This window comes from Microbacterium sp. CH1 (assembly GCF_001595495.1).
Lineage (GTDB): Bacteria > Actinomycetota > Actinomycetes > Actinomycetales > Microbacteriaceae > Microbacterium.
Genome location: NZ_LOSO01000002.1, coordinates 42445 through 100115, shown reverse-complemented (window position 1 = coordinate 100115; position 57671 = coordinate 42445). Strand labels below are relative to the sequence as shown.

The window sequence follows — 57671 nt, the reverse complement described above, 5'->3', positions numbered from 1 at the left end:
GTTTGACCAACGAAACAAGGTGATTCGAGGACCCGTGGCGCCGGCGACACAGACCGTACATTCCGAGGGCGAGATCTTCCGGCTCGTGCATACCGGGGCCGCGCATTCGCGTGCCGACCTCGCGCGCCTGACCGGCCTGTCGCCGTCCACCGTGGCGCTCCGCGTCGAGGAGCTCATCGCACGCGGTTACATCGAGGAGAACGGCGAAGGCGAGTCCCGCGGCGGTCGGCGCCCGCGTGTGCTCGCCGTGGCGTCCGGGGGTTCCGTGGTCGTCGGAGTCGAGCTGGGGGAGCAGCATGCCACGGTCGCGCTGTTCGACCGGCAGGCGGAGGTCGTGGCGTCGACGGTCGTGCAGGTGTCCCTGCTGGACGGGGTGGAGCGAGTGGTCACCCAGGTGTGGGAGCACGCCGAGGCGCTCGTCGCGGAGAACGGCGGTCGGCGTGTCGAGGGGATCGCGATGAGCCTGCCAGGACCCGTCGACGCGAAGACCTCGCGGCTCCTGTCTCCGATGCGGATGCCGGGGTGGAACGGGGTGGACGTGGGAGCGGTGCTCGGCTCGGTCACCGGGCTGCCGTTCCTGGTGGACAATGACGCGAACGCGATGGCCGTCGGGGAGTACATCGAACGCGGTGGCGAGCTCGAGCAGCTGGTGTTCGTCAAGGCCGGCAGCGGCATCGGCTGCGGGATCATCCTCGACGGTGCCGTCTACCGCGGCTACCGGGGTGTCGCCGGAGACATCAGCCACGTCGCGCTGCACAACGTGCCGCCCGTCATCTGCTCGTGCGGCCGCGTCGGGTGCCTCGACGTGGTGGCCAGCGGCGCGGCGATCGTCGACGCGCTGCGGGAGGCCGGCGTCCCGGTCGAGACACTGGACGACGTGCTCGCGCTCGCTCAGGATGCGCACCCCAAGGCGACCTCGGCGCTCCGCGAGGCCGGGGCCAGGACAGGCGAGGTCCTCGCCACCATCATCAACTTCTTCAACCCGCAGGCCCTGGCGCTGGGGGGCCGTCTCGCGACGGCCGACGCCTTCGTGGCCGGAGTGCGCCAAGCGCTGTTCACCCTCTGCTTGCCGATGTCGACCGACGCGCTGGAGATCGGCGTGAGCCGTGCGGGCGCGCTCGCCGGGGCGCGCGGGGTGGCATGGGAACTGCTGGAGCGCATGCTCGACCCGGCCCGCATCGACGAGGTGCTGCGAGAAGCCGCAACATAAATTCGAGGATCGATATAAGTTTCTGTTCCTACGCACCAAGTCGCCTAATTTGCTTCGATCCTCGTTCTAGACTCGGAGCATGATCGAGACCGTCCCGCTCCCGCGCATCGCCATCGCCGGCATGGCGATCGAGTCCAGCACCTTCTCGCCGCACCGGGCGGGCGAGCGGGACTTCCTCCGAGTCGAGGGTGACGCGCTCGTCACCCGCTACGACGCCCTCCGGGTCGGCGAGCTCACCGATCGCGCGGAGTGGCTCCCGGTGTACTACGCGCGGTCGATCCCGGGCGGCGCCGTGCTGCCGGAGGTGTACGAGAGCATCAAGGTGCGGATCTGCGACGGCCTGCGGGCCCTGGTGGCGGACGGCGGGCGTCTGGACGGCCTGTTCTTCGACATCCACGGCGCGATGAGCGTCGTCGGGATGGACGACGCGGAGGGCGATCTCATCACCGCGATCCGCGACGTGATCGGCCCTGATGTCGTGGTCTCGGCGTCGATGGACCTCCATGGCAACGTCTCCCGCACCCTGATCGAGAACGTCGACCTCATCACCTGCTACCGGCTCGCCCCGCACGAGGACACCTGGGAGACGCGCGATCGCGCGCTGCGCAACCTGGTCGAGGCTCTCGAGAGCGGAGTGACGCCGCGACGGGCCTGGGTGAAGGTGCCGATCCTGCTGCCGGGCGAGAAGACCAGCACCCGCGTCGAGCCCGCGAAGAGCCTGTACGCGCGCATCCCCGAGATCGAAGCGCGGCCCGGGGTGACCGATGCGGCCATCTGGATCGGGTACGCCTGGGCGGATGAGCCGCGTTGTCACGCGACGGTGGTCGTGACCGGCACGGACGACGATGTGACCGCCGCGGCGGCCGAAGAGCTTGGGCGCGCGTTCTGGGACGTCCGGGACGACTTCGCCTTCGTCGGCCCTCCCGGCACGCTCGATGAGGGTGTGGCCGCCGGTCTCGCTGCGGCCGACACTCCGTATTTCATCAGCGACTCCGGGGACAACCCCGGGGCCGGCGGCACGGGGGACGTCACGTGGACGCTGGCCCAGCTCCTGCAGAAGCCGGAGCTCACGGCCGAGGACGCGCCTGTCACGCTCTGCGCTTCCGTGTTCGACGAGGGCGCTCTCCGGATCCTGCGGGGTCGCCGGGTCGGAGACCGAGTCTCGGTCGAGGTCGGGGCGCGCGTCGACGACGGGCCGCACGGGCCCGTGCGCGTCGAGGGTCTCCTGCACAGCCTGCACGAAGGGGATCCGGACGCGGGGGGCATCGCCGTCATCCGGGTCGGCGGTCTGCACGTGATCGTCACGGAATTCCGCAAGGCCTACCACGACGTCGCGGACTTCACTGCGATCGGTCTGGATCCGGCCTCCGCTCAGATCGTCGTCACGAAGATCGGCTACCTGGAGCCCGAGCTCTACGCGGCCATGCGCGGTTGGACCCTCGCGCTCACTCCGGGTGGGGTGGACCAGGACCTCGAGCGTCTCGGCCACCACCGCATCGTGCGGCCGATGCACCCGTTCGACGCGTTCGAGGAGGATCCCGACCTCCGCGCCGAACTCGTCGGCTGATCCGTCACATTCTTCGACGCCGAAAGAAAGTTAGTTACTTAACCGTAACAAGATTGGCTTTTGTGCGCGTACTTTATTCGGGCATCATGCAAAGTACGTCATGATTCGGACGAACGCTTCGGTGACGAGGCATTGAACAAGGAGGTTTTCATGCGATCTCAGTCGCTGCGCCGCCGGCTGCTCGCCCCTCTGGGCGCGATCGCCGTCGCGTCGCTCGCCCTCACCGCCTGCTCCGGCGGCCAGGGCGACAGCGGGGCCGAGGAGAAGGACACCGTCAGCTTCGCGCTGCAGGTGGGCACCGGACCCAACTGGATCCTGCCGATCTCGTCGCCGGACAAGATGGCCACGCACAACAGCGCCATCAAGGCGACGATGTGGCCTCGACTCTTCGAGTACAACGGCGTCGACGGCGAGATGGGCTGGGACGAGCGCGCTTCGGCCGCGAAGTCCTACGAGTTCTCGGAGGACCGGAAGACGATCACGATCACCCTCAACGACCTCGACTGGTCGGACGGGGAGCCCGTGACGTCCCGCGACGTGGAGTTCTGGTACAACCTCGTCCGCTTCAACGGCGAGAAGACCGGAGGCTACTCCGCGGGCCTGATGCCCGACAACATCACGGCCTTCACGACCATCGACGACAAGACGTTCTCGCTGACGATGGACAAGGTCTACAACGAAGAGTTCCTGCTCGGGAACCAGCTCAGCCTCATGTACCCGATGCCGCAGCACGTCTGGGACAAGACGAGCGCCGACGGCGAGATCGGCGACCATGACCGCGACGCCGCGGGTGCCGCGGCCGTGCTCGACTACCTCTTCGCCGAGGCCGAGGACATGAAGACCTATGCGACCAACGAGCTGTGGAAGACCGTCGCCGGCCCCTACACGGTCAAGAGCTGGTCGGACTCGGGGCTCGTGGAGCTCACCGCCAACACCGAGTACACCGGCGAGGACAAGCCGAGTATCGAGAACGTCAAGTTCCTCCCGTTCACGTCGGCGGACGCCGAGATGAACGTCGTGCGCTCCGGAGAGGTCGACTACGGCTACGTGACGAGCTCGCAGCTCACGAACGAGAAGCAGTTCACCGACCTCGGCTACCGCGTCGAGCCGTGGGCCGGCTGGTCGATCACGTACATGCCGTACAACTTCGCCAACCCGGAGAAGGGCCCCTTCTTCGAGCAGCTGTACGTGCGCCAGGCGCTGCAGCACGCCGTCGACCAGGAGACGATCTCCGAGGTCGTCTGGCACGGCGCCGCGACGCCCGACTACGGCCCCATCCCGCAGACCGCGGAGTCGAACAGCCTGTCCGACGTGCAGAAGGACAACCCGTACCCCTTCGACCTGAAGAAGGCCGAGAAGCTCTTCACCGACAACGGGTGGGTCGCCGGCTCCGACGGCACGCTCGAGTGCGCCGACGCCGGTGCAGGCGCCGGGCAGTGCGGTGAGGGCATCGCCGCCGGGATGAAGGCCGAGATCGTCGTCACCACGCAGAACGGCTCGCAGGAGACCGACAACATGATGGCGGAGATCCAGTCGTCGCTCGCGAAGATCGGCGTGAAGATGACGATCGACTCCAAGCCGCTGGACACCGTCCTCACGCAGGCCCAGGAGTGCAAGACCGGCACCTCGTGCACGTGGGAGCTCGTGTTCTTCGGCACCGCCGGCAGCTGGTACTTCCCGCCGTACGCCACGGGCGAGCGCGTGTTCGCCAAGGACACGAAGTGGAACGCGGGGCAGTACGACAACCCCGAGGCCGAGGAGCTGGTGCAGGCCATGGCCTTCTCCACCGACCCGGAGATCGCGAAGAAGTACTCCGAGTTCCTCGCCACCGACCTCCCGGTCATGTGGATGCCGAACCCGGTGTACCAGGTCTCCGTCGTCCGTGACGGACTCGACATCGCCCACCAGGACCCGGGTGCGTCGTTCCTCCCGCAGCGATGGTCCTGGTCCGAGTAACAGCAGGCAGGTGACATGAGCGTGGTGGAAGCAGCGCCGAGTGCGCAGAAGAAGGAGAGGGCCGGCGGCCCCCGATTCTGGTGGTACCTGTTACGACGGGTCGGCCAGGGCGGGCTCGTCATCCTCATCGTGACGCTGATCGTGTTCGCGCTGCTCCACCTCGCCATGCCGCAGGGGCCCGCCGCCGGAATCCTCGGCATGCAGGCCACACAGGAGCAGATCGATGCCTTCAACAAGGAGAACGGCTTCGATCTGCCCCTGTGGCAGCAGTACTTCCATTTCCTCGGACAGCTCCTGCAGGGGGACCTCGGCGACTCCTTCAAACTGAACCGTCCGGTCTCCGATGCGATCGCCCAGCGGCTGCCGAAAACGCTGATCCTGGCACTGATCTCGATGATCGTGGCGCTCGCGGTGGCGATCCCCATGGGCATCTTCCAGGCCGTCCGCCGCGGCAAGGCTTCCGACTACGCGCTGACCACCTGGAACTTCATCGTCTACTCGACGCCGTCGTTCTTCCTCGGCCTCATCCTCGTGATTGTGTTCGCGCAGTGGCTCCGGCTGGTCCCGGCGCAGGCGCCGCAGGGCGAGACCGTGGGCGCTGTGCTCGCGAACCCGGCAGGACTCGTGCTGCCGGTACTCACCGCGGCACTCGGCATCATCGCGACGTTCTCGCGGTACATGCGCTCCGCGACGATCGACAACCTCTCCGAGGACTATGTGCGCACGGCCCGAGCCAAGGGCACCTCGGTGCGCACGGTCATCACGCGCCACGTGGTCCGCAACTCCCTCACGCCGGTGATCGCGATGCTCGGCTACTACCTGCCGGTGATGTTCGGCGGCATGATCGTCGTCGAGTCCCTCTTCAACTACCCCGGCATGGGGCTGCTGTTCTGGACGTCTGCGCAGACCTCCGACTACCCCGTCCTGCTCGGCTGCATCCTGGTGATCGCGCTCGCGACCGTCATCGGATCGCTGCTGGCCGACATCATCCAGGCGCTGCTCGATCCCCGCACCCGAGAGGAGCTGTCGTGAGCACGACAACGATCGCCCTGCGCACGCTGACGCCGCGCCAGCGCGGCATGCGCCGCTTCCTGCAGAACAAGCTCGCGATCTTCGGCATCGTGACGATCGCGCTGTTCCTGCTGTTCTGCTTCGTGGGGCCCCTCATCCACCCCACCGACCAGATCCACACCGACCTCCGGAACACGATGCTGCCACCGGGCAGTCCTGGCCACCCGCTCGGCACGGACGACGTGGGCTACGACGTGCTCGGACGCCTCATGATCGGGGGGCAGATCTCGATCCTCATCGGTCTCGCCGCCGGCATCCTCGCGACCGTGATCGGCACGCTCTGGGGAGCGATCGCCGGCTACGTCGGTGGCACCGTCGACACCGTCATGATGCGCGTCGTCGATGCGGGTATCGCGATCCCGGCGACCTTCCTCCTGCTGATCCTCTCCGCCATCCTCCGGCCGAGCGTGCCGCTCATGATCTGCGTGATCGGCCTCGTGTCCTGGCTCGTGCCGGCCCGGCTCGTGCGGGCGGAGTCGATCTCGCTCAAGTCACGGGAGTACGTCCTCGCGCTGCGGGCGATGGGTGGCACGCACTCCCGGGCCGTACTCAGGCACATCGTCCCGAACACGGTCGGCACGATCGTCGTGAACGCCACCTTCCAGGTCGCCGACGCCATCCTCCTCGTCGCCTACATCTCCTTCCTCGGCATGGGGCTGCAGAAGCCGGCGACGGACTGGGGTGCGATGCTGACCAGCGGCATCACCTACACCTACGCCGGTGCCTGGTGGCTCATCTTCCCCGCGGGCTTCTGCATCGTCCTCACGGTGTGCGCGTTCAACAGCATCGGCGACGGGCTCCGGGACTTCTTCGACGTGAAGGGGCGTGCCGCATGAGCGATGCACTGCTGTCGATCTCCGACCTGAGAGTCACGTTCCGCACCGAGGATGGCGCCGTGGAGGCGGTGAAGGGCATCGACCTCGACGTGCGCTCCGGCGAGGTGCTCGCGCTCGTCGGCGAGTCCGGGTCGGGCAAGTCGGTCACCGCGATGGCCGTCATGAAGCTGCTGCCGCGGACGGCGCAGGTGACCGGGTCCATCCGGCTGGACGGCCGGGAACTCCTGCCGCTGCCCGAGTCGGACATGAACGCGGTGCGCGGAGCCGAGATCTCGATGGTCTTCCAGGAGCCGATGACCGCGCTCAATCCGAGCATGCGCATCGGCGACCAGATCACCGAGGCGATCCTCAACCACAACGAGATCCCGCGCTCGGACGCCTGGGAGAGGGCCGTGGAGCTGCTCCAGCGCGTCGGCATCCCCGAACCGGAGCGCCGCGTCAAGAGCTATCCGCACGAGCTCTCCGGAGGGCAGCGCCAGCGGGTCGTCATCGCGATCGCGCTCGCGTGCGAGCCGCAGCTCATCATCGCCGACGAGCCGACGACGGCGCTCGACGTCACCGTGCAGGCCGAGATCCTCGACCTCATCCGGCGCCTCGCCGCCGAGTCCGGCACCGCGTTCCTCCTGGTGACCCACAACATGGGCGTGGTGGCGGACATCGCCGACCGCGTCGCCGTGATGTTCCGCGGCACCATGGTCGAGGTCGGCGACACGCGCGCTGTGCTGACCGCCCCGCGCGAGGACTACACGAAGAAGCTGCTGAGCGCGGTGCCGTCGCTCCCCGACGTCGCCACGGCCGTCCCGCGGGAACCCGAGCCCGTGGCGCCCGACCCGGTCCTCGCCCTCGATCGGGCGAGCGTGACCTACCGCCGCGGCGGGCGTTCCTTCCTCGCGCTCGACGGGGTGAGCCTGCGCATCGCGCCGGGCGAGATCGTCGGTCTCGTCGGCGAGTCCGGATCCGGCAAATCGACGCTCGGTCGCGCCGCCCTCGGTCTGCTGCCCCTGTCCGGCGGCGAGATGACCCTGTTCGGTCAGACGGTGGGGCGCGGCGGCGTCTCCGGCCGCCGCGAGCGGGAGTTGCGCGCACGGGTCGGGGCCATCTTCCAGGACCCAGGGTCCAGCCTCGACCCCCGCATGACGGTGGGGGAGGCCATCGCCGAACCGCTGCTCGTCCAGCGCCGGCGTTTCCCGACCACCGCGAGTCAGCGGCGGAACCGCGTCGCGGAGCTGCTCGACGCCGTGGAGCTGCCGACGTCCTATGCCGGCCGCTATCCGCACGAGCTCTCCGGCGGCCAGCGCCAGCGCATCGGACTGGCCAGGGCCATCGCCCTGGAGCCGGAGTTGATCATCGCCGACGAGCCGACATCGGCGCTCGACGTGTCCGTGCAGGCCGCGGTCCTCGAGGTGCTGCGCACGCTGCAGGAGAAGATGCACTTCGCCTGCCTGTTCATCAGCCACGACCTCGCCGTCGTGCACGAGATCTCCGACCGTGTCGCCGTCATGCTGAAGGGGGAGATCGTCGAGACCGGCTCGGCAGACGACGTCCTCCTCGCCCCGCAGCACCCGTACAGCCGGCGTCTGCTCGCCTCGGTGCCGGTTCCCGACCCGGACAAGCAGGCTGTGCGGCGGGAGGCCCGCGCGGCCGCCCGGGTGGCCACGCCGTGACCCCCGGCGATTCCGGCCGAACGACACGCGACAGTCACGACGGCGATCCGCTCGTGCTCGGACTCGACGTGGGGGGATCGAGCGTCAAGCACCTCCTCGCATCGGCATTCTCGTCGCTGGATGAGCCGCCGACCCCCCTCGCGCGGGGACGGGACGCCACCCCGAAGGCCGCGCCCGTCGAGGGGCTCGTGTCGATCGCCGAGTCGGTGCGCGGTGAGCGGACTCTGGAACGCGTCGTGCTGTCGATCCCCGGTCTCGTCGACGAGGCTGACGGAGTTGTCGTGCGCTCCGCCAACATCCCCGCCCTGGACGGCCGTCCGCTCGGTGCTGAGCTCGGCGCGGTCCTCGGCGTCCCCGTCGACGTGATCAACGACGGGCACGCCGCCGCGGTCGCCGAGGCATCGTGGGGTGCCGGAGCCGGGGCGGACGACGTGTTCGTGCTGGCGCTCGGGACCGGGATCGCCGGTGCGCACGTCGTGCAGGGTGGGGTGGTGCCGGGGGCCCACGGGTCTGCGGGCGAGTTGGGGCACATCACCATCGAACCCGACGGCGACCCGTGCTCGTGCGGGCGCCGCGGGTGCCTGGAGACCGTGATCGGCGCGCCCGCGCTGCGTCGTGCCTGGCACGCCCTGGGCGGCACGGGCGGTCCGGAGGGGCTGCTCGCCGCTGCCGCGGACGGGGTGCCCGTGGCTGAGGCCATCGTGGAGCGCGCCTCCTCCGCGCTGGCCGAGGCGCTCCTGACCCTGTGCGCGCTGGTGGACCCGGGGTGCATCGTGATCGGCGGCGGCCTCGCCCAGGAACCGCACCATCTGGTGACCCTCGCCGCCGGCACGGTGAGGGAACGGGCCACCTTCCATCGCGTCCCTCCGATCGTGCCGGCGACGCTCGGGGGGTGGGCGGGAGCCAACGGCGCCGTGCTCACCGCGCTGCGCCGTCAGCGTGCTCTCGTCTGAGCCGGGTGGCCGGAATCCTCGCGTAAAATCGGCCTAATGACCGACGCGCCCGACGCCACCCCCGACCTGGGCCCCGGCATCGACCCCGACGACCTCGCCACGACGCTGCGCGTCCTCGCCGAGCTGCACACCATCGACAACGAGCACCCCGACTTCGTGGCCGTGCGCCACGCGACCGCGGCCATGTTCAAGGCGGTCAAGCGCGTGCGCCGCAAGGAGATCCGGGATGCGATCGCCGAGGCGGACAAGGCCGTCGTCGCCCGCACCGCCACCGGCGCCCCCGACCGCATCGACGACGAGACGCGCGGGCACGACCTCGCGTCCCGTGTGGTCGACGCCCCCATCGCCGGCGAGCTCCTCAAGCCCCGCAACTGCTACATCTGCAAGCAGCCGTACACGCTCGTCGACGCGTTCTACCACCAGCTCTGCCCGGACTGCGCCCGCTTCAGCCACGGCAAGCGCACCGCCCGCACCGACCTCACCGGAAAGCGCGCGCTGCTCACCGGCGGCCGCGCGAAGATCGGCATGCACATCGCGCTGCGCCTCCTCCGCGACGGCGCGCACACCACGATCACCACCCGGTTCCCGCGTGACGCCGTGCGCCGGTTCTCGGCCCTGCCGGACGCGGGCGACTGGCTGCACCGGCTGCGCGTGGTCGGCATCGACCTCCGCGACCCCGCCCAGGTGATCGGGCTCGCCGACTCGGTCGCCGCGCAGGGCCCGCTCGACATCCTCATCAACAACGCCGCCCAGACGGTCCGCCGCTCGCCGGGGGCGTACTCGCTGCTCGCAGACGCGGAGCTCCAGCCGCTGCCGGACGGTCCGCTGCCGGAGATGGAGACCTTCGGGCACACCGTCGACCCACACCCGCAGGCGCTGCAGGCCTCGGTCGACGCGCATCCGCTGCTGTCGGTCGCGGCGCTCGGCGGCACGGTCGCGGAGCAGGGGGGACAGGCGCTCACGGCCGAAGACCTCGCGCGGCTCGCGATGGCCCCCGGCTCCTCCTCGCTCGAGAAGCACGCGGACGGCACGGCGATCGATGCGGGCGGTCTCGTGCCGGACGTGAACCGCGTCAACAGCTGGGTGCAGTCCGTGGATCAGGTCGATCCGCTGGAGATGCTCGAGGTGCAGCTCGCCAACACCACCGCGCCGTTCCTGCTCATCAGCCGGCTGCGGGCGTCGATGGCCGCGTCGTCGTCGCGCCGGAAGTACGTCGTGAACGTCTCCGCCATGGAGGGGCAGTTCTCCCGCCGTTACAAGGGCCCAGGCCACCCGCACACCAACATGGCGAAGGCCGCGCTGAACATGCTGACCCGCACGAGCGCGGGGGAGATGCTGGAGAAGGACGGCATCCTCATGACGGCCGTCGACACCGGCTGGATCACCGACGAGCGCCCGCACTACACGAAGGTGCGCCTCGCGGAGGAGGGCTTCCACGCTCCGCTCGACCTCGTCGACGGCGCCGCGCGGGTGTACGACCCCATCGTGCGCGGCGAGGCCGGCGAGGACATCCACGGCGTCTTCCTCAAGGACTACGAGCCCAGCCCCTGGTGACACCCGTTCGAATCGCCTGAATGGTTCCATCCGGAGCTGAAATGGGGCCAATCGGGCGATTCGAAAACGTCAGCCGGGGGAGGGGTGCGGGAACCAGACCGTCACGATGAGGCCTCCGCCGGTGCGGGGTGTCAGCACGAGGGTGCCGCCATGGGTCTGCGTGATGCGCTGCACGATCGCGAGGCCGAGACCCACCCCGGCGTGCTCCGTCCCGCGCGTGCGCTCGGTGCCGCGCTGGAAGGGCTCGACGAGCGTCGCGACCTGCGAGGCGTGCAGCTCCGCACCCGTGTTCTCCACGACGAGGGCCACCGCGTGCGGGAGGGAATGGGTGCGCACCGCCACGGAACCGCCGCCGTCGCTGCGGTTGTGGACGATCGCGTTGGCGACGAGGTTCATGACGAGCTGCGGCAGCAGGGCGGAGGAGCCGAGCACGGTCGCCGGCACGCCGGACACCTCGACCTCGACCCCGCGGCGGTCGGCGAGCGGGAGGAGAGCCTCGACGGACTCCTCGGCCAGGAGCGACAGGTCGACGAGCGTCCGCGGGAACGTGCGCTGATCCGCCCTGCTCAGCAGCAGCAGCGCCTCGGTGAGGTCGATCGCGCGCGTGTTGACCTCGTGGAGCCGGCCGATCAGGGCGTCGACGTCGCGGTCGGGATCGGTGCGGGCCACGTCGAGGAGGGTCTGCGAGATGGCCAAGGGGGTCCGCAGCTCGTGCGAGGCGTTCGCGGCGAAGCGCTGCTGCTCGGCGACGTGCGCCTCGAGCTGCTCGAGCATCGTGTCGAAGACGTCGGCGAGGTCGCGGAACTCGTCGCTGGGACCCTCCATGCGGATGCGGTGCGAGAGGGAGCCCTGCGCCGCGAGCCGGGCCGCGTCGCCGATGCGGTCGAGCGGTGCCAGCATCCGCCCGGCGAGCAGCCAGCCGCCGCCGAGGCCGATCACGAGCAGGGCGAACATCACCATCGCCGCGACCGGCACGAACGCCCGGATCAGATCCGAGCGGTTGGGGACGAAGAAATCGACGACGGGGATCTGCACATCCGGCACGTAGCGCAGCAGGTACGCCGCCACGGCCCCGAGCAGCAGCGCGCCGGAGACGACGACGATGCCCGCGTAGCTCAGGGTCAGCTTGAGGCGAACGCTGAGGCCGCGCCGCCTAGGCATCCGCGTCGGCCCCGATGCGGTAGCCGACGCCGGGCACCGTGAGGATCAGCCACGGCTCGCCGAGGCGCTTGCGCAGCGAGGAGACGGTGATGCGGACGGCGTTCGTGAACGGGTCGGCGTTCTCGTCCCACGCCCGCTCCAGCAGCTCCTCGGCGCTGACCACGCCGCCCTCGGCGTCGACGAGCACCTCCAGCACGGCGAACTGCTTGCGGGTGAGGGCGACGTACCGGCCGTCGCGGTAGACCTCACGGCGGAACGGGTCGAGGCGCAGTCCGGCGATCTCCAGCACCGGCGGCCGCGCGCGCTGTCGACGGCGGTCGAGGGCGCGCAGCCGCAGCACCAGCTCCCGCAGCTCGAACGGCTTGGTGAGGTAGTCGTCGGCGCCGAGCTCGAACCCGGAGGCCTTGTCGTCGAGGCGGTCGGCGGCCGTGAGCATGAGGATGGGGATGCCGCTGCCCGAGGCGACGATCCACCGCGCGATGTCGTCGCCGGACGGGCCGGGCACGTCGCGGTCGAGGATCGCGATGTCGTACGCGTTGATGCTCAGGAGCTCGAGCGCGGTGTCGCCGTCGCCGGCGATGTCGGCCGCGATCGCCTCCAGTCGCAGCCCGTCGCGGACCGCCTCGGCGAGGTAGGGCTCGTCCTCGACGATCAGCACACGCATGGGAGTGATCCTACGCAGTGCGGCATATCGCCCGTGTATGGAAAAGGCCATACGCCGTGACAACCGCGTGCTCTCTTCACTGGAAGCATGAACGACCTCCACACCCCCCGAGCCGTCCGTGCCCGGCGCCGTCGGCGGATCGCCACCACGGCCTCCGTGCTGGCGCTCGCCGTGGTCGCCGCCGTCGCCGTGCAGCAATCGCTGTCGGCCGCGTTCGCCGAGACCGCCCCGATCGTCGCGCCCGCCACCACCGGTTCCGATTCCGAGCCACATCGGCCGACCGGATCGGTACTCGCCCCGAGCGAGGCCGACGGCGTGATCCGCGACGGCGATCAGCCCACGGTGTTCGACGTCGACAGGGTCGCCATCGGCAATCTCGACCTCGCCCTGCTCGACGCCCTCCAGCGCGCCGCAACCGATGCGGAGGCCGACGGGGTGACATTCCTCGTGAACAGCGGATGGCGTTCGGCGGCCCTGCAGGAGCAGCTGCTCCGCGACGCGATCGAGGACTACGGCTCGGAGGAGGAGGCGCGCCGCTGGGTGGCGACCGCGGAGACCTCGGCGCACGTCTCCGGCGACGCCGTCGACCTCGGTCCCCTGCCCACTCTCGACTGGCTCACGCAGCGCGGCTGGCGCTACGGCCTCTGCCAGACCTACGGCAACGAGTCCTGGCACTACGAGCTGCGACCGGAGGCCGTCGAGGACGGGTGCCCCGCACAGTACGCCGACCCCACGGAAGACCCGAGGATGCAGCGATGACGGCCCTGCTCGCGGAGGGGATGACCCTGTCCCGCCTCCACGCACCGACACTGTCCACCCTTCCGGCCGCCGTGACCGAGAACCTCCGCCGCGTGCGGGAGGCCGCCCCGGTACCCGTCATGGCCGTGGTCAAGGCCGACGCCTACGGTCATGGCATGGTGGCCGTGGCGACCGCCGCCGTGGCCGCGGGGGCCGAGTGGCTCGGGGTCACCGACGTCGCCGAAGGGGTCGCGCTGCGCGAGGCCGGACTGCGCGTGCCGATCCTCGCCTGGCTGCACCCCGCAGGCATCGACGCGCCGCCCGCGGCCGCCGCCGGGGTCGACGTGGCCGTGGGCTCCGTCGAGGAGCTGCGTCAGCTCGCGGCCGATGCCGCCGCTCCGGTGCGTGTGCATCTGCATCTCGACACCGGGATGGCACGGGGAGGGTGCCCCGTGGAGGACTGGGATGAGCTGCTGCGCACGGCGCGGGCGGCCCGCGGCCGGATCGAGGTCGTCGGGGTGATGGGGCACCTCCCCCGCGCCGACGCCGCGGATCCGCGGGCGAATGCGGCCGCGGTGCTGCGGATGCGCCAGGGGAGGGACGCGGTCCTGCGCGTCGGCTTCGGACCGCTGCTCGTGCACCTCGCGGCGACCTCGGGCGCCCTGACCGATCCCGCGACGCACTTCGACATGGTGCGGGTGGGGGCCGGCCTCGTGGGGATCGACCCGTCCGAGACGGTCTCTCTGGTCGGGGCTTCGCGCTTCACCGCGCCCGTGGTGCACAGCGCCGCCGTGCCGGCCGGCACGGTCGTGGGCTATGGCGGGACGCACACGACGGCGGTGGCCACGCACCTGAGCGTGGTGGGCGTTGGATACGCCGACGGCGTCCCGCGGGAGATCGCGCCGGGCGCGGGGGTGGAGATCGGAGGGGAACGGCACCCGATCGTCGGGCGGGTGTCGATGGATCAGATCGTCGTCGACACCGGGGGGAGGGCGTTCCCCCGAGGAGCGGTCGCGACGGTGTTCGGGCCGGACGGCGGCGCGGTGCCGTCGGTGCAGGAGTGGGCGCGGTGGGCGGGCACCATCCCGCACACCATCGTCACGGGCATCGGCCCGCGGGTGAAGAGGAGCGTGGCATGACGATGAAGGTCCTGGTCATCGGAGGGGGACGGAATCCCGAGCACGAGGTGTCGCTCGCCTCGGCGGCCGCGGTCGCGGCGGCGCTGCGGTTGGGGGGACACACCGTCACGACCGTGACGATCGACCGCGACGGCGTGTGGCGGGCCGACGGGATCCCGCCCGGCGTGAGTCCGGCGGCGTCGTTGCAGCAGGCCTTGCCGCTGCTCGCGGCGAGCGACGTCGTGTTCCCCGCGGTGCACGGTGCGCTCGGGGAGGACGGCGCCCTCGCGGCGCTGTGCGCGCTCGCCGGGGTGCCGGTCGTCGGCTCCGCGCTGCGGGCGGGGGCGATCGGCATGGACAAGTGGGCCACGAAGCTCGTGGCCCAGGCCGTGGGGCTGCGCACCGCCCGGGGGCGGCTGGTCGCCGCGGAGGACATCGGCGACGTGGAGTTCGAGGGCGCCGTCGTGGTCAAGCCGGTCACGGCCGGCTCGAGCCACGGCGTGAGCCTGGTGACGGAGGAGGGCGACCTGCTCACGGCGCTGCGGGGGGCGGCGCGCTTCGACCGGCGGATCCTGGTCGAGGAGGTCGTGCACGCGCGGGAGATCGACGTCGCCGTGCTGCGGGAGAAGGGCGGGGTGCGGTGGGCCGCCCCGCCCCTGGAGATCCACGCGCCCGGGCTCTTCGACACCGCGACGAAGTACGACGGCACGGCCCGGTTCACGGTTCCCGCCCAGCTCGATGCGGCCGCCACGACGGCGCTCAAGCGCGCCGCGATCGCGATGTTCGACGCCCTGGGGTGCGACGGGGTCGCCCGCATGGACTTCTTTCTCACGGACGAGGGTCCGGTGCTCAACGAGGTCAACACGATGCCGGGGCTGACCGCCGCCTCCCAGGTGCCGCGGATGTTCGCGGCGGCCGGGGTGGACTACGTCGACCTCGTGGGCCGGCTCGTGCGCGCGGCCGGGTGACAGGGGGTCGACAGGGCGCCTGCGGAGGTGGTGCTCACCGGAGGACGGGGTCCGGGGCCGCGAGGAGCGCGAGCTCGGAGCGGCGGGGCAGCCCCGCCCAATCCCCGGGGTTCAGGCAGGCGAAAGCGCCGGCCGCGGCGGCTGTGATCAGCCGCTCGGCCGGTGGTCGGCCGGAGGCCCGATCGGCGAGATATCCGCCGACGAAGGCATCCCCCGCTCCGACGGTGTCGACCGGATCGATCGGCACGGCCCCGACGCGGTGCATCTCGTCGTCGATGAGAGCCGTGCACCCCTCCGCGCCACGCTTGATGATCACCTCCCGCGGTCCGAGCGCGGCGATTCCCCGGGCGAGCTGCTCAGGGTCGCCGTCGTCGTCGAGGAGCAGCATCGCCTCCTCCTCCCCGGCGAAGACGATGTCGGCATCACGGGCGAGACGACGGTAGACCGGTCGGGCCTCCCCCGGGCCCCACAGCGACGCGCGATGGTTCACATCGAACGAGACGGTCACGCCGTGGACCCGGGCCTCGGCGACGGCGGAGAGCACGGCCTCGTGTGCACTCCGTGACAGCGCGGGGGTGATGCCGGTGACGTGCAGGAGCTGGGCCGTACGGATCGTCGCGAGAGGCAGATCGGATGCGGTCATCCGGGAACCGGCGCTGCCTGTGCGCGCGTAGGACACGCGGGCGAGGGACGGGGTGCGCATCTCCCGCACCATGTGGGCGGTCCGGGCTTCCGGATCCTGCACCGCGTGCACCCTGACCTCCTCGGCCCGGAGCTCGCGCAGGATGAGATCGCCGAACGTGTCCGCGCCCACCCGTCCGCACCACGCGGCGGTGCCACCCAGACGGGAGATCGCAACGGCGACGTTGCTCTCGGCCCCTCCGATACTGAGGGTGAACGCCGTGTTGTGGGCGAGCGGCCCCACACCTGTCGAGCGGAACAGCGCGAGCGTCTCACCGAGAGTCACCACGTCCACAGCCTCGATAGCCGCAGACGCCGAGCGACCCGTCATCGGGCCAGCCAGCCGCCGTCGACGGGCAGCACGGTCCCGTGAACGTAGGCGGCGGCATCCGACGAGAGGAAGACGACGGCCCCGGCGATATCCTCCGGAGCACCCCAGCGTCCCGCCGGGATGCGCTCCAGGATCTGCGCGTTGCGGGTGTCATCGGAGATCAGGGCTTCGTTCATGTCTGTGCCGATGTAGCCGGGCGCGACGGCGTTCACGTTGACCCCGCGCGCCGCCCACTCGTTGCAGAGCGCCTTGGTCAGCTGCGCCACCGCGCCTTTCGATGCCGCGTACGCAGCGACGCGCAGGCCCCCCTGGAAGCTGAGCAGGGAAGCCATGTTCACGATCTTGCCGTAGCGGCGACGCAGCATGTCGGCGCCGAATCCCTGCGCGAGCTGGAAGGCCGCCCGCGTGTTGACGTCCAGAAGCGCCGTGAACTCGTCGAGGGGGAACTCGACCGCGTCGTGGCGGGCCTGGATGCCGGCGTTGTTGACCAGGATGTCCACCTCGTGATCAGCGCGCACGTCCTCGATCGCTCGAGCGATGGACGTGGTGGATGCCAGGTCGACGGACACGCTGGTCAACGACGAGCCGGACTCCTCGGCGACGTGCGGCAGCCTGTGCGCGGGCAGGCCCCGCTGCATCGTCACGACGTGGGCCCCGGCATGCAGGAGGGCCTCCGCCACGGCCGCCCCGATGCCTCGCGAGGCGCCCGTCACGACGGCTGTCCGTCCATCCAGCCGGAACGACGCCGCGCTCATCGGGTGCCGTCCGCATCCATGGAAGCCGCGCCGACGAGCACCTTCAGTGCGGCGCCGGCCGAGGTGGCGGCATCGAACGCGTCGGCCGCCCCATCGAGGCCGAAGATCGCCACCGGGATCCGTGCCAGGCCGAGGGCGTCGCTCCGGATGAGCTCGACGGCCTCGCGGAAGTCATCGGTCGTGTAGACGCGGACGCCGACCGTCGACTGCTCAGCGAATGTCACCGCCTGGAGGTCGAAGGGGGTCGGCTGCTTGTACACGCCGACGAGCACGATCGTGCCGCGCACGGCTGCCGCACGCGGAAGCCGAAGGGCGACGGACGGATGGGCGGCGGTATCGAACACGATCTCCGCGCCACCACCGAGCCGGGCGCGCACATCGTCCGCCGCCGTCTCGCTCGCCGGCAGGGTCGGCAACCCCAGCTGCTCGGCGACAGTCCTTCGTTCCGGACTGGGCTCGACCACCACCACCTTCTCCGCGCCCCGATGCCGGGCGACGAGGGCGGTGAGGACGCCGATGGGACCGGCGCCGAAGACGGCGACGGTCTCGCCGCCGGCCAGCCCGGACCGGCTCACGGCGTGCACAGCGACGGCCAGGGGCTCGACGAGGGCGGCGACCGTCGCCGACACCCCGTCGTCCAGGGGGAAGAGCCGGTCGTCGGGGAAGACCGCGAACTCGGCGAGACCACCGGGTGCATCGATGCCGTACAGTCCGAGGCGCTCGCACACGTGCGTGTGCCCCGCGCGGCAGGGAGTGCACGTCCCGCAGCTCAGGAGCGGCAACACGGCGACGCGGCGGTCTCGGAGGCGCTCGTCTCCGCTGTCGATCACGCGGCCGACGATCTCGTGCCCCATGATCAGCGGCGCCGTCGCGCGGGGGTGCGAGCCGTGCAGGATGGAGAAGTCGGTGCCGCAGAGACCCGTGAACTCGATCTGCACGAGCGACTCGCCGTCAGCGGGGGAAGGACGGGGAACCGAGGCGACGCGCAGCCGATCAGGACCGTCCCACAGCACCGCTTTCATCGTCGTCTCCGTCACGCGCGCACCTCCGGGTTCAGCAGGTCGCGCGGATCGCGCCCTGCACAGTAGTCCACGACGTTCTCGATGGTCCGTCGCTTGAGCTCCGATTCCGATTCCTCGCTGTACCAGGCGGTATGCGGGGTCACCACCACCGAGGGCACCTGCAGCAACGGGCTCGTCGTCGGGAGCGGCTCCTGCTCGAACACGTCGAGGGCGGCGGCCTTGACCCTGCCGCTCCGCAGGGCCCGGACCAGCGCCTCGGTGTCCACGACACCGCCTCGGCAGGTGTTGACGAGCACCGCGCCCGGTTTCATCCGGTTCAGGGCTCCCTCGTCGATCAGGTGCCGGGTGCGCTCATCGAGCGGCACGTGCAGCGAGACCACGTCAGCCTCGCGCAGCAGGTCGTGGAACCCGACCAGCGGGACACCGTCGACTCTCGCCTCCGGCCGCGGATCGTGGCCGAGCACCGCGAACCCCAGCGCCGCGGCCTTGCGCGCGGTGGCGGTTCCGATCCGCCCGACGCCGACCACGCCGAACGTCAGTGCGGAGATGCGGTGCAGCGGCTTGACCTCGCTGAGGCCGTACGAGCCGGCCCTAGTCCGGCGATCGAGTTCGGTCACTCCGCGGACCAGTGAGAGCGCCAGGGCGATCGCGTGGTCCGAGACATCCTCGGTGCCGTAGTCGGGCACGTTGCACACCGCGACGCCTCGCGCCGTGGCCGCGGCGACATCGACCGTGTCGACGCCGACGCCGTATCGACCGATCGCACGCAGGCCGGGCAGCGCGTCGAGAACGCGAGCGGTGATGGGCGCGTACTGGACGACGATGGCGTCCGCATCGGCCGCAGCGGCGATCACCTCATCCTCCGAGCGGCATTGGAACAGCTCCAGATCGACGCCGTGCGCTTCCGCGACCCTTCGCTCCTCGGCGATGGCATCGTGGTCGCAGTCTGTGATGACGATCCTCATCCGACGTCCTCCTTCGTGACGCTGCCTCCTCCGCCGTGTGCGCCGGCGGGGTGTTGGCAACAGTAGCGGAAGTGTGTATGTTTAGGAAATCGGTTTTCTAGCGGGTCAAATCGACCCCCGACCCGGAGTACTCATCAATGGCGAAGATCACGAACGTCCGCACCGACCTGTATCGGGTGCCGCTGGCGACGCGGCTCTCGGACAGCACCCACGGCGACATGGACGACTTCGAACTCGTCGTCGTTCGGGTGACGGATGCCGACGGTGCCAGCGGCATGGGGTACACGTATACGGTCAACGCGGGCGGGCACGCGGTCGCCCGCATGGTCGACCCGTACCTGAGCGATGTCCTCGTCGGCGAGGACGCCGATCGGATCGAGGCGCTCTGGCAGAAGATGTGGTGGCATCTGCACTATGCCGGGCGAGGGGGTCATGTCACCTCCGCGATCTCCGCCGTCGACATCGCGCTCTGGGATCTCAAGGGCCGACGGCTCGGGCAACCGCTCTGGCGCGTGTTCGGCGGCTACGACCCGGTGGTGCCCGTCTACGCGGGCGGCATCGATCTGCAGTTCTCGGTGCCGCAGCTCCTGGCGCAGGCCGATGACTTCCGCGCGCAGGGATTCCGGGCGATCAAGATGAAGGTCGGTCGGGAAGAGCTGCGTGAGGATCTCGTCCGCGTGGCGGCGATGCGCGAGCACCTCGGCGACGGATTCCCTCTCATGGTGGACGCCAACATGAGGTGGTCCGCCGACCGCGCCATCGCCGCGGCCCGCGAGCTCCGTGCGTTCGATCTGGTGTGGTTGGAGGAGCCCGTGATCCCCGACGACCTCCCCGGGCAGGCACGCGTGCTCGCATCCGGCGGTCTACCGATCGCGGCGGGCGAGAATCTGCACACGCTGTACGAGTTCCGTGCCGCGATCGACGCCGGTGCGGTGACCTACCCTGAGCCCGATGTGAGCAACTGCGGCGGGATGACGGTCTTCCGCAAGGTCGCCTCCCTCGCCGAAGCTCACAACCTCCCGGTGACCAGCCACGGCGTGCACGATCTGACCGTCCACTGCCTGGCCGCAGCGCCGAACCGCACCTATATGGAAGCGCATGGGTTCAGCCTCGAGCCGTATCTGGCCGAGACCATGCCCATCGTCGACGGTGCCGTGACCGCACCGGAGCGCCCCGGGCACGGACTCGACCTCGACTTCGAGAAGCTCGCGACGTTGCGAGCCTGACCGCGTCGACCGCCGTCGCGGCGGCTTTTTCACGAATGATCAAAGGAGATGTCATGAAATCGAACCGCATCATCACCGCGGCCGCCGTGGCCGCAGGACTGCTCTTCGCCGCCACCGGTTGCGCGAAGCCCCTGGACGACCAAGGCGCCGCCACCGCCAACGGCGAGGGCACCGAGCAGGTCGTCGAGAGCGCTTCGGAGGCGACGTGCACGAACCCCGCTCCCTCGGACAAGGAGCTCGGGGACATGAAGATCGGGTTCTCGCAATCGGAGAACGAACAGAACCCCTTCCGCGCGACAGAGACGGCCTCGGTGCGCCAGTCGGTCGAGGAGGCGGGAGCCGAGTTCGTCTACACCAATGCCAACAGCGACCAGGCGAAGCAGCTCAGCGACATCCAGTCGATGATCAATCAGGGTGTCGACGCGCTCATCGTCGCGCCGATCAGCGCGACGGGTCTGCAGAGCGCCTTCGAGGCGGCCAAGAGCAAGGGCATCCCGGTCATCACGATCGACCGCGAGACCGCAGGCGAGCCCTGCACCGACTTCATCTCGTTCATGGGCTCCGATTTCGAGCGGCAGGGCGAGCGCGCCGGCGAGGCGATGATCGAAGCCCTGGGCGGCGAGGGCTCCGTCGCTGAGCTGCAGGGGGCGCCGGGCAGCGATGTGGCGACCCTCCGCACCACCGGCTTCGACGTGGCGGTGAAGGACGCGGGCGGCATCGAGATCGTCGCCCAGCAGACGGGCAACTGGGCCACCAGCGAGGCCCAGGAGGTGCTCGCCCAGCTGCTGTCGTCCAACCCCGATATCGACGCGGTCTACACCCACAGCGACACCATGGCGCTGGGGGCGCTCACCGCCATCAGCCAGGCCGGGCTCACTCCCGGCAAGGACGTGAAGGTCGTCTCGATCGACGGCACGAGGGAGGCGGTCGGGCACGTGGCGTCCGGCGACATCGCCGCGATCGTCGAGACGAACCCGCGCTTCGGCCCGGCCGCGGTCGACCTGCTCGCGAAGTGGTTCGCGGGAGACGAGGTGGCGCAGGAGATCATCATGAAGGACGAGCTCTACACCGAGAAGAACGCCCAGGACGCGCTCGACTCGGGTCGGGCGTACTGAGCCTTCCGTCGTGCAGCGAGAGGACGAGCACATGGCTTCACAGACGGGGGACGTGATCCTCGAGGCCCGTGACATCACGAAGAGCTTCAACGGCATCCGTGCGCTGAAGGGCGCATCGCTCGCGCTGCGCGCCGGGGAGGTCCACGGACTCAACGGGGAGAACGGCGCCGGCAAGTCGACCCTGATCAAGATCATCACGGGGTTCTACCAGCAGGACGCGGGCGAGGTGCTCCTCGACGGCCGTCCCGTGCGCTTCGACCGGCCGAAGGACTCGCAGGACGCGGGCATCAGCACCGTGTACCAGGAGGTCAACCTCATTCCGGAGCGCACGGTGGCGGAGAACATCCTCCTCGGTCGCGAGCCGCGCCGAGCCGGCCTGCTGCGCAAGCGGGCGGCGATCGCGCAGGCCCAGAGCATCCTGGACCGCTTCGGACTCGCCATCGCGGCGAAAGCGCCGCTGTCATCGCTCTCGCTGGGGATGCAGCAGATGGTCGCCATCGTGCGCGCGGTCGCCTTCGACGCACGGGCCGTGATCCTCGACGAGCCGACCTCGGCCCTCAACGGTGCCGAGATCGACATCCTGTTCGGAGTGGTCCGTCAGCTCCGCGACGAGGGCCTGGCGATCATGCTCGTGAGCCACCGTATGTCGGAGCTGTACGAGCTCTGCGACCGCTTCACCGTGCTGCGTGACGGGCGGTTCGTGGTGGAGAGCAGTCCGGCCGAGCTGCCGCCCGCGGAGCTGGTGAGCGCGATGCTCGGCGGCATCCGCCTGAACGAGACCGACCGGGATCCCGAGGCCCACAGCCGGCGCGTCGAGGAGCTGCGGGCCGGGCCGCCGGTGCTGGAGGTGGACGGGCTGAGCTGGGGCAATCGGCTGCACGACGTGTCGTTCGACGTGCGCCGCGGCGAGATCGTGGGCCTGCTCGGCCTGCTGGGCTCCGGCCGCACGGAGATCTGCAAGGCGGTGTACGGGGCCATCAGGCCGGACGCCGGGGAGATCCGGCTCGGCGGCGAGGCGCTCGCCCGCCGGTCGCCGGCTCGCGCGCTGCGCGCCGGGATCGCCTACCTCTCCGAGGACCGCCGGAGGGAGGGGATCTTCCCCGGGCTGAGCGTCCGCGAGAACCTCACCGCCGCCGTCCTCCCGCGTCTGTCGACCCTGGGCGTGGTGCGGCCTCGGGAGCAGAGCGACATCGTCGCCCGATTCTCCGAGGAGCTGCGCCTGAAGGCGGCCGGCGCGGAGCAGCCGGTCGCTGAGCTGCCCGGCGGCAACCAGCAGAAGGTGCTGCTCGCCCGGTGGATCGCCACGGAACCGCGGGTCGTCCTGCTGGATGACCCCACTCGCGGGATCGATGTCGGTGCGAAGGCGGAGGTCCACCGCGTCATCCGAGCCCTCTCGGACCGCGGCATCGGGGTGCTGGTCACCTCGAGCGAGACGGAGGAGCTGCTCGCGCTGTGCGACCGGCTCATCGTGCTCAGCGAGGGAGCCGTGGTCGGCGAGCTGGATCCGCTGTCCGTCGACCCGGCCGACGTCGTCGGCCTTCTCTCCGCGACCTCCGCGGCGACCCCCGTCCGGACAGGAGAAAGCGCATGACCGTCACGACGACGACCACGGTGGTCGTCACAGAACGGACCCCCCGGCAGAAGCTCGCGCACTTCGCGCGCACGTACACCGTGTACCTCGCCCTCGCGGCGCTGGTGCTGTTCAACGTGATCGTCACCAACGGATTCGCGACGACGTCGACACTGCAGAACGTCCTGTTCGCGGTCGCTCCGATCGTGCTGATCGCCGTCGGGCAGACCCTCGCGATCGGAACCGGCGGCATCGACCTGTCGGTGGGATCGATGATGGCGCTGTCGTCGGCGATGCTCGCGCTGTACCTCGGCTACGGCGAGGTCGTCGCGCTGCTGACCGGCGTGCTCGTCGCGGCCGCCGTCGGCACGCTGAACGGCACGATGATCGCGTACCTGCGCATCAACCCGCTCATCACCAGCCTCGGTCTGCTTGTCGCCGTCCGCGGACTCGCTCAGGCGCTCTCCGGGGGTGCACGCAGCCCCATCCCCGGCGACGGGCTGTTCGGCTGGCTCGGCAACGCGGTGCTGTTCGGCATCCCGGGTGTGGCCGTGATCGCCGCCGTGATCGCGGTGCTCATCTGGCTGCTGGTGAAGAAGACCACCTTCGGCCGGTATGCGCTGTTCGCCGGATCGAACCGCGCGGCCGCGCATCTGACCGGTACGCCGCGCAACCGGACCCTCATCACGATCTACGCGCTGAGTGCGGGACTCGCCGGTCTCGCCGGGGTGTTCGTCTCCGCCCGCATCGGTGCGTCGGATCCGAGCTTCATCGGCATCCACCTGGAGCTGACGGCGATCGCGGCGGTGGTGATCGGCGGCACGCCGCTCGCCGGAGGCCGCATCAACGTGGGCGGAACGGTCGCCGCGGCGCTGTTCCTCCAGGTGATCGACACCACGTTCATCATGAACAACCTCGATTTCGCATACGCGCAGGTACTCAAGGCGGTCCTCATCGTGGTCGCCCTGTTCCTGCAGCGTGCAGGGAAGGACGCGCGATGACCGCGACGAGAGAGAACGCTCCGCGGTGGCAACTCCGCCGGCAGAGCGCGGGAACCGCCTGGGCGGCGGGCCTGCAGCGGTACGGCATCGTCGGCGTGCTCGTCGCCGTCGCCGTGGCCGCTGCGATCGTCTCACCCACGTTCGGCACGATCGACAACGCGGCCAACATCGTCACGGCGGCCTGCTTCATCGGTCTCATCACCATCGGGCAGAGCTTCGTGCTCATCACCGGCGGCATCGACCTGTCCGTCGGCTCGATGATCGGGCTCGGCACGGTGCTGGCGGCGCTGGCGGCACCGGCCGGTTGGGTGGCGGCTCTGCTCGTGCCGATCGCCGCCGGCATCGCCCTCGGCCTGGTCAACGGGCTGCTGGTCGGCACGGCGCGCATGGCACCGTTCATCATCACCCTGTCGGCTCTCCTCGCCGTCAATGGCATAGCGGTGGCACTGGCCAGCTCCAGCATCGTGATCGAGCGCGGGTTCTTCACGTCGATCGCGAACGGCAGCGTGCTGGGCCTGCCGAACCTGGTGTGGATCCTGCTGATCGCCTTCGTCGTCGCTGCGGTCGTGCTGAATCGCACGTCGTTCGGCTCCCGCATGTTCGCCCTCGGCGGCAACGAGGAGGCGGCGCGGATGATGGGCGTCAACGTCACCCGCGTGAAGATCCAGGTCTACACGATCAGCGGCGGTCTCGCCGGCCTCGCCGGCGCTCTGCTCGCGTCGCGCCTCTCCTCCGGCGTCGCCAGTCTCGGCTCCACCTACGAGCTCAAGTCCATCGCGGCCGCCGTGATCGGCGGCGTGCTGCTCACCGGCGGCGTCGGCACCATGCTCGGCGCACTCTCGGGGGTGCTCCTCATCGCCATGATCGACAACCTGATCAACCAGATGGGAGCGCTCAATGCGTACTTCCAGGATCTGTTCACCGGCGTGTTCCTCGTGCTCGCGATGATCGTGCAGACGCTCCTGAGCCGCCGCCGAGATCACTGACCATCCATCCCAGGACCTTCAGAAAGGGAACCCCATGTCGTCTCTCGACAACAAGATCGCACTCATCACCGGAGCCGCCTCCGGCATGGGCCGCGCCATGGCGCACGGCTATGCGGCGGAGGGCGCGCACGTCGTCATCGCCGACCTCAACCTCGCCGGCGCCGAGACCGTCGTCCGCGAGATCCAGGAGGCAGGAGGGCAGGCGTCCGCCCGCGCGCTCAACGTCGCCGACCCCGCGGCATCCGCGGCGCTGGTCGACGGGATCGTGGCCGAGCACGGCCGGCTCGACATCCTCGTCAACAACGCCGGGATCGGGCTCATCAAGGCTGTGTGGGACACCACGCCCGAGGAGTGGGACCGCATCTTCGCAGTGAACGTGAAGGGACTGTTCTTCCTCTCGCAGGCGGCGGCGGAGCCGATGCGCCGTCAGGGCAGCGGCAAGATCATCAACATGGCATCGGTGGCCGGGCGCCGAGGCGAAGCGCTCGTCACCGCCTATTGCGCATCGAAGGCCACGGTGATCTCCATCACCCAGTCGGTCGCGCTCGCACTGGCACCGCACGGCGTGAACGTCAATGCGATCGCGCCGGGCGTCGTCGACACCCCGTACTGGAAAGAGGTCGACAAGCAGTTCGGCGAGATCACCGGCAAGGCCGAGGGTGAGACCTTCAAGGGCATCGGGGAGACCATCCCGCTGGGGCGCACCTCCGTCCCGTCCGACATCGTTCCGATGGCGATCTTCCTCGCCGGCTCCGGATCCGACTACATCACCGGCCAGACGTTCAACGTCGAGGGCGGGACCTACTTCAACTGATCAGGCACGAGGAGCACGCATGACCATCACCACCCCACCCCCGATCCTCGGCGAGGGCTCCCTCCTCGAGGAGAGTCCCCGGATGCTCGTCGCCGGCAGCTGGCGCTCCGCCGAGGCCACCCGCCCGGTGACCAACCCCGCGACGGGCGCCGTCTTCACCGAGGTCCCCTCGGCGGATGCGAGCCACGTCGACGAGGCCGTCGCCGCTGCCGTGCACGCACAGCGTGAGTGGGCGCGCCGTCCCGTGGCGGAGCGCGCCGCTGTGCTCGCCGAGGTCGTCCGCCTCGTGGAGCAGAACGCCGAGGAACTCGCCGCACTCGTCGTCGCCGAGCAGGGCAAGACCATCACCGAAGCGCGCGGCGAGATCCAGGGAGTCGTCGCCTTCTTCGACTTCGCGCTCAGCCAGAAGTACCGCACGGAGGGCGAGGTCGTCACCCCGTCGTCGGCGCAACGGCAGTTGATCGTGAGGGAAGAGCCTCTCGGTGTCGTCGTCGCCATCATCCCGTGGAACTTCCCGGCTGCGATCTTCGCGCGCAAGGTGGCTCCGGCTCTGATGACGGGGAACGCGATCATCGTGAAGCCGAGTGACGTGACGCCGCTCTCCTCCCTCGCGCTGGCGCGTCTCTGCCAGCGGGCAGGAGTGCCGGACGGGCTGCTGAGCGTGCTCACGGGGCGCGGCAGTGTCGTCGGGACAGCGCTGATCGACCACCCGGAGACGGCGATGGTCACGGTGACCGGGTCGACGAGAGCCGGGATCGACATCCTCGAGCGCGCGGCGAAGAAGGTCATCCCGGTCTCGCTCGAGCTCGGGGGCAAGGCGCCCTTCATCGTCTTCGGCGACGCGGATCTCCCGCGCGCCGTGGAGGACGCGTTCGAGGCCCGGTTCATGAACTGCGGACAGGTGTGCACGTGCAACGAGCGCACCTACGTCCACCGTTCCGTGTTCGACGCGTTCGTCGCGCAGCTCGTGGAGAAGGTGCGCGGGCTCCGCGTGGGCGACCCCATGGACGACGAGTCCCAGATGGGGCCGAAGGTCTCGGGGGAGGAGTGGTCGAAGGTCGATGAGATGGTACGAGCCGCCGTCGCCGCGGGCGCGCAGGTCGAGGTCGGCGGCGGTCGGCCCGAGGGGCGGGACGAGGATCCCGGCTTCTGGTTCGCGCCGACCGTGCTGACGGGGGTCTCGAACGACATGGACATCGTGCAGCAGGAGGTCTTCGGGCCGGTGCTGCCGATCGTGCCTTTCGACGACTACGACGAGGTCATCCGGTTCGCCAACTCCACGCCGTACGGGCTGACCGCCTACGTGTACACCACGGACATCCGTACCGCCATGCAGGCTACGGACGACCTGGCTTTCGGAGAGGTGTACGTCAACCGGGTCGGTCCGGAGGAGGTCGCCGGCTTCCACACCGGGTGGAAGATGTCCGGCCTCGGAGGCGATGACGGGCACCACGGGTTCGAGCGCTACACCCAGCGCAAGACCGTGTACGTGGACTACAGCCGAGACCGTTGACCTCCGCACGACCCGATGACACCGGTGCGCCGGGGAACGAGGCGTCTCGTTCCCCGGCGCACCCTGCATGAGAAGATGGCGCGTGCCTGATTCATCCCCGAGCCGTGGACGAGTCCGACTGATCGACGTCGCGAATCTCGCCGGCGTGACCAAGTCCGTCGCGTCGAGGATTCTCAGCCGTGACGAGACCCTCAACGTGCGCCCCAGCACTCGCGAGCGCGTGTTGGAGGCAGCGGAGCGGCTGCAGTACTCCCCGCACGCCGGGGCCCGCGCTCTTGCCGCTTCGACGACGGGCGCTCTGTCGCTCCTCATCCCCGATCTCACGAACCCGGTGTACGCGAGGATCGCGCGCGGCGCCTACCAGCGGGCCCACGAGCTGGGCTACGTGGTCCTGCTGGCCGAGGACACCGAGGAGACGGATGCCGGTACCGACTTCACCGATCTCGTCGCGGCGGGTCGCGTCGACGGACTCCTCATCGCCAGCGCGCGTCGCGATCACCCCCTGATCGAATCCGGTCGCCTCGCCGCGATCCCCCACGTGTTCGTCAACCGGACCGTGCCAGGATCGGGTCGCAACGTGACTGTCGATCTCCGGCTCGCCAGCACCGTCGCCTTCCAGCACTTGCACCGGCTCGGACATCGCCGGATGGCGCACATCTCCGGCCCGGGCGATCTGAGCCCCGCACGCGAACGCGAACGCGGGTTCTCCGCTGCGGCGGACGAGGCAGGCGCTCCGCCGCCACTGGTCGTGCACGCGGACTTCTCGGAGGCCGGCGGATATGGTGCGGTAGAGCAGATCCTCGATGAGCGCCCCGACGTCACGGCGATCTACGCGGGGACCCTCCCGCAGTCGATCGGGGCGATGAAGTCGCTGCACCGTCGCGGTCGACGTGTGCCGGAAGAGGTCTCGCTGCTCTCCGCCGACGACCTCCCCATGGCCGGATACCTGACTCCCGCGCTCACGGCACTCGAGCTGCCGCTGCAGGAGCTGGGTACGGCGGCCGTCGATGAGCTCGTGCATCAGCTGCACGGGCAGCCGGCTCGCGACGTCACCCTCAGCGCCGGGATCCGGATCATCGATCGCGACTCGGTGGGGGCAGCGCCCTGACGCCTCCGGCGCCGCTCGCTGATCCTCTCGACAACGGCGGGGGAGTGGCGGATGCTGGGGACATGGCAGCCTTCACAGCGGAGAACGCGTTCAGCGGCTTCAGCGTCGACGACATCGACGCGGCGAGAGAGTTCTACGGCACGACCCTCGGGCTCGACGTCGAGGTCAACGCGATGGGATTCCTCGACCTGCGTCTGCCCCTCGGCGGATCGGTCCTCGTCTACGCGAAGCCGAACCACACCCCGGCGAGCTTCACGATCCTGAACTTCCCGGTGGCGGACGTCGATGCCGCCGTCGAGGAGCTCAACGAGCGCGGGGTGCAGACCAAGATCTACGGCGACGACGAGTTCCCGTCGGACTCCCGCGGCATCGTCCGCGGGAACGGGCAGGGACCGGACATCGCGTGGTTCCGCGACCCGGCGGGCAACGTGCTCGCCGTCATGCAGGCCTGACGGGGCCCGCCTCGCTCACAGCCGGTCGACCGCCGTCACCGTGACGACCGCTTCGCCCGCCTCGTCGGACGCGGCGAGGTCGACGGTGGCGCTGATGCCCCAGTCATGGTCGCCGGCCGGGTCGTCGATGATCTGCCGCGCCGTCCACGCGGTCGGACCCTCGGTGAGCAGCAGCATGCGGGAGCTCCGGGCGTCCGGTCCGGTGCCGATGTCGTCGTGCTCGGCGAAGTACTCGTCCAGCGCGTCGGACCAGGCGGCGGCACCGAACGTCGGGTCGAGCTCGGCCAGGGCGTCCACGTCCTCCCGGGCGGCGAGCTGCACCCGCCGGAAGAGCTCGTTGCGGACGAGCGTGCGGAAGGCGCGGGTGTTGCTCGTGAGGCGCTTCGGTGCGGGCGGGACGATCGGCTCGTCGGTTTCGCCGCGGGCCGCGGTCCCGGCGGTCAGCTCGCTCCATTCGTCGAGCAGGCTGGAGTCGATCTGGCGCACGAGCTCGCCGAGCCAGGCGATGAGGTCGTGGAGGTCCTCGTCCTTCCGCTCCTCGGGGATCGTCTGGGAGGCGGCGCGATACGCGTCCGACAGGTACCGCAGCACGACGCCCTCGGAGCGGGCGATCTTGTAGAACGCGACGTACTCGCCGAACGACATGGCCCGCTCGTACATGTCGCGGACGACGGACTTCGGGTGCAGCGCGAAGTCCCGGATCCACGGCTGCGCCGCGCTGAAGGTCTCGAAGGCCGCGTCGAGGAGCTCCTCCAGCGGCTTCGGGTAGGTGATCGCCTCGAGGAGCTCCATGCGCTCGTCGTACTCGATGCCCTCGCGCTTCATCGCGGCGACCGCCTCGCCCCGCGCGAGGAACTCCTGCTGGCTGAGCACGGCGCGGGGGTCGTCGAGCGTCGCCTCGACGATCGAGATCATGTCGAGCGCGTACGACCCCGTCCCCACCCCCTGGTCCCCCGAGCCCGCCGGGGTCCCTGAGCCTGCCTGGGTCCCTGAGCTTGTCGAAGTCTGGGTCCCTGAGCCTGTCGAAGGGTCCAGCAGGTCGAACGCCGCGAGGGCGAACGGCGACAGCGGCTGGTTGAGCGCGAAGTTCGGCTGCAGGTCGACCGTGAGCCGGATACCTTTCGGTTCTCCCGGCACGCCCGTGTCGAAGGTCTCCACGACGCCCGATTCCCGGAGCGTGCGGAAGATCGCGAGGGCGCGGAGGGCGAGCGCACGCTGCCGGGCGCGCGGCTCGTGGTTGTCGAAGACGAGCCGGCGGACGTTCCCGAACACATCCCCGCCCCGGGCGATGACGTTGAGCAGCATCGCGCTGGTGATCTGCATGTGCGAGGTCAGCGTCTCCGGTGTCGCGTCGATGAGCTTCCGGAACGACGGCTCGCCCCACGACACGAAGCCGTCGGGGGCCTTCTTGCGGATGATCTTCCGCTTCTTCTTCGGGTCGTCGCCGGCCTTGCGGATCGCGGCGAGGTTCTCGGTCTCGTGCTCCGGGGCCTGGGCGACGACGGTGCCCGCGGTGTCGTAGCCCGCGCGTCCGGCCCGGCCCGCGATCTGGTGGAACTCCCGCGCGTTGAGCTGCCGCATCCGCGTGCCGTCGAACTTCGTCAGCGCGGTCAGCAGCACGGTCCGGATGGGGACGTTGATGCCCACCCCGAGCGTGTCGGTGCCGCAGATGACGCGGAGGAGACCGCGCTGGGCGAGCTGCTCCACGAGTCGGCGGTACTTCGGCAGCATGCCGGCGTGGTGCACGCCGATGCCGGCCCGGAGGAAGCGCGAGAGCGTCTTGCCGAACGCCGTCGTGAAGCGGAAGCCGCCGATGAGGGCGGCGATCTCGTCGCGCTGCTCACGCGTGGCAACCTTCGTGCTCGACAGCGCCTGCGCCCGCTCCATGGCGGCCGCCTGCGAGAAGTGCACGATGTAGATCGGCGCCTGCCCCGTGTTGAGCAGGTCGTCGATGGTCTCGTGGATGGGCGTCGTCTCGTAGAAGAAGTGCAGGGGAACCGGGCGCTCGACCCCCGTGACCGAGGCGGTCTCCCGTCCGGTGCGGCGCGTCAGGTCGGCCGCCAGGGTGGTGACGTCGCCGAGAGTGGCCGACATCAGCACGAACTGCGCCTGCGGGAGCTCGAGGAGCGGCACCTGCCAGGCCCACCCGCGGTCGGGGTCGCCGTAGAAGTGGAACTCGTCCATGACCACGAGGCCGACGTCGGCGGCATCGCCCTGGCGCAGGGCCAGGTTCGCGAGGATCTCCGCGGTGCAGCAGATGATGGGGGCATCGGCGTTCACGGCGGAGTCTCCCGTGACCATCCCCACATTCTCGGCGCCGAACACGTCCGCCAGCGCGAAGAACTTCTCGCTCACGAGGGCCTTGATCGGCGCCGTGTAGTAGCTCCGGTGCCCGCGGACCATCGCCGCGAAGTGGGCGCCGACTGCGACGAGCGACTTCCCGGTGCCGGTCGGCGTGGACAGGATGACGTTCGCACCGGAGACGATCTCGATGAGCGCCTCGTCCTGCGCGGGGTACAGGCGGATGCCGGTCGACTCCGCCCACTCCACGAACGCCAGGTAGACCGCATCGGGGTCCGCCGCGTCGGGAACGAGAGAGGGTTCGAGCCGCGGCGTGGGATTCATGGTGCTTCGATCATCCCATCTGCGTCATGTCGCCGATCCCGTGACCCCGAGCGCGGTGAGCAGCTCGTATGCCGTGGAGCGCGCGTGCACGATCACGGTGCCGAGCTGCGACGAGGAGGCCGACACCGAGAGCAGGAGCTGGCCGTATGGCGCGAGGATGAAGCTCAGCAGCGCCATCTGGTTCTCGCCGATGGACAACGACACGATGGCCGACAGCGTCGGCTCCGTCCCTCCCGCGATGATCTCGGCCTCGGCCCGCGCGACCCCGAACAGGGAGCCGTTCATCGCCGCGAGCTGCTCGCCGCCGTCGGGGTCGACGCCGAGCGAGGCGATGTGGAGGCCGTCCGCGGTGCCGAGGACGGCGGTCGTCAGCTCCGGGAAGCGCTCCTCCAACTGCTGCAGACGGGCCTGGGCCGACGGGCCGACGATCCGCGACCACAGCGCCCAGTTGCCGGCGACGTCGGGGTGCATGCGGGACGGATCGGGCGTCGCGGCGGCGTCCTGCCGCCCGGCGGGTCCGGTCATGGCTTCTCCTCCGGAAGATCGAGAACGGCACCGGCGACGCGCATCACGCTGTCGCGGTCGCGTGCGTCGGCCGCGAGGACGCGGGAGACGGGGATGCCGTGTCGAGCGAGCACGGGGGCGAGATCGCGGCGGATGTCGCCGATCGGGTGCCCTGCCGCGTGGCTGACGGCGATCACGATCCGATGCTCGTCTCCGGAGAACACGTCCAGCCACTCCTCGGCGGCGGCCGCGAGGGTGTCGTGGTCCGCGCGCAGCCAGAGCAGCACGCGAGTGCCCGGCATCGAGACCCGCTGCCGGGCGGACGCGAAGCGCTCCTGCCCCGGGATGCCGACGAGCGCGATGGAGACCTCGGGCGTGGGCCGCCAGGTCCCGTAATCGAGGCCGACGGTCGTCGTCGTCTTCCCGTCGCCGCTCGCGAGCGACATCGGCACGTCGGTGTCCACCGGCGGGACATCGCTCAGGGCGCGGACCGCGGTGGTCTTGCCCGCGCCCACCGGACCGGCGAAGATCAGGCGGTACCGCTGAGGCAGGTCGGTCCGTCGCCGACGCGGGCGCCTCATCGTCCGCTCCACGGGACCGCTCTTCCGCTGTCGCCCTCTCCCGAGGCCGCTCCCCACGGCCCCATGGATCACGCGCCGAGGGCGGCGACCCGGCGGTTCACCGAGGAGCGCAGCAGGGCGAGGTTCGTGGCCTGGCGATCGGCGGCCAGGTAGATGAACAGGTCGTCGTCGAGCATCTTGAGCAGGTGCAGCTGCGTGTTCAGCGTCAGCAGCATGTCCTCGAGCTCGCCCTGGATGCCGAGGGCGTCGATCGTACGCTTCTTGTTCTTCACGATCTCGCTGTTGAACGCGCTCGCGACCTCGAGGTCGAAGTCCGGGCGGACGGAGCTCGAGGCGAGCGGCAGTCCCGATTCGAGGTCGACGATCGACGCCCCGATGAATCCGTTGATGTCGCGTTCGATGTCCGCCAGCAGCGCGTTGAGCTGATCTTGCGTGGCCATGGTTCTCCCCAGTCGTCTTCGTCGCGCGCAGCAGCGACCGCCCTGTGCGGCCGTCCCCGGCGCCGCGCGACCTGTGAAGTGTATAACGTTACTCGGCGAGGAGGCCAGTCTCAGACCGAGGTCGCCGCGCGGAGGGCGATGCGCACCATGTCGCCGAACGTCTGCTCGCGCTCCTGGGCCGTGGTCTCCTCGCCGGTGACGATGTGGTCGCTGACCGTGCAGATCGCGAGAGCGCGGCGTCCGTGGAAGGCGGCGAGCGTGTAGAGGCCCGCCGCCTCCATCTCGACGCCGAGGATGCCGTGCTGTACGAAGGGCGCGGTGAGCTCCGGCCGCGTGCTGTAGAACTGATCGCTCGAGAACAGCGGCCCCACGTGCACCGTGGACGACAGGGGCTCCGTCTCGCTCGCCTCCACCGCGGCGCGCAGCAGGGCGAAGTCGGCGAGGGGAGCGTAGTCGAGGCCGTGGAAGCGCACGCGGTTGATCCCGGAGTCGGTGCTCGCGCCGTTGGCGATGATGATGTCGCGCACCGCGAGCTTCTCCGTCAGCGCGCCGCACGACCCCACCCGGACGATCGTCTGCACGTCGTACTGGGTGAACAGCTCCGTCGCGTAGATCGCCATCGACGGCTGCCCCATCCCCGAGCCCTGGACGGAGATCCGATGCCCCTCCCAGGTGCCGGTGAAGCCCAGCATCCCGCGCGTCTCGGAGTACAGCTCGGCGTCGTCGAGGAAGGTCTCGGCGATCCACTTCGCCCGCAGCGGGTCGCCGGGGAACAGCACGATGGGGGCGATCTGACCGGGTTCCGCGGCGATGTGGGTGCTCATCCGCTCAGCGTACTCAGCCCTCGCGACGGCGGACGATCTCCCCGATCCAGAGGGGAGCGAACGGCGAGGTGCAGCCCGGGGCCGTGGGGTAGTCGGCCAGGACCTGGAGCCGCTCGCCGATGTCCACGGCCCGTGCGCGCAGGTCCGGATGGAAGATGCCGATGTTCGCGAGGGTCTCGTTCATCGCCCACTGCAGGCGTGGTGGGGCCTGCTGCAGGTCGCGCTCGATGAGGTCGAGCAGGTGCGACAGGTCGAGGCCGTCGGAGTCCTTCGTCACCCGGACCGTCGTGAGCGACCACGCGGCGGCGGCGACCGTGGGATCGGCGTCGTCGAACCAGCGCCGGCGCAGCTCCTCGGCGAGGGGCGACTTCTTGAGGACGTAGTTCACGAACCAGTCGTTGACCTTGGGCGGACGGGTCTCACGAAGCATCGAGTCGAGTTCGTCGGCGGTGAAGTCCGCCGGGCGGCACACGAGCAGGGCCAGCAGCCGGGCGGACGTCTCGCCCGTCGCCCACAGCTCCCGCGCGAGGGCCTGATCGGTCTTGATGCGCTTCGCGAGGGCGCGCATCCGGCTCAGGTTGATGCCGTGGTCGTCGCCGCGCTTCTCGTTCGCCGCGCGCTGCCGGGGGTCTTCCAGCGCCGCGAGCTCCGCCAGCGCCTCCTCCACTGTCATCCCGCCAGGGTAACCCCCGTCGACCCACCCCTTTCGGTGCGTCCCGGCCCGTTGCGGACGCACTTACGGGGCCGGGAGGCGCGAAAGGGGGTGGGTCGGCGGGAGGTCAGTCCTCGTCGAGGAGTTCGCCGCGGATGCGACGGAGGTCTTCCATGAGGGAGCCGATGAGGATCCAGTGCTGCGAGGACGGCGGACGGATCACGAGCGGAGCCGTCAGAGCGGGGATCGCGGAGGTCAGCGGCTCGGGCTCCGCGGAGGGCGCCGTGGTCTGCACCGCGAGGCGCACGTCGTGTCCGGCGCGGCGGAGCTGCTCGGCGATCGCGGCCACCGCGGGCTCCTCGCCGAGCCGGTCGTCGTAGTGGTCGAAGTAGGCGCGGGTCATGCCGATGGTCTGCGTGACGATGGGCGAGAGCCGGTCGAGCAGCGCCTTCAGCTCCTGCAGGTCGGCACGATGGGTCGAACGCCGCGGATTCAGCGTGAGCGACTCCTCCCCGGCGGCGATCGCGGCGGCGGCAGCATCCTTCATGGGCCGCAGCAGCCGCACCTCGACCATGAGCTCCTGCAGCCGCGCCGGCGTCTGCGGGGCGGGCAGGGCGTCCGCCAGGCGGTCGAGGCTCGCGGCGAGCTCCCGCCCGAGCAGCCCCACGTTCCGCCGCGCCGGCTCGACGAGCACCGGGGGCACGATCAGCGCGTTCACGACGATGCCGATCGCCACCCCGATCAGGGTCTCCACGATCCGGGCGACCGCGTACTCCGGGCTCGACGACCCCAGCGCCAGCACGAGCATCGCCGAGATCGCGACCTGGTTGCCGGTGCCGGGGGACGCCCGGAAGATCCACGCCACGAGCATCGCGACGACGATCGCCAGCAGCACGATCCAACTCGGCGAGCCGAGGAGCAGGCCGAGACCGACCGCGATGACGACCCCGACGATCACGCCGATGCTGCGCTCGAGCGCCTTCGACAGCGACTGGTTGACGCTGGGCTGCACGACCAGGAGCGCGGCGATCGCGGCGAACACCGGCAGCTGCCCGGGGAAGACCCAGCCCGCGATCAGCCACGCGGCGATGGTCGCCGCGGCCGACTTCACCACCTGCAGCAGGGGGGAGCGCTGGGAGGCGCGGATCGCGGCGGGGATGCGCATGACCTCCACGGTAGTCGCGCCGATGTCAACCCCATCGCCCTTCTCGCGCGCAGCAGGCTGAATGGAGGCACACGAACGACGAACAAGTGAGGAGCATCCCCATGGTGCAGATCATCGAGACCATCGACGTCGACGTTCCCGTCCGCACGGCGTACAACCAGTGGACGCAGTTCGAGAGCTTCCCGAAGTTCCTCGACGAGGTCGTCTCCATCACGCAGATCGACGAGACCCACACGCACTGGAAGGTGAACGTGGGGGGCGCGGAGCGTGAGTTCGACGCCGAGATCACCGAGCAGCACCCGGATGAGCGCGTCGCGTGGAACAGCGTCGGCGGCGAGACCGAGCACGCGGGCGTCGTGACGTTCCACAAGCTCGACGACAACACCACGCGGGTGACCGTCCAGCTCGACTGGGCGCCGGAGGGGCTGCTGGAGAAGGTCGGTGCGCTGGTCGGCGCGGGATCCCACGCGGTGAAGAAGGATCTGAAGAACTTCAAGGAGTTCATCGAGGGCCGTGGCGTCGAGACCGGCGCCTGGCGCGGTGACGTGGACGCCTGACACCTCGGCTTCGAGGCCCGGGACCGCTGTCTGCGGCCCCGGGCCTCGTCGCGTGCGGGGGTGCGGGGGTCGGACGGGCGTGCTTGCATGGGCGCATGGACACGAGGGAGCGTCTGCGCGGCGAGGGGCGGGCCGTCCTCGCGACCGTGGTCTGCTTCGTCGGGGGAGCTCTCGCCGGGGCGCTGCTCCTCGACGGTCCGCCGCGGCCGCTGACCGGTGAGGGAGGCCTCGCGCTGCCCGCCGCGGGAGTCGCCGGCGGCATCACGGCTCTGGCCTTCGTCATCAGCACGCTCCTGCACCGTCGGGAGGAGGCCGCGGGGATGCCGCGCTGGCAGCGGGCGGTGTCACGGCTCTCCGCCGCCGCGCTCACCGTGGCTTTCGGGGCCGTGACGGCGATGGGCGTGCTGCTCACCGCGGAGGTGCTCGCGGCGGGCCTGCGGGGTCTCGCGCTCGGAGCGATCGGCGGCGGGCTGCTCACGGGGGTCGCGGCGGCGGTCGGCGGACGACTCGCGTTCGGTGCGGGGATCGGTCTCCGGACCGCCGACCTCGCCGGGCTCCTGTTCGGGTTCCTCGTGATCGGCACGCTGTTCGCGATGGTGACCGCCGTCGACCCCCGGTGGTGGGAGGAGAACTTCTCGCAGCTCGGGGTGGGCTGGGCATTCAACGGCACCCTCGTCGTGGCCGGGCTGCTGGTCGCCACCGTCGGCGCGTACATCGGCCGCGACCTGCACCGGCTGCTCGGCGACGACGCGCTGTCCCGGATCGCGACCGTGGTCGTGCTGTGGGCCGCGGCCGGACTCGCGCTCGCCGCCGTCGGGCTCCTGCCGCTGTACCGGGCCCCCGTTCCGCACGACATCGCTGCCGTCGCGGCGCTGCTCCTCTTCCTCGGGGCTGCCGCCGCGACGACGCTGACCGTCCCGGGCCGACCCCTGGCCCTCGTGGTGACCTCCGTCGCGGTGGGGGTGCTCGTGGTCGCGGCCGTGCTGCTGTGGTGGCCGCTCGGCTTCTTCCCGGTGACCGCGGTGGAGGCGGTCGTCGTCGGGCTCGGGCTGCTGTGGATGACGACGCTCGTGCGGGTGCTCGCGATCCTCGTGCCGGAGGGGACCCGTCCGTCCGCGCGGCCCTCGCTCTGGCAGGGCAGGCAGTCGCGCGAGCTCAGGCGGGTTCGCGCGCCAGGAGCCTGATGCGGCGCGGGCGCCTGTGCCGGCATAGGGAGCCGAGGGCGAGAGGGACGCGGAAGATAGGGCATCCGTCCGATGTGGCGGGGGCACCTCAGAGCGGAGTGTAGGGATACACCGAACCGTCGAGGAGACATCATGTTCGAGCACCCGTATCTCAGCCACCAGGTCACCGTCTTCGAGCAGGAGCAGATCGAACGCGCGGTCGCCCGGCGCCGGACGCTCCTGGAGCACGCGGATCAGATCGTGCCGCGTCCGGCGGGTCCGCTGCGTCGGCTCCTGCGCCGCCTCGCACGCCGGGGAACGCCGGTGCCGCGGGCGTCCCGAGCGGGAGCGTGCGATCCGGTCGTCGCCCGATGACGGACGGCGTCGTGCTGTCGTTCCCCGGCTCTCCGGATGTCCGGGGGGAGTGGCACGATGGGTCCATGGCCCCAGCCCCCTCCGCCGCGATGGTCGGGCGTGACGCCGAGATCGCCGGGATGCGCCGCCTGTTCGACGGTGTGCGCCAGGGCGTGCCCGCCGCGCTGCTCGTCGAGGGCGAGGCCGGAATCGGCAAGACCCGGCTGGTGCGGGAGTTCGGCGCCGAGATCACGAGCGCGGCAGACGTGCACGTCGGCTGGTGCCTCGACCTCGGCGCCTCGCGTGCGCCGTTCGGACCCCTCGCGGGCATCCTCCGCTCGCTCGTGGAGCGGCTGGGAGCCGAGCGCGTGCGTGAGGCGGTCGGCGTGGGCGTCGAGGCGCTCGGCATGCTGCTGCCCGAGCTCGTCGACGCCCCCGCCGGCCGCGACCGCACCAGTCCCGAACGCCTGCGCGACGCGATCGCCTCCCTCATCGAGGCCGCCACGGAGCTGGCGCCGCAGGTTATCGTCGTCGAAGACCTGCACTGGGCCGACGACTCGACCCTCGCGATCCTTTCCTTCCTCCTGCGCACGCTCGACCGCGGCCGCCTGCTGCTGCTCATCACCTGCCGCACCGACGACGTGCGCCGAGGCGACGCGGTGAGCCGGTTCATCGGCGAGGCCACGCGGGCGCGACTGCTCGAACGGATGACGGTACCGCGTCTCGACGACCATGCCGTCGGTGAGCTCGTCGCGCAGATCACGGGACGCGCGCCGACCGCGACGGCGCTGGAGCGGCTGCAGGTCCGGGCGGAGGGCGTCCCCTTCTTCGTGGAGGAGATCGCCGGGTGCGCCCAGGGGCCCCTGCCGGAGAGTCTGCGCGACCTCCTGCTCGCCCGGTTCGACCGTCTCGGAGACGATGCGCGCCGCGTGGTGCAGGTCCTGTCCGGCGCCGAGCGGCCGCTCACGGATCCGCTGCTGCTGCGTCTCGTCGAGCTTCCGGAGGATCGGGTCGACGACGCCGTCCGCGAGGCCGTGCGCAGCGGCATCATCGTCGTCGGCGAAGACGACTACCGGTTCCGGCACGCGCTGCTGCGCGAAGCCGTGCACGACGATCTGCTGCCCGGAGAGCGCGCGCGTCTGCACCGCGCCTACGCCGAGGCGCTGGACGAGGACGGCGGCGGCGACGCGGCGGCCCTGGCCCACCACTGGCAGCTCGCGCAGGACGATCGTCGCGCCATCGCGTCCGCCGCCGACGCCATGCGGCAGGCCAAGGCCCAGTACGCCTTCGCCAGTGCGGCGCGGTTCGGGGAGCTCGTCCTCGAACTCTGGCCGCTCGTGCCGGACGCGGAGGAGGCGACGGGGTTCGCTCGTCTCGACCTCCTCCACGTGCTCGGGTCGGTCCTCCGCAACGCCGGTGACGGCGAGCGGGCGCTGGCGGTCGCCAATGTCGCGCTGAGCGAGGTCGACCCGGCGACGGTCGACCCGCGGCTGCACGCGCGCCTGCTCCGCAACAAGGCGCTGTATCTCGTCAATCTCGGACGCCTCGGGGCCATCCCGCTCCTCCAGGAGGCGCTCGCGCTCGCGGAGCGCGTCGACGACGAGGCGTTCCGCGCGGAGCTGCTGAACCAGCTGGCGAGCCGTCGCATGATCGCGGGCGATCGCGAGGAGGCGATCCGGCTCGCCGACGAGGCGGAGCGTCGGGCCGCGGGCGCCGCGACGACGGATCAGCTCTCGATCGCCGCGAACGTCCGCGGCGGGTCGCTGGCCCATCTCGGCCGGGTCGCGGAGGGGGTGCGCGAGTACGAGCGTGCGCGCGACCTCGCCGCCGGATCCACGGCCGAGATGCGCTACCGCGTCAACTACTCCGACCTGCTGACGCTGCTGGGGCGCTACCGGGAGGCCGTCGCCGTCGCCGAGGAGGGTCTGCGCCGGGCTCGTGAGCTCCGCGTCGAGCGCACCTCGGGTTCGATCATGGCGCAGAACATGATCGTGCCGCTGCTCGAGCTCGGCGAGATCGACCAGGTCGAGGACATGCTGGCCCGCGACTTCCTGCAGGGCACGCTGCGGGTGTTCCGGATGTACGTGAGCATGACCCGGGTGCGGGTGCTCGCCTGGCGGGGCCGGGCCGCGGAGGCCGCGGAGACCCTGCAGGAGTGGCTGCCGGCGTTCGAGGAGACCGGAGTCTCGGAGCGGCAGATCTGGTACGACCGGATCACGATGCAGGTCGCCGTCGCCGAGAGTCAGGGCGACCTCCGCGGGGCGCTCGACGTGATCGGGGAGATGCTGGAGGACGACCGGCCGGCGTTGCTGCATCAGCGGCGGCTGCTCCTGGAGGCGGGGGCCCTCGTGACGGCGCTGCGTGCGGGCGGAGCCGACGTCGATGCGGCCGTCGCGGCCGTGCGGACGGCCTGGGAGGCGCAGCCGCCGGAGCTGCAGGACGACGCGTGGTCGACGGTGCTGCACGCCCTGCTCGACCCGAGTCCGGCCGCGGTCGACGAGGCGCTGCGGTGCGCGGACGGCGACGACGTGCCGGTCACCTTCCGTGTGGTGCTGCGGCTCGAGCGGGCCCGGCTGCACGTCGCCGACGGAGAGCGCGCCGAGGCCGCTGCCGTGCTGACGGCGGCGACGGCGATCGCCGAGGGGCTCGGCCATGTGCCGCTGCAGAAGGCTCTGGCGGGGTTCGGCGAGGCGGCAGGGCTGCGTCCGACCGGGCCCCGCGAGGCCGCCGACGCGGAGCAGCTGACGGCCAGGGAGCGGCAGGTGCTCGCCCTGATCGCGGAGGGACTGAGCAACCGCCAGATCGGGGAGCGCCTGTTCATCAGCGTGAAGACCGTCAGCGTCCACGTCTCGGCGGTGCTGCGGAAGCTCGGCGTGAGCACGCGCACCGAGGCGGCGCTCGCCCATCGCACGGCCGAAGAAGGGGAGTCCCGTCAGTCCGCCGTGGTAGCGTGACCGAGCATGCATGTCGGATCATCGGCATGATGCAGGCCGCGCGAGCGGCCGGTCAACAGAAAGTAGAAAACACATGGCCACTGGCACTGTGAAATGGTTCAACGCAGAGAAGGGCTTCGGCTTCATCGCTCCCGATGACGGCACCGAAGACCTCTTCGCCCACTACTCGGCTATCGCCGGCTCCGGTTTCAAGGAGCTCCGCGAGAACCAGAAGGTCGAATTCGACGCTGAGCGTGGCCCCAAGGGCATGCAGGCGGCGAACATCCGCGCTCTCTGAGCGTGCGCTGACTTCCTGAAGCCGGCCGGATCCGTACGGGTCCGGCCGGCTTTTCGCTGCCCCGGCACTTTCGAATCGCCCACTGTGCGGCATCCGGGCGCCGGATGGGACAAGGTGAGCGATTCGAAACGGGAGTGAGGGCGCCCTAACCTCCGTGTTAGATTAGGCGAGGCTTACCAAAGGCCGGACGCTCTCGCGTCGACACCCCATCTCCCATCCCGAAGGGAACGCCTGTGCGCACCTCTCGACTCCTCGCCCTCGGCGCGGCCGCCGCGCTCGCCGTGACGCTGTCCGCCTGCTCGTCCTCCGCGCCGGAGTCGACCGCGACCACCGGCGGCAACCCGGCTTCCGACGACGCGTTCCCCGTCACCATCGAGCACGTCTACGGCGAGACGACCATCGACGAGAAGCCCGAGCGCGTGGCGACGATCGCGTGGGCGAACCACGAGGTGCCGCTGGCCCTCGGCATCGTCCCGGTCGGCATGAGCAAGGCCACCTGGGGCGACGACGACGACAACGGCATCCTCCCCTGGGTCGAGGAGAAGCTCGACGAGCTCGGCGGCGAGACCCCGGTGCTCTTCGACGAGACCGACGGCATCGACTACGAGGCCGTGGCCGACACCGCTCCCGACGTGATCCTCGCCGCCTACTCCGGCCTCACGCAGGAGGAGTACGACACGCTCTCCAAGATCGCCCCGGTCGTCGCCTACCCCGACGTCGCGTGGGGCACCTCCGTCGACGACATGGTCGAGATGAACGCCAAGGCCCTGGGGCTCGAGGACGAGGGCGAGGCCCTGATCGAGGACCTGCACGCCGACGCCGACGCCGCCCTCGCGGCCAACAGCGCACTCGAGGGCAAGAAGGTGCTCTTCGCCTACTTCGACCCGAGCGACCTCAGCCAGATCGGCTACTACACCGCGGCCGACACCCGCCCCGGCTACCTGCACGACCTCGGCCTGCCGCTCCCCGCGATCGTCGAGGAGAACGAGGACAGCGACCAGTTCTACCTGCAGGTGAGCGCCGAGGAGGCGCAGAAGTTCGACGACGTGGACGTGCTGGTGACATACGGCGACGACTCCACCCTGGCCACGCTGCAGGCCGACCCGCTGCTGTCGAAGATCCCCGCCATCGCGGAGGGCCGCGTTGCCATCCTCCCGGACGCCACGCCCATCGCCGCATCGGCGAACCCGTCGGCGCTCTCGATCCCGTGGGGTCTCGAGGACTACCTGGCCATCCTCGCCGCGCCGCTCGCGAAGTAAGCTCCGCGTCCGCCCCCCAGCGGAGAGTCGTCGTGATCTCAGCACCCGTCCTCGCGTCGGACGCCGCCACCCTGCGGCGTCCGACGGTGGTGCGCACCCTCTGGCTGCTCGCCGGGGTCGGAGTGATCCTCGTGCTCGTCGTGCTCTCGGTGTCGTTCGGAGTGCGCGCGGTCACGCTCGACGACATCCTCGCGGCGCTCTCCGGCCAGACCGACACGATCGCGCAGGCGGCGGTCGTCAAGCGCATCCCGCGCACGGTGCTCGCGCTCCTCGTGGGGGCGGCCCTCGCGCTCGCCGGGGCGACCATGCAGGCCGTCACCCGCAACCCGGTCGCCGACCCCGGCATCCTCGGTGTCTCGAACGGCGCCTCCTTCGCGGTCGTTCTCGGCATCGCGTTCTTCGGACTCAGCAACCCCTACGGGCAGATGGCCTTCGCGATCGTCGGCGCGGCGGCCGCCGCCGTCTTCGTGTACACCGTCGGCTCCCTCGGCCGTGGCGGGGCCACACCGCTCAAGCTGGCTCTCGCGGGGGCGGCGACCTCCGCCGCCTTCGCCTCGCTCATCAGCGCGGTCATGCTGCCGCGGGTCGACCTGCTGCAGACGTTCCAGTCGTGGCAGATCGGCGGCGTCGGCGGGGCGGAGTGGCCGCGGATCGCGATCACCGCCCCGGTCCTCGCGGTCGGCGCCCTCATCTGCTTCCTGTGCGCCCGGGGCATGAACTCCCTCGCCCTCGGCGACGACATGGCCAAGGGACTCGGCGAGCACGTGCTGCGCACCCGGATGCTGTCGGCCCTCGGCGCGGTCATCCTCGCCGGCGCGGCCACGGCGATCGCGGGACCGATCGGGTTCGTCGGGCTCATCGTCCCGCACATGTGCCGGCTGCTCGTGGGCACCGACCACCGGTGGCTGCTGCCGTTCTCGGCCCTCGCCGGCGCCGCGCTGCTCACCGCGAGCGACATCGTCGGCCGCGTGATCTCGCCGTCGTCCGAGGAGATCCAGGTCGGCATCATCACCGCGATCATCGGGGCGCCGTTCTTCATCTGGATCGTCCGCCGACAGAAGGTGCGGGAGCTGTGAGCACGACCGAGCACACCCTCGTCCGCGGCGACGAGTCCGCCGCCGCCCGCACCGCGCGCATCGTCGCCGGCCGCCGGGCACGCCACCGCCGTCATGCCGTGGTCACCCTCGCGCTCGGGGTCGTCGTGATCGTGCTGTTCGTCGTGGCACTCATGGTCGGCAACACCTTCTACCCGCTCGACGAGGTCATCCGCGTGATCCTCGGCGAGACGGTGCCCGGCGCGTCGTTCACCGTCGGCGACCTGCGGCTCCCCCGCGCGGTCCTCGCGATCCTCACGGGCCTCGCGTTCGGCATGGCGGGCGTCACCTTCCAGACCATGCTGCGCAACCCGCTCGCCTCGCCGGACATCATCGGCATCTCGAACGGCGCCGGCGCCGCCGCGGTGTTCGGCATCGTCGTGCTCTCGCTCAACGGCCCTGCCGTCTCGCTCCTCGCGCTCGTCGGCGCCCTCGTGACGGCGCTGGCGATCTACCTCCTCGCCATCAAGGGCGGCTTCGCGGGCACCCGCCTCATCCTCATCGGGATCGGCGTCGCGGCGATGCTGCAGAGCGTCATCTCCTACCTGCTGTCCCGGGCCGCGAACTGGGACATCCAGACCGCGATGCAGTGGCTCACCGGCAGCCTCAACAACGCGTCGTGGGAGCGGGTGCTGCCGATGGCGATCGCGGCCGCGATCCTCGTGCCGCTGCTGCTCTCGCAGGGGCGGGCGCTGGGGACGCTCCAGCTCGGCGACGACTCCGCCGCGGGGCTCGGCGTGCGGGTCACCGCCACGCGCCTCGTCTTCATCTTCGGGGCCGTGGCCCTCCTCGCCTTCGCGACCGCCGCCACCGGGCCGATCGCGTTCGTCGCGTTCATGGCCGGACCCATCGCCGCGCGGCTCACCGGTCCCGGCGCCACGCTGCTGCTGCCCAGCGGTCTCGTCGGCGCGGTGCTCGTGCTCGGCGGCGACCTCATCGCCCAGTTCGCGCTCGGCGCGCGCTACCCGGTGGGCGTCGTCACCGGCGTCGTCGGCGCGCCGTACCTCATCTATCTGCTCATCCGCACCAACCGCACCGGAGGCTCGCTGTGACCGCCGCCCACCGCCTGTCCGCCGAGGGGGTCACCCTCTCGTACGGCGACCGCACCGTGGTCGAGGGCCTCGACCTGCAGATCGCGCCGGGGAAGATCACCACGATCGTCGGCGCGAACGGCTGCGGCAAGTCGACGCTGCTGCGTGCCCTCGCCCGGCTGCTGTCCCCGGGGGACGGAGAGGTCGTGCTCGACGGGAAGTCGATCCACGCCCGGCCCACGAAGGAGGTCGCGCGCATCCTCGGCCTCCTGCCCCAGTCGCCCGTGGCCCCCGAGGGCATCGCCGTCGCCGACCTCGTCGGTCGCGGGCGTCACCCCCACCAGCGGGCCCTGTCGCGGTGGAGTGCGCACGACTACGAGGTCGTCGCCGACGCCCTGGACGCGACCGGCATCAGCGACCTCGCCGACCGCAGCGTGGACGAGCTCTCCGGCGGTCAGCGGCAGCGCGTCTGGATCGCGATGGCCCTCGCGCAGGAGACCGACATCCTGCTGCTGGACGAGCCGACGACGTTCCTCGACGTCGCCCACCAGGTCGAGGTGCTCGACCTCCTCACCGACCTCAGTGTCGCGCGCGGCACCACGATCGTCATGGTGCTGCACGACCTCAACCTCGCCGCGCGCTACGCCGACGAGCTCGTCGCCATGAAGGACGGCCGCGTGCACGCGATCGGCGCCCCGCAGGACGTCGTCACCGCCGAGCTCGTGCAGGAGGTCTTCGGCCTCCCCAACCAGATCACCATCGACCCGGTCTCCGGCAAGCCGATGGTCACCCCCATCGGAAGGCATCATGTCCGCTGAATCCACCACGACCGAGCGCCCGACCTACATCCTCACCCGCGCCGAGGTGCGCGCCGTCTCCCGCGTCTCCCCCTCGTTCGTGCGGGTGACCCTCGGCGGCGAGGAGCTCAGCGAGCTGGGGACGCCGGGGGAGGTGTACGACAGCCGGGTGAAGCTCGTCTTCCCGCCCGCGTCCGGCGTGCTCGCCGAGATCGACCGGTCGACGTACGACTGGTGGGGTTCGTACCTGGCCGTCCCGGAGGAGGAGCGCGGCTCGATGCGCACCTACTCCGTCCGTGACCTGCGGGTCGCCGACGACGGCCGCACCGAGGTCGACATCGACTTCGTGCTGCACCTGGAGCCGGGGCTCACCGGTCCGGCCTCTCGGTGGGCGAGCACGGCCGCAGTGGGTCAGGAGCTGTGGCTGGTCGGCCCGCGTCGGGGCGTCGTCGCGCACGGCGGCGCGGAGTACGCGCCCGGGGCGGCGACCTCGGTGGTCCTCGTCGGGGACGAGACCGCCGCCCCCGCCATCGCCCGCATCCTGGAGGACGCCCCGCGCGACCTCCGGGGCACGGCGTTCATCGAGGTGCCGTCGCCCGCGGACGTCCTCGCGATCGACGTTCCGGCGGGGGTGGACGTGCACTGGCTGCCGCGCGACGCCGGCGAGCCGCACGGGTTCCGCCTCATCCCCGCGGTGCTCGAGCACCTGGGCGACGACGATGCCGGGGACGAGATCCGCGTCACCGACATCGAGGGGGAGGACCTCCTCTGGGAGACCCCCGAGTACTCGAGCCTGGGGGAGGAGATCGCGCCCGACGACGCGGCCGGCCGCTACTTCTGGATCGCGGGCGAGAGCGGTGTCGTGACGACGCTGCGTCGGCACCTCGTGAAGGACCTCGGGATCGACCGCGCACAGGTCGCGTTCATGGGCTACTGGCGCCGCGGCGTCGCGATGCGGGGCTGAGATGACCGACGCCATCGATCGCCACAGCCTCGCGGGGGAATCCCTCGTCCTCGGCTACGGCCGCACCCGGGTCGTGCACGACGTCTCCCTGCGCCTCGCGCCGGGCCGGGTGACCGCGCTGATCGGACCGAACGGCAGCGGCAAGTCGACCGTCCTCCGCGCCCTCGCGCGGCTGCACCGCATCGAGGCGGGGACCGTGCGCGTCGGCGGCGGGGAGTCGCGCGACGCCGCCGCCCTCTCCGCCAAGGAGTTCGCGAAGACCGTCGCGATGCTGTCGCAGTCCCGGCCGCATCCGTCCGGGATCGAGGTCTCCGACGTGGTCGCCTACGGCCGCCACCCGCACCGCGGGCGGTTCTCCGGCGTGAGCGACGCCGACCGCGCCGCCGTCGCGCGCGCCCTCGCCCTCACCGGCCTCTCCGCGATGGCCGCCCGCCCGGTCGACCAGCTCTCCGGCGGCGAGCTGCAGCGCGTCTGGCTGGCGACCGCACTCGCCCAGGACACCGGGGTGCTGCTGCTCGACGAGCCGACCAATCACCTCGACCTGCGGTACCAGGTGGAGACCCTCGACCTGGTGCGGGAGCTCGCCGACGACCACGGCACCGCGCTCGGCGTCGTGCTGCACGACCTCGACCACGCCGCCTCGGTCGCCGACGACGTCGTGCTGATGCACCGCGGGCGGGTGCACGCGGCGGGGGCTCCCGCCGAGGTGCTCACCGGCGAGAACCTGTCGCAGGTGTACGGCCTGCGCATCGACACCGCCCTCGACGAGGAGACCGGCCTGGTGCGGGTGCGTCCGCGCGGCCGCCACCACGGTCGCCTCCGCGCCCCCTCCGCCTCCTGATCCCGACCCCTGAAGGAACCACCGATGAAGAAGACCCCCCTCGCCGTGCTCGCCCTCGGCGGCGCCCTCACCCTCGCGCTCGCCGGCTGCGGCACCACGCAGACGCCGTCCGCCGAGGGGTCCGACGCCCCGACCTCGACGAGCGCGGGCTGCACGGACGACACCACGAGCACCTCGACCGGGGCGGTCTCCGTCACCGACGACCTCGGCCGCACGGTCGAGCTCGACAAGCCGGCCGAGCGCATCGCGGTGCTCGAGTGGCAGCAGATCGAGGACGCGCTGTCGCTGTGCGTGACGCCGGTCGCGGTGGCCGACGCCGAGGGGTACAGCACCTGGGTCACCGCGGAGGAGCTGCCGGAGGGCGTCGTGGACGTGGGCACCCGCCAGGAGCCGAATCTGGAGACGCTGTTCGGCACCGATCCCGACCTCGTGATCGTCGAGGTCAACGCCGCGGACGACCCCATCGTCGCGCAGCTCGAGGCTTACGACGTGCCCGTGCTCGCGACGATCGGCGCCGATGCGAAGGACCCGATCGCCAAGATGCTGAACACCTTCGACCTCATCGCGCAGGTCACCGGCCGTGAGGAGCGGGCCGACGTCGTCACCGAGGAGTTCCAGGAGCACCTCGACACCGCGAAGGCCGAGCTCGCCGACCGCGACCTCGCCACGACCGACTTCGTGTTCTTCGACGGCTGGGTCGACGGCGGCAACGTGGCGCTGCGTCCGTTCGGCCAGGGCTCGCTCGTCGGCGAGGTGGGCGAGGAGCTCGGGCTGACGAACACCTGGACCGGCGAGGTCGACCCCGTGTACGGCCTCGGGCAGACCGATGTCGAGGGCATGACCACGGTCGGCGACGCGAACCTGTTCTACACCGGCACCGCGGACCCGGATTCCGAGAGCTTCGTCGACGCCCTCGCGGACAACCCCGCCTGGACCTCGCTCCCCGCGGTGGCGGAGAACCGCCTGACCGCGTTCCCGGCCGGTATCTGGACCTTCGGCGGCCCGCGCTCGACCGCGCAGATCATCGACGGCTACCTGGAGGTGCTCTCGAAGTGACGGAGACCCTCCGCCTCGACGACACGACGGCGACCGCGGAGCCCGACGCCCCGGCGTCCGCCGTCCCCGTGGGGGCGGAGGGTCGGAAGCCCGCGGTGTGGACGGGCGTCGGTGTGCTCGTCGCTCTCGCCGTCGTGCTGGTCGCGGTCGCCTGCTGGCACCTCACCCAGGGCACGAGCGGCGCGGTGTTCGCCGACGCCGACGTCCTCTGGGGCTCGCGGGTGCCGCGGCTCGCCGCCGGTGTCGCGGTGGGCGTGGCCCTCGGGGTCGCCGGCATCCTGCTGCAGTCCCTCGCCCGCAACGCCCTCGCGTCGCCGGACACGCTGGGCGTGACCGCCGGGGCCTATCTCGCCGTCACGGCGCTCGCCGCATTCGGGATCGCCGTGCCGGTGTGGGCCTCCGGGGCGGTGGCGTTCGCGGGCGGCATCGTCGCCGCGGGCATCGTGCTCGGACTCGCCGGAGGGGCGGGGTCGTCCACGACCCGCCTCATCCTCGCCGGCACCGCGCTCGCGCTCGCCTTCCAGGCCGCGACCTCGACGCTGCTCATCCTGTTCGACGAGGAGACCAAGGGACTGCTCGCCTGGGGGAGCGGGAGCCTGTCGCAGCTCGGACTCACCGCATTCCTCCAGGCGGCGCCGGTCGTCGTGGTCGTCACGGTGCTCGCGCTCCTGCTCGCGCGGCGCCTCGACATCCTCACCCTGGGGGACGACACCGCCTCGTCGCTCGGCGTGCCGATCCGGTCGACCAGGGCCATCGGGATCCTGCTCGCGGTCACCCTCACGGCGGTCGCGGTGACGCTCGCCGGGCCGATGGGATTCGTGGGGCTGTGCGCGCCGGTGCTCGCGCGGCTGCTGACGCGCGTGGTGCCGAGCCTGAACCGCCACGTGCTGCTGATCCCCGCGTCGGGGCTCCTCGGCGCCCTCGTCGTCATCCTCTCCGACGCCCTCCTGCGCGCGCTGATCGGCGCGGAGGCCGCGATCCTCATCCCGACCGGTGTCGCGACGACGCTGCTCGGCGCGATCGTGCTCGTGCTCATGGCCCGGCGCCTCCGCGACGCCGGTCCCACGCGGGAGCCTCCGCGGGTGCGCTTCGGCGTCCGCAGCCGCCTGCGCTTCCGGATCACCATCGCCCTCGTCGCCCTCGGCCTGGTCGGGGTGCTCCTGCTCGGACTGCTCGCCGGGCACACGTGGCTGCTCACCGGCGACATCGCGCTGTGGCTGCAGGGGCAGGCTCCCGCTCCCATCGCCTTCGCCCTCGACGAGCGCGCGCCGCGGATCGTGGCCGCCGTGGTCGCCGGCGCCGCGCTCGCCCTCTCCGGCGCCGTGATCCAGGGGGTGAGCCGCAACCCGCTCGCCGACCCGGGCATCCTCGGCGTCACCGGCGGCGGCGGCCTGGGCGCGGTGCTGGTGATCACGAGCATCACGTCGTCGACGGGCGGGATGATCGCGGGAGCCGTCACGGGCTCGCTGCTCGCCTTCGCCCTCGTCTATCTGCTGTCGTGGCGGGGCGGGCTGAACGCGGACCGGTTCCTGCTGATCGGCATCGGGGTCTCGTACTTCACGGTCTCGCTCACGACCTTCCTCCTGCTTCGGTCGAACCCGTGGGACACCCCCAAGATCTACACCTGGCTCTCCGGCACGACCTACGGGCGGGTGTGGGAGCAGGTCATCCCGCTGGCGGTCGTCCTCGTGATCGCGGTGCCGTTCGTGGTGATGAGTCGCCGGGAGCTCGACGTGCTGTCCCTCGACGAGGACACGCCGCGACTGGTCGGCATCCGGCTGGAGCCCGTCCGGTTGACGCTGCTGCTGGTGGCGGCCGTCCTGGCGGCGCTGAGCGTGACGGCGATCGGGGTCATCGGCTTCGTGGGGCTCGTGGCGCCGCACGCCGCGCGGGCCTTGGTGGGCGCACGGCACTCGCGGGTGATCCCGACGGCGGTGCTCCTCGGCGGGCTGCTCGTCGGCATCGCGGACACCATCGGCCGGACGGTGATCGCCCCCGCGCAGCTTCCGGCGGGTCTCGTGGTCGCGCTGATCGGCGCCCCGTACTTCGTCTGGCTGCTCTGGCGCTCCCGCTGACCCGCTTCGAATCGCGCAAATGGCCCCATTCCCGGGGGAAATGGGGCCATTCAGGCGATTCGAACGGGTTACCGGGCCAGGAACTGCGTCAGGGCGGCGTTGACCTCGTCGGCGTGGGTCCAGAGGAGGCCGTGCGGGGCGCCCTCGACCTCGACGTACTCGGCCTCGGGGACGGCCTGGTGGAAGCGGCGGGCGGTCGCGTCGATCGGCAGGATGTTGTCCTTCGTGCCGTGCAGGATCAGGGTGGGCTTGCCGGCGGCGGCCACGGCCTTCACGTCGTCGCGGAAGTCCTCGATCCAGGTCGGGACCACGGCGTACGCGGCGACCGGCGCGCTGGTGACGGAGAGGTTCCAGTTCGCGTCGACGACCTGCTGGCTGATGCGCGTGCCGAGGTTCTCGTCGAGGTTGTAGAAGTCCGTGTAGAACTGGGTGAACCAGGCGTAGCGGTCACCCTTGGCAGCGGCCTCGATCCCGTCGAAGACCTCCTGCGGCACGCCCTCGGGGTTGTCGTCGCGCTGCACGAGGAAGGGCTCGAGCGACGCGAGGAAGGCGAGCTTCGCGACGCGCTCGTGGCCGTAGCGGCCGACGTAGCGGGCGAGCTCCCCAGTGCCCATGGAGAACCCGACGAGCGCGACGTCGCGGAGGTCGAGGGTCTCGAGCACCGTGTTCAGGTCGGCGGCGAACGTGTCGTAGTCGTAGCCGGAGCCGACCTTGGAGGACTGCCCGAAGCCGCGGCGGTCGTAGGTGATGACGCGGTAGCCCTGGGCGAGGAGCTCGCGGGTCTGGCGCTCCCAACTGTGCCCGTTGAGCGGATAGCCGTGGATCAGGACGACCGGCTGGCCGCTGCCCTGGTCTTCGTAGTAGAGCTCGATCGGGGTGGTGTTCTCGGTGCCGACGGTGATGTAACCCATGATGTGTTCCTTTCGGTGCCGGTGAGAACGATCGTTCTCGCCTGATGTGATCAATCTAGAGAACGTTCGTTCTCGTGTCAAGTAGACTTCTGGACATGACCGAAGACGAGGCCCGCGAACGCATCCTCTCCGCCGCGGAGGAGCTGTACTACCGCAAGGGCTACGCGGCGGTCGGCATGGACGAGCTGCGGGCTGCCGCCGGCGTGTCGCTGCGGCGCGTGTACTCGCTGTTCCCGGCGAAGACCGACATCGTCGCGGCGGTGCTCACCCGGAAGCACGCCGAGTGGGAGCAGGGGCTCACGGCGGCGGTGGCACAGAGCGGCGACGACCCGCGCGCCCGCCTCCTCGCGGTCTACGGCTACCTCGAGGACTGGTTCTGCAGCGACGGGTTCCGGGGCTGCGCCTTCATCAACGCGTTCGGCGAGCTCGGGGGGACGAGTCCCGAGGTCGCCGCGATCGTCCGCGCGCACAAGGCCTCGTTCCAGCAGTACATGGCGGAGCTCGTCGCGGCCACCGGTGCCCCGGCGGGTCTGGCCGCCCAGCTCTCTCTCCTCGCGGAGGGCGCGCAGAGCACCGCGGCCATCGGCGCCGACCCGGAGGCCGCCGTGCACGCGCGCCGCGCCGCCGAGGTCCTGGTCGACGCCGCCCTCGCTCCGGCCTGACGCCCATTCGCTAACTTGGTTAGCGAAACCGCAAGTCCCTGTCAAGGCCACTGCCTTCCGCTCCCGCCCCGCGTAGGGTGCGGGCATGGAGACCTCGACGAAGGGCATCGCCCGCCAGAGCCTCGTGATCGCCGCCGCCGTGTTCATGCTGATCGCCGCGGCCATCGGCGCCGGAGCGTTCGGGGGTGACTCCGTCGACGAGCTGCAGAACGGCGCGCTCTCGGCCCAGGGGTCGTACCTCGCCCCCGCCGGACCGGCGTTCTCGATCTGGTCGCTCATCTACCTCGGACTCCTCGCCTACACCGTGTGGCAGGCCCTCCCCGCGCAGCGCCAGGACGAGCGTCAGCAGGCGGTCGGCGGCTGGACCGCCCTCTCCATGGTCCTCAACGGCCTCTGGCTGGTGACCGCGCGGTACCTGACGCTGTGGCTCACCGTGCTCGTGATCGCGCTGCTGCTCGCGACGCTCGCGCGCATCATCGTGCTCCTCGGCCGGTTCCCCGCCCGCTCCCTCGCCGACCGCCTCCTCACCGACGGCGCGAACGGCCTGCACTTCGGCTGGGTCACGATCGCGACGGTCGCCAACACCGCCGCCTGGCTCACGCAGACCGTCCCGGAGATCGGGGCGGATGCCCCCGACGCCTGGGCCGTCGCCGTGCTCGTCGTCGTGCTGGTGATCGGTGCCGCATCGGCCTGGTTCACCGGCCGTCTCGCCCCGGCGCTGGCAACGGCCTGGGGGCTGAGCTGGCTCGCGATCGGGCGTCTCACGGGCGAGCCGGAGAGCACGCCCACCGCCGTCACCGCGATCATCGTCGCCGTCCTGCTCGTCGTCGTCGGCGTCGTGGCCGTCCTCCGTCGGCGGCGCCTCGCCGGCACGCGTGACCGCGCCCCGCTCGGTCGCTAGAGGACCAGCCGGTACCCCATGCCCGACTCGGTCAGCAGGTGCACGGGCGCCGAGGGCTCCCGCTCCAGCTTCTTGCGGAGCTGGGACATGTACAGCCGGAGGTAGCCGGAGTCGGACACCTGCGCGCTGCCCCAGATCTCCTTGAGGAGGTCCTGCCGGGTCACCAGCGCGCCCGGGTGCCGTGCGAGGTGCTCCAGCATCCGCCACTCGGTCGGCGTGAGGTGCACACGGCTGCCGGCGCGGGTCACGGTCTTCGTCGCGAGGTCGACGACGACGTCCCCGAACGCGACCACGGACTCCCCGTTCGCGGCGACCGCGCGGCGGGAGAGCGCCCGGAGCCGGGCCAGCAGTTCATCCACCTGGAAGGGCTTCGTGACGAAGTCGTCCGCCCCCGCGTCCAGCGCCTCGACCTTGTCGGCCGACCCCGTCCTCCCCGACACGACGATGATGGGCACGCTCGTCCAGCCGCGCAGGGCCTGGATCACCTCGATGCCGTCGAGCCGGGGCATGCCGAGGTCGAGCATGATGAGGTCGGGATGGGTCTGCGCCGCGGCGGCGATCGCGGCGGCGCCATCGGCGGCCACGACGACCTCGTAGCCGTGGGCCGCGAGGGTGATCCGCAGCGCCCGCACCATCTGGGGGTCGTCGTCGGCGATGAGGAGCTTCACTCCGTGCCCTCCGTGTCGGCGGTCCCTGCGGCGAGCGGCAGGGAGATGACCATGGTGAGTCCGCCCCCGGGGGTGTCCTCCGGTGTCAGGCTACCGCCCATGCCCTCGGTGAATCCGCGGGACAGCGCGAGCCCGAGCCCCAGCCCCGTCGTGTTGTCGGTGTCGCCGAAGCGCTGGAACGGCTGGAAGATCGCATCTCGTCGTTCGGGCGCGATGCCCTCGCCGCGGTCGACGATCCGGATTTCCGCCCGATCCCCCAGCCGGCTGCTCGACACGAGCACGCGGGTGCCCTCGGGGGCGTGCCGGTGGGCGTTGGCGAGCACGTTCACGAGCACCCGCTGGAGCAGCACCGGGTCGGCGTGCAGCGGCGGGAGGTCGGGATCGAGCGTGAGCTCGACGTCGGCGGGGCCGAGGCCGAGCTCGTCCACGGCGGCGAGCACGGGGCCTGCCGCGTCGATCCGCTGAGCCGAGACCGCGAGCACCCCCGCCTCCACGCGGCTCACGTCCAGGAGGTCGGTGACGAGGGTGGAGAGGGTCGCGAGACTCTCGTCCGCGGTCTCCAGCAGCTCCGTGCGGTCCTCGGCGGACAGGCCGTGCGCGCCCCGGAGCCCGCCGATCGCCGCGACGGCCGAGGCGAGCGGCCGGCGCAGATCGTGACTGACGGCGGAGAGCAGGGCGCTGCGCACCTGATCGGTCTCGGCGAGGGCCTCCGCCTCCCGCGCCGTGGCTCGCAGGTCGGTGTGCTCGATGGCGGCGGCGAGCTGGGCGACGATCGCGTCGAGCAGACGGCGCTCCGGACCGGCGATCGGCTCGCCGTTGAGCTCCAGCACGGCGCGCGGGCCCCCACCGGACGCGACCCCGACCGGGATGGTCGTGGCGCGGCCGTCCGGCACCGGCTCGCCGTCGCTCGCCAGCACGTCCCCGGACGGGGTGAGCAGCCGCACGCCGCTCAGCCCGAACGCCTCCCGGGTGCGGCTGACGAGGGCGAGCACGGCGTTGTCGCCGCGGAGCACGTTCCCGGCGACGGCCGCGAGCAGCTCCGCCTCGGCGGTCGCCCGCTGCGCGGTCCTGGCCCGGCGGGCGGCCTGGTCGACGATGAGGCTCACGAGGATCGCGATGATGACGTAAAGGGTGAGGGCCAGTGCGTGCAGGGGGTGCGCGATCGTGATCGTGAACAGCGGGGCGACGAAGAGGAAGTCGAGGGTGATGCCGGAGAGCACGGCGGCGAACACGGCGGGGCGGATGCCGCCGATGAGGGCGACGACCACGACGAGGAGCTGGTAGGCGAGCACCTCGGCCGTGATCGACTCCGGGCTGCGGAACGTGAACATCAGCCACGACAGCAGCGGGCCGAAGACCAGGGCCACGCCGAAGCCCAGCGCCTGACGCCGCCAGCCGAGCGCACCGCCGGTGATGCGGGGGAGAGCGAGCCGGCCGCCCGCCGCGGCATGGGTCACGATGTGCACGTCGATGTCGCCCGAGCGGCGGATGACCTCGGCGCCGATGCCCGGCCCGGTGAGCGCGGCGGCGAGGCGGCCGCGCCGGCTCACGCCGATCACGAGCTGCGTGGCGTCGGCGCCCTGGGCGAACTCCACCAGCGTCGCCGGGATGTCGTCGCCGACCACCTGATGGTAGGTCCCGCCGAGCGACTCGACGAGGGAGCGCTGCGCGGCGAGGGCGCCGGGGGTCTCGTCGCGCAGCCCGTCCTGGGCGGTCACGTGCACGGCGAGCAGCTCCCCGCCGGCGGACCGGGCGGCGATGCGGGCCCCGCGGCGCAGCAGCGTCTCGCCCTCCGGCCCGCCGGTGAGGGCGACGACCACGCGTTCGCGCGCCTGCCACGCTCCGGCGATGCCCTGTTCGGCGCGATAACTGCGGAGCGCGCTGTCGACCTCGTCGGCGAGCCACAGCAGCGCGAGCTCCCGCAGAGCGGTGAGGTTGCCGAGCCGGAAGTAGTGCGAGAGGGCGGCGTCGATGCGCTCCGCGGGGTAGACGAGGCCCGCGGCGAGGCGGTCGCGGAGCGTCTGCGGCGCCAGGTCGACGACCTCGATCTCGTCGGCGGCGCGGACCACCGCGTCCGGGATGGTCTCGCGCTGGGCGATGCCGGTGATCTTCTCCACGACCGCGTTCAGCGACTCGATGTGCTGCACGTTCACGGTGGTGACGACGTCGATCCCCGCGTCCAGCAGCTCCTCGACGTCCTGCCAGCGCTTGGGATTCCGCGAGCCGGGGGCGTTCGTGTGCGCGAACTCGTCCACGAGCGCGATCTCCGGGCCGAGGGCGAGCACCGCGTCGAGGTCGAGCTCGGAGAGGACGACCCCGCGGTGGGCGTCCTCCCGTCGCGGCACCTCGGGCAGCCCGGAGGTCAGGGCGGCCGTGGCCGCACGGCCATGGGTCTCGACGATCGCGATGACCACGTCGCGGCCCTCGTCGCGGAGCCTCCGGCCCTCGGCGAGCATCTCGAAGGTCTTCCCGACCCCCGGCGCGGCGCCGAGGAGGACGCGCAGTCGTCCGCGGCGGTTCCGGTCCGTCGCGGGGCGCGGCGGCCGCTCTGCGCTCATGCACCCTCCCGGTCGTCGAGTGCGAGATTCAGTTCCGCGACGTTGATGCGCTCCTCGCCGAGGAACCCCAGGTCCCGCCCTTGAATCCTAGACTCCACCAGCGCCCGGACCTCGTCCTCCGGCAGGTCGCGGGCGGCCGCCACCCGCGGCACCTGGAGCAGGGCGTACGCGACGCTAATGTGCGGGTCGAGACCGGAGCCGGACGCGGTCACGGCATCCGCGGGCACCGCGGACGGATCGACCCCCTCCCTCGCGGCGATCTCGGTTTTCCGCGCGGCGATCTCGGCGACGAGGTCGGGATTCTCCGGCCCGAGGTTGCTGCCGCCCGACGAGGCCCCGTCGTACCCGTCGCCGGCCGCCGAGGGGCGGGACTGGAAGTACTCCGGCAGGGCGTCGCCCTCGGCATCCGTGAAGGACTGGCCGATGAGCGCGCTGCCCCGGTCGCCGGGGAGCAGCGAGCCGTTCGCCTGCGTGGGGAGGATGAGCTGGCCGATGCCGGTGACGAGCAGCGTGTACCCGACGCCGAGGACGAGGGTGAGGACGAGCATCGCGCGGACGGCGACACCGGCGGTGCGCACCGTGGTGCGGGTGGTGGACGACATGGCGTTCCTTTCGAGCCCGGTCAGAAGCCGGGGAGGAGGCTGACGAGGAGGTCGATGAGCTTGATGCCCACGAACGGGGCGATGACGCCGCCGAGGCCGTAGACCAGCAGATTCCGCTGCAGGATCTGCGAGGCGCTCGCCGGTCGGTAGGTCACGCCACGCAGCGCGAGCGGGATGAGGAACACGATCACGATGGCGTTGAAGATGATCGCGCTCGTGACCGCCGAGGCCGGCGAGTGCAGCTGCATGATGTTCAGCGCCGCGAGTCCGGGGAACACGCCCATGAACATCGCCGGGATGATGGCGAAGTACTTCGCGATGTCGTTCGCGAGCGAGAACGTCGTCAGCGCGCCGCGGGTGATGAGCAGCTGCTTGCCGATGCGGACGATGTCGATGAGCTTGGTCGGGTCGGAGTCGAGGTCGACCATGTTGCCCGCCTCCTTGGCCGCGGAGGTGCCCGTGTTCATCGCGACGCCGACGTCGGCCTGGGCGAGTGCGGGGGCATCGTTCGTGCCGTCCCCGGTCATCGCGACGAGGCGCCCGCCCTCCTGCTCGCGGCGGATGAGGTCGAGCTTGTCCTCCGGGGTGGCCTCGGCGAGGTAGTCGTCGACGCCCGCCTCGGCCGCGATGGCCTTCGCGGTGAGCGGGTTGTCTCCGGTGATCATGACCGTGCGGATGCCCATGCTGCGCAGCTCGTCGAACCGCTCCCGCAGGCCGTCCTTGACGATGTCCTTGAGGTGCACGACCCCGAGGATCCGATGGGTCCCTGAGCTTGTCGAAGGGCCTGAGCCCGGCTGGATCCCTGAGCTTGTCGAAGGGCCTGAGCCTGTCGAAGGGCCCTGCACCGCGACCACGAGAGGCGTGCCGCCGCCCGAGGCGACGTCGTCGGTGAGGGTCGTGAGCTCGTCATCGGGGGTCTGCCCCAGCCAGGCCGCCACGGCCGAGGCGGCGCCCTTGCGGATCTGCGTGCCGTCGGCGAGGTCGAGACCGCTCATGCGCGTCTGCGCCGTGAACGGGACGACGACGGCGTCCGCCGGGGCCTCGACGCGGATCCCGCGGGCGGCGGCGAGTTCGACGATCGATGCGCCCTCCGGCGTCGGGTCGGCGAGGGAGGAGAGAGCGGCGGTGCGCAGCAGCTCCTCGGCGTCCACTCCGGT

At 71.0% G+C, this 57671-nt stretch carries 53 protein-coding genes; 35 read left to right on the top strand and 18 right to left on the bottom strand.

The annotated features are described in order from the left end of the window. Positions 1-34 precede the first annotated feature (34 nt). The 8 genes from AUV07_RS01340 to AUV07_RS01305 all read left to right on the top strand — a co-directional run bounded on the left by AUV07_RS01340 (position 35) and on the right by AUV07_RS01305 (position 10811). Positions 35-1210 carry an ROK family transcriptional regulator gene (locus AUV07_RS01340; RefSeq protein ID WP_157523841.1) on the top strand — a complete coding sequence of 392 codons (1176 nt, stop codon included), beginning with the start codon at positions 35-37 and terminating at the stop codon, positions 1208-1210. Positions 1211-1289: 79 nt separating this feature from the next. Continuing rightward, positions 1290-2777 carry a M81 family metallopeptidase gene (locus AUV07_RS01335; protein ID WP_062633204.1) on the top strand — a complete coding sequence of 496 codons (1488 nt, stop codon included), beginning with the start codon at positions 1290-1292 and terminating at the stop codon, positions 2775-2777. A 150-nt stretch (positions 2778-2927) separates the two neighbouring features. Then, positions 2928-4733, top strand: a complete 1806-nt coding sequence (locus AUV07_RS01330; RefSeq protein WP_082802808.1) for a peptide ABC transporter substrate-binding protein — start codon at positions 2928-2930, stop codon at positions 4731-4733. A 15-nt stretch (positions 4734-4748) separates the two neighbouring features. Further along, a complete protein-coding gene (locus AUV07_RS01325; RefSeq protein ID WP_082802807.1) occupies positions 4749-5765 on the top strand; it encodes an ABC transporter permease in 1017 nt (338 codons plus the stop codon). Beyond that, positions 5762-6640, top strand: a complete 879-nt coding sequence (locus tag AUV07_RS01320; protein ID WP_062633201.1) for an ABC transporter permease — start codon at positions 5762-5764, stop codon at positions 6638-6640. Before AUV07_RS01325 ends, AUV07_RS01320 begins: the two co-directional genes overlap by 4 nt. Next, the gene (locus tag AUV07_RS01315) at positions 6637-8304 is read left to right on the top strand and encodes an ABC transporter ATP-binding protein (protein WP_062633199.1); all 1668 of its coding nucleotides are present in this window, start codon (positions 6637-6639) and stop codon (positions 8302-8304) included. Before AUV07_RS01320 ends, AUV07_RS01315 begins: the two co-directional genes overlap by 4 nt. 53 nt (positions 8305-8357) lie before the next feature. Continuing rightward, positions 8358-9257 carry an ROK family protein gene (locus AUV07_RS01310; protein ID WP_180964544.1) on the top strand — a complete coding sequence of 300 codons (900 nt, stop codon included), beginning with the start codon at positions 8358-8360 and terminating at the stop codon, positions 9255-9257. 36 nt (positions 9258-9293) lie between these two features. After that, entirely contained in the window at positions 9294-10811 is a 1518-nt protein-coding gene (locus AUV07_RS01305; RefSeq protein WP_062633195.1) for an SDR family oxidoreductase, read from the top strand. A gap of 69 nt (positions 10812-10880) precedes the next feature. Here the strand turns inward: AUV07_RS01305 and AUV07_RS01300 are convergent, their stop codons facing one another. Both AUV07_RS01300 and AUV07_RS01295 read right to left on the bottom strand, forming a co-directional pair. Further along, positions 10881-11972: a sensor histidine kinase gene (locus AUV07_RS01300; protein ID WP_062633193.1), complete on the bottom strand. Its 1092-nt coding sequence runs from the start codon at positions 11970-11972 to the stop codon at positions 10881-10883. Beyond that, complete coding sequence (locus tag AUV07_RS01295; RefSeq protein ID WP_025104044.1) at positions 11965-12636, bottom strand: response regulator transcription factor; 672 nt, start codon at positions 12634-12636, stop codon at positions 11965-11967. Before AUV07_RS01295 ends, AUV07_RS01300 begins: the two co-directional genes overlap by 8 nt. A gap of 87 nt (positions 12637-12723) precedes the next feature. Between AUV07_RS01295 and AUV07_RS01290 the strand changes: the two genes are divergently transcribed. From AUV07_RS01290 to AUV07_RS01280, 3 genes are read left to right on the top strand one after another with little or no spacing between them, the layout of a single operon-like run. Further along, positions 12724-13395: a M15 family metallopeptidase gene (locus AUV07_RS01290; protein ID WP_062633191.1), complete on the top strand. Its 672-nt coding sequence runs from the start codon at positions 12724-12726 to the stop codon at positions 13393-13395. Further along, entirely contained in the window at positions 13392-14513 is a 1122-nt protein-coding gene (gene alr, locus AUV07_RS01285; protein WP_062633189.1) for an alanine racemase, read from the top strand. The genes AUV07_RS01290 and alr overlap by 4 nt, the downstream gene beginning before the upstream one ends. Further along, positions 14510-15460, top strand: coding sequence for a D-alanine--D-alanine ligase family protein (locus AUV07_RS01280; RefSeq protein ID WP_062633186.1), 951 nt, complete (start codon positions 14510-14512; stop codon positions 15458-15460). Before alr ends, AUV07_RS01280 begins: the two co-directional genes overlap by 4 nt. 34 nt (positions 15461-15494) lie before the next feature. Here AUV07_RS01280 and AUV07_RS01275 read toward each other — a convergent pair whose 3' ends face one another. From AUV07_RS01275 to AUV07_RS01260, 4 genes are read right to left on the bottom strand one after another with little or no spacing between them, the layout of a single operon-like run. Next, positions 15495-16430: a sugar kinase gene (locus AUV07_RS01275; protein WP_231868163.1), complete on the bottom strand. Its 936-nt coding sequence runs from the start codon at positions 16428-16430 to the stop codon at positions 15495-15497. A gap of 38 nt (positions 16431-16468) precedes the next feature. Further along, the gene (locus tag AUV07_RS01270) at positions 16469-17227 is read right to left on the bottom strand and encodes an SDR family oxidoreductase (protein WP_062633182.1); all 759 of its coding nucleotides are present in this window, start codon (positions 17225-17227) and stop codon (positions 16469-16471) included. After that, the gene (locus AUV07_RS01265; protein ID WP_062633179.1) at positions 17224-18264 is read right to left on the bottom strand and encodes a zinc-dependent alcohol dehydrogenase; all 1041 of its coding nucleotides are present in this window, start codon (positions 18262-18264) and stop codon (positions 17224-17226) included. Before AUV07_RS01265 ends, AUV07_RS01270 begins: the two co-directional genes overlap by 4 nt. Then, entirely contained in the window at positions 18261-19214 is a 954-nt protein-coding gene (locus AUV07_RS01260) for a C-terminal binding protein (RefSeq protein WP_062633178.1), read from the bottom strand. Before AUV07_RS01260 ends, AUV07_RS01265 begins: the two co-directional genes overlap by 4 nt. A gap of 137 nt (positions 19215-19351) precedes the next feature. Between AUV07_RS01260 and AUV07_RS01255 the strand changes: the two genes are divergently transcribed. The 9 genes from AUV07_RS01255 to AUV07_RS01215 all read left to right on the top strand — a co-directional run bounded on the left by AUV07_RS01255 (position 19352) and on the right by AUV07_RS01215 (position 28999). Further along, a complete protein-coding gene (locus AUV07_RS01255) occupies positions 19352-20440 on the top strand; it encodes a mandelate racemase/muconate lactonizing enzyme family protein (RefSeq protein ID WP_062633177.1) in 1089 nt (362 codons plus the stop codon). A gap of 53 nt (positions 20441-20493) precedes the next feature. Further along, the gene (locus AUV07_RS01250) at positions 20494-21555 is read left to right on the top strand and encodes an ABC transporter substrate-binding protein (RefSeq protein ID WP_062633176.1); all 1062 of its coding nucleotides are present in this window, start codon (positions 20494-20496) and stop codon (positions 21553-21555) included. A gap of 31 nt (positions 21556-21586) precedes the next feature. Next, positions 21587-23146, top strand: a complete 1560-nt coding sequence (locus AUV07_RS01245; RefSeq protein ID WP_062633174.1) for a sugar ABC transporter ATP-binding protein — start codon at positions 21587-21589, stop codon at positions 23144-23146. Next, complete coding sequence (locus AUV07_RS01240) at positions 23143-24126, top strand: ABC transporter permease (RefSeq protein ID WP_062633171.1); 984 nt, start codon at positions 23143-23145, stop codon at positions 24124-24126. The genes AUV07_RS01245 and AUV07_RS01240 overlap by 4 nt, the downstream gene beginning before the upstream one ends. Further along, positions 24123-25112, top strand: coding sequence for an ABC transporter permease (locus AUV07_RS01235; protein WP_062633169.1), 990 nt, complete (start codon positions 24123-24125; stop codon positions 25110-25112). The genes AUV07_RS01240 and AUV07_RS01235 overlap by 4 nt, the downstream gene beginning before the upstream one ends. A 34-nt stretch (positions 25113-25146) precedes the next feature. Next, entirely contained in the window at positions 25147-25926 is a 780-nt protein-coding gene (locus AUV07_RS01230) for a glucose 1-dehydrogenase (RefSeq protein ID WP_062633167.1), read from the top strand. A gap of 19 nt (positions 25927-25945) precedes the next feature. Continuing rightward, positions 25946-27439 (top strand): aldehyde dehydrogenase family protein, encoded by a 1494-nt coding sequence (locus AUV07_RS01225; RefSeq protein ID WP_062633164.1) that lies wholly within the window; start codon positions 25946-25948, stop codon positions 27437-27439. An 82-nt stretch (positions 27440-27521) separates the two neighbouring features. Then, positions 27522-28547: a LacI family DNA-binding transcriptional regulator gene (locus AUV07_RS01220; RefSeq protein ID WP_197462090.1), complete on the top strand. Its 1026-nt coding sequence runs from the start codon at positions 27522-27524 to the stop codon at positions 28545-28547. A 62-nt stretch (positions 28548-28609) separates the two neighbouring features. Next, on the top strand, positions 28610-28999 hold the full coding sequence (locus AUV07_RS01215) for a VOC family protein (protein WP_062633160.1): 390 nt from the start codon (positions 28610-28612) through the stop codon (positions 28997-28999). 15 nt (positions 29000-29014) lie between these two features. Here AUV07_RS01215 and AUV07_RS01210 read toward each other — a convergent pair whose 3' ends face one another. From AUV07_RS01210 to AUV07_RS01180, 7 genes are all read right to left on the bottom strand, one after another. Then, on the bottom strand, positions 29015-31624 hold the full coding sequence (locus tag AUV07_RS01210) for a DEAD/DEAH box helicase (RefSeq protein ID WP_062633158.1): 2610 nt from the start codon (positions 31622-31624) through the stop codon (positions 29015-29017). A gap of 24 nt (positions 31625-31648) precedes the next feature. Continuing rightward, positions 31649-32149, bottom strand: a complete 501-nt coding sequence (locus AUV07_RS01205; RefSeq protein ID WP_062633156.1) for a hypothetical protein — start codon at positions 32147-32149, stop codon at positions 31649-31651. After that, entirely contained in the window at positions 32146-32709 is a 564-nt protein-coding gene (locus tag AUV07_RS01200) for a GTP-binding protein (protein WP_062633154.1), read from the bottom strand. The genes AUV07_RS01205 and AUV07_RS01200 overlap by 4 nt, the downstream gene beginning before the upstream one ends. Positions 32710-32777: 68 nt before the next feature. Beyond that, a complete protein-coding gene (locus AUV07_RS01195) occupies positions 32778-33149 on the bottom strand; it encodes a hypothetical protein (protein WP_062633152.1) in 372 nt (123 codons plus the stop codon). 110 nt (positions 33150-33259) lie between these two features. Next, entirely contained in the window at positions 33260-33973 is a 714-nt protein-coding gene (deoD, locus tag AUV07_RS01190) for a purine-nucleoside phosphorylase (protein ID WP_062633150.1), read from the bottom strand. 13 nt (positions 33974-33986) lie between these two features. Further along, a complete protein-coding gene (locus AUV07_RS01185; protein ID WP_062633148.1) occupies positions 33987-34646 on the bottom strand; it encodes a DNA alkylation repair protein in 660 nt (219 codons plus the stop codon). Positions 34647-34752: 106 nt separating this feature from the next. After that, a complete protein-coding gene (locus AUV07_RS01180) occupies positions 34753-35790 on the bottom strand; it encodes an FUSC family protein (RefSeq protein ID WP_062633146.1) in 1038 nt (345 codons plus the stop codon). A 101-nt stretch (positions 35791-35891) separates the two neighbouring features. Here AUV07_RS01180 and AUV07_RS01175 point away from each other — a divergent pair, with 101 nt between their 5' ends. The 13 genes from AUV07_RS01175 (at position 35892) to AUV07_RS01115 (ending at position 50212) form a co-directional block, all read left to right on the top strand. Beyond that, the gene (locus AUV07_RS01175; protein ID WP_025104032.1) at positions 35892-36347 is read left to right on the top strand and encodes an SRPBCC family protein; all 456 of its coding nucleotides are present in this window, start codon (positions 35892-35894) and stop codon (positions 36345-36347) included. Positions 36348-36442: 95 nt separating this feature from the next. Next, complete coding sequence (locus AUV07_RS01170) at positions 36443-37531, top strand: DUF998 domain-containing protein (protein WP_231868162.1); 1089 nt, start codon at positions 36443-36445, stop codon at positions 37529-37531. 132 nt (positions 37532-37663) lie between these two features. Beyond that, a complete protein-coding gene (locus tag AUV07_RS01165) occupies positions 37664-37885 on the top strand; it encodes a hypothetical protein (RefSeq protein WP_062633144.1) in 222 nt (73 codons plus the stop codon). A 65-nt stretch (positions 37886-37950) separates the two neighbouring features. Then, a complete protein-coding gene (locus AUV07_RS18075) occupies positions 37951-40818 on the top strand; it encodes a helix-turn-helix transcriptional regulator (protein WP_197462089.1) in 2868 nt (955 codons plus the stop codon). Positions 40819-40891: 73 nt separating this feature from the next. Then, positions 40892-41095, top strand: coding sequence for a cold-shock protein (locus tag AUV07_RS01155; protein WP_025104028.1), 204 nt, complete (start codon positions 40892-40894; stop codon positions 41093-41095). A gap of 233 nt (positions 41096-41328) precedes the next feature. After that, positions 41329-42354, top strand: a complete 1026-nt coding sequence (locus AUV07_RS01150; protein ID WP_062633141.1) for an iron-siderophore ABC transporter substrate-binding protein — start codon at positions 41329-41331, stop codon at positions 42352-42354. Between the two features lie 32 nt (positions 42355-42386). After that, positions 42387-43430, top strand: a complete 1044-nt coding sequence (locus tag AUV07_RS01145; RefSeq protein ID WP_062633139.1) for a FecCD family ABC transporter permease — start codon at positions 42387-42389, stop codon at positions 43428-43430. Beyond that, positions 43427-44500, top strand: a complete 1074-nt coding sequence (locus AUV07_RS01140) for a FecCD family ABC transporter permease (RefSeq protein WP_062633136.1) — start codon at positions 43427-43429, stop codon at positions 44498-44500. Before AUV07_RS01145 ends, AUV07_RS01140 begins: the two co-directional genes overlap by 4 nt. After that, positions 44497-45297, top strand: coding sequence for an ABC transporter ATP-binding protein (locus tag AUV07_RS01135; protein ID WP_025104024.1), 801 nt, complete (start codon positions 44497-44499; stop codon positions 45295-45297). The genes AUV07_RS01140 and AUV07_RS01135 overlap by 4 nt, the downstream gene beginning before the upstream one ends. Continuing rightward, on the top strand, positions 45287-46240 hold the full coding sequence (locus tag AUV07_RS01130; RefSeq protein ID WP_062633134.1) for a siderophore-interacting protein: 954 nt from the start codon (positions 45287-45289) through the stop codon (positions 46238-46240). The genes AUV07_RS01135 and AUV07_RS01130 overlap by 11 nt, the downstream gene beginning before the upstream one ends. Position 46241: 1 nt before the next feature. Beyond that, on the top strand, positions 46242-47081 hold the full coding sequence (locus AUV07_RS01125) for an ABC transporter ATP-binding protein (RefSeq protein WP_062633132.1): 840 nt from the start codon (positions 46242-46244) through the stop codon (positions 47079-47081). Between the two features lie 24 nt (positions 47082-47105). Beyond that, positions 47106-48137 (top strand): ABC transporter substrate-binding protein, encoded by a 1032-nt coding sequence (locus tag AUV07_RS01120; RefSeq protein ID WP_062633130.1) that lies wholly within the window; start codon positions 47106-47108, stop codon positions 48135-48137. Continuing rightward, positions 48134-50212, top strand: coding sequence for an iron ABC transporter permease (locus AUV07_RS01115; RefSeq protein ID WP_082802804.1), 2079 nt, complete (start codon positions 48134-48136; stop codon positions 50210-50212). Before AUV07_RS01120 ends, AUV07_RS01115 begins: the two co-directional genes overlap by 4 nt. Positions 50213-50280: 68 nt before the next feature. On the opposite strand, the gene AUV07_RS01110 is transcribed toward AUV07_RS01115, so the two are convergent. Further along, positions 50281-51123 carry an alpha/beta fold hydrolase gene (locus AUV07_RS01110; protein WP_062633128.1) on the bottom strand — a complete coding sequence of 281 codons (843 nt, stop codon included), beginning with the start codon at positions 51121-51123 and terminating at the stop codon, positions 50281-50283. A 95-nt stretch (positions 51124-51218) separates the two neighbouring features. Here AUV07_RS01110 and AUV07_RS01105 point away from each other — a divergent pair, with 95 nt between their 5' ends. Together AUV07_RS01105 and AUV07_RS01100 are read left to right on the top strand one after the other, a co-directional pair. After that, positions 51219-51785 (top strand): TetR/AcrR family transcriptional regulator, encoded by a 567-nt coding sequence (locus AUV07_RS01105; RefSeq protein ID WP_062633126.1) that lies wholly within the window; start codon positions 51219-51221, stop codon positions 51783-51785. A gap of 85 nt (positions 51786-51870) precedes the next feature. Further along, the gene (locus AUV07_RS01100) at positions 51871-52686 is read left to right on the top strand and encodes a TspO/MBR family protein (protein ID WP_062633124.1); all 816 of its coding nucleotides are present in this window, start codon (positions 51871-51873) and stop codon (positions 52684-52686) included. Here the strand turns inward: AUV07_RS01100 and AUV07_RS01095 are convergent. From AUV07_RS01095 to AUV07_RS01080, 4 genes are all read right to left on the bottom strand, one after another. Further along, positions 52683-53354, bottom strand: a complete 672-nt coding sequence (locus AUV07_RS01095; protein ID WP_062633122.1) for a response regulator — start codon at positions 53352-53354, stop codon at positions 52683-52685. The genes AUV07_RS01100 and AUV07_RS01095 overlap by 4 nt on opposite strands. Further along, on the bottom strand, positions 53351-55912 hold the full coding sequence (locus tag AUV07_RS01090) for an ATP-binding protein (RefSeq protein ID WP_062633120.1): 2562 nt from the start codon (positions 55910-55912) through the stop codon (positions 53351-53353). Before AUV07_RS01090 ends, AUV07_RS01095 begins: the two co-directional genes overlap by 4 nt. Beyond that, entirely contained in the window at positions 55909-56514 is a 606-nt protein-coding gene (gene kdpC / locus AUV07_RS01085; protein ID WP_062633116.1) for a potassium-transporting ATPase subunit KdpC, read from the bottom strand. The genes AUV07_RS01090 and kdpC overlap by 4 nt, the downstream gene beginning before the upstream one ends. Before the next feature lie 20 nt (positions 56515-56534). Further along, positions 56535-57671: HAD-IC family P-type ATPase (locus AUV07_RS01080; RefSeq protein ID WP_157523855.1), on the bottom strand; the 1137-nt coding region annotated here is incomplete at its 5' end.

Coding starts and splice junctions, on each gene's coding strand:
- AUV07_RS01170 (WP_231868162.1), top strand. CDS start 36,443: ATGGACACGAGGGAGCGTCTGCGCGGCGAGGGGCGGGCCGTCCTCGCG.
- AUV07_RS01315 (WP_062633199.1), top strand. CDS start 6,637: ATGAGCGATGCACTGCTGTCGATCTCCGACCTGAGAGTCACGTTCCGC.
- AUV07_RS01165 (WP_062633144.1), top strand. CDS start 37,664: ATGTTCGAGCACCCGTATCTCAGCCACCAGGTCACCGTCTTCGAGCAG.
- AUV07_RS01130 (WP_062633134.1), top strand. CDS start 45,287: ATGTCCGCTGAATCCACCACGACCGAGCGCCCGACCTACATCCTCACC.
- AUV07_RS01250 (WP_062633176.1), top strand. CDS start 20,494: ATGAAATCGAACCGCATCATCACCGCGGCCGCCGTGGCCGCAGGACTG.
- AUV07_RS01105 (WP_062633126.1), top strand. CDS start 51,219: ATGACCGAAGACGAGGCCCGCGAACGCATCCTCTCCGCCGCGGAGGAG.
- AUV07_RS01235 (WP_062633169.1), top strand. CDS start 24,123: ATGACCGCGACGAGAGAGAACGCTCCGCGGTGGCAACTCCGCCGGCAG.
- kdpC (WP_062633116.1), bottom strand. CDS start 56,514: ATGTCGTCCACCACCCGCACCACGGTGCGCACCGCCGGTGTCGCCGTC.
- AUV07_RS01240 (WP_062633171.1), top strand. CDS start 23,143: ATGACCGTCACGACGACGACCACGGTGGTCGTCACAGAACGGACCCCC.
- AUV07_RS01090 (WP_062633120.1), bottom strand. CDS start 55,912: ATGAGCGCAGAGCGGCCGCCGCGCCCCGCGACGGACCGGAACCGCCGC.
- AUV07_RS01125 (WP_062633132.1), top strand. CDS start 46,242: ATGACCGACGCCATCGATCGCCACAGCCTCGCGGGGGAATCCCTCGTC.
- AUV07_RS01195 (WP_062633152.1), bottom strand. CDS start 33,149: ATGGCCACGCAAGATCAGCTCAACGCGCTGCTGGCGGACATCGAACGC.
- AUV07_RS01330 (WP_082802808.1), top strand. CDS start 2,928: ATGCGATCTCAGTCGCTGCGCCGCCGGCTGCTCGCCCCTCTGGGCGCG.
- AUV07_RS18075 (WP_197462089.1), top strand. CDS start 37,951: ATGGCCCCAGCCCCCTCCGCCGCGATGGTCGGGCGTGACGCCGAGATC.
- AUV07_RS01215 (WP_062633160.1), top strand. CDS start 28,610: ATGGCAGCCTTCACAGCGGAGAACGCGTTCAGCGGCTTCAGCGTCGAC.
- AUV07_RS01325 (WP_082802807.1), top strand. CDS start 4,749: ATGAGCGTGGTGGAAGCAGCGCCGAGTGCGCAGAAGAAGGAGAGGGCC.
- AUV07_RS01270 (WP_062633182.1), bottom strand. CDS start 17,227: ATGAGCGCGGCGTCGTTCCGGCTGGATGGACGGACAGCCGTCGTGACG.
- AUV07_RS01205 (WP_062633156.1), bottom strand. CDS start 32,149: ATGACCGGACCCGCCGGGCGGCAGGACGCCGCCGCGACGCCCGATCCG.
- AUV07_RS01180 (WP_062633146.1), bottom strand. CDS start 35,790: ATGCGCATCCCCGCCGCGATCCGCGCCTCCCAGCGCTCCCCCCTGCTG.
- AUV07_RS01200 (WP_062633154.1), bottom strand. CDS start 32,709: ATGAGGCGCCCGCGTCGGCGACGGACCGACCTGCCTCAGCGGTACCGC.
- AUV07_RS01255 (WP_062633177.1), top strand. CDS start 19,352: ATGGCGAAGATCACGAACGTCCGCACCGACCTGTATCGGGTGCCGCTG.
- AUV07_RS01260 (WP_062633178.1), bottom strand. CDS start 19,214: ATGAGGATCGTCATCACAGACTGCGACCACGATGCCATCGCCGAGGAG.
- AUV07_RS01290 (WP_062633191.1), top strand. CDS start 12,724: ATGAACGACCTCCACACCCCCCGAGCCGTCCGTGCCCGGCGCCGTCGG.
- AUV07_RS01245 (WP_062633174.1), top strand. CDS start 21,587: ATGGCTTCACAGACGGGGGACGTGATCCTCGAGGCCCGTGACATCACG.
- AUV07_RS01175 (WP_025104032.1), top strand. CDS start 35,892: ATGGTGCAGATCATCGAGACCATCGACGTCGACGTTCCCGTCCGCACG.
- AUV07_RS01300 (WP_062633193.1), bottom strand. CDS start 11,972: ATGCCTAGGCGGCGCGGCCTCAGCGTTCGCCTCAAGCTGACCCTGAGC.
- AUV07_RS01210 (WP_062633158.1), bottom strand. CDS start 31,624: ATGAATCCCACGCCGCGGCTCGAACCCTCTCTCGTTCCCGACGCGGCG.
- AUV07_RS01335 (WP_062633204.1), top strand. CDS start 1,290: ATGATCGAGACCGTCCCGCTCCCGCGCATCGCCATCGCCGGCATGGCG.
- AUV07_RS01225 (WP_062633164.1), top strand. CDS start 25,946: ATGACCATCACCACCCCACCCCCGATCCTCGGCGAGGGCTCCCTCCTC.
- deoD (WP_062633150.1), bottom strand. CDS start 33,973: ATGAGCACCCACATCGCCGCGGAACCCGGTCAGATCGCCCCCATCGTG.
- AUV07_RS01230 (WP_062633167.1), top strand. CDS start 25,147: ATGTCGTCTCTCGACAACAAGATCGCACTCATCACCGGAGCCGCCTCC.
- AUV07_RS01110 (WP_062633128.1), bottom strand. CDS start 51,123: ATGGGTTACATCACCGTCGGCACCGAGAACACCACCCCGATCGAGCTC.
- AUV07_RS01305 (WP_062633195.1), top strand. CDS start 9,294: ATGACCGACGCGCCCGACGCCACCCCCGACCTGGGCCCCGGCATCGAC.
- AUV07_RS01295 (WP_025104044.1), bottom strand. CDS start 12,636: ATGCGTGTGCTGATCGTCGAGGACGAGCCCTACCTCGCCGAGGCGGTC.
- AUV07_RS01280 (WP_062633186.1), top strand. CDS start 14,510: ATGACGATGAAGGTCCTGGTCATCGGAGGGGGACGGAATCCCGAGCAC.
- alr (WP_062633189.1), top strand. CDS start 13,392: ATGACGGCCCTGCTCGCGGAGGGGATGACCCTGTCCCGCCTCCACGCA.
- AUV07_RS01155 (WP_025104028.1), top strand. CDS start 40,892: ATGGCCACTGGCACTGTGAAATGGTTCAACGCAGAGAAGGGCTTCGGC.
- AUV07_RS01120 (WP_062633130.1), top strand. CDS start 47,106: ATGAAGAAGACCCCCCTCGCCGTGCTCGCCCTCGGCGGCGCCCTCACC.
- AUV07_RS01185 (WP_062633148.1), bottom strand. CDS start 34,646: ATGACAGTGGAGGAGGCGCTGGCGGAGCTCGCGGCGCTGGAAGACCCC.
- AUV07_RS01100 (WP_062633124.1), top strand. CDS start 51,871: ATGGAGACCTCGACGAAGGGCATCGCCCGCCAGAGCCTCGTGATCGCC.